We start from the raw sequence: 57,671 nt of genomic DNA on the forward strand, positions 1-57,671 counted from the left end.
GCGTTGTCAGCCTCGTCGTCGATCACGAACAGAGGCAGGTCGCTGATGACCTTGTCGCCGTTCTCGTCCTCGACGCCGTGCACGTCCAGCACCCACTGGCGTACGTACTCGAGGATCTTGTAGTGCTTCTTGACGACGAGGACGACGGGGAAGTCCCCCAGGGGGAAGTTGATCGCCTTCGCCGTCGCGAGGCCGAAGTCCCCCTTCTCACCGCTGTTGGTCGGTGAGGCGATCTTGAGCTTCTTGACCAGCGGCATCTTGCCCACGCCTATGGCACGGGAACGCCCGTTCTCGTCCGAGCGGCTCTGGTTCTGGGTGTCGAAGCCCAGGAGCCCCTCGTCGATCCGGAGCTGGGTCTGGCTGCGGAGGTCGTTGTGGATGCCTGCGAGCACCACGATGAAGCGGTAGCCGGCGTCCACCGCTTTCGCCGTGAGCCCGATGTACTGGCCGGTCTTTCCCGACTGCACCTGGCCGATCACCAGGCCCCTGCGGCGCCATGGACCCGGGCGGTGGGGGTCCTCCAGCTGGCTCAGTACGTCGTCCGAGCTCTGGTCCAGCCGGCGCACGACCCACGGCGGGAGGTTGACCACGTCCTCCAGGTACCTGCGGTAGCGCTCCCAGAAGTCCCAGTCGCGGTCGTTCTTCGCCTCGGGCAGCCATGGTTCGTGGCCCTCGCCCTCGGTGAGGGCGAGGGACCGCTCCTGGAAGACGGCGGTCAGGGCCTCGATCTCCTTGACGAGCACGTCCCGGTCGATGGACTCACCCTGCGCGGCCATCATGCCGAAGATGACGTTGACCGCGTTGTACACCTCGTCGGACTTCGGCTGCCGGTCCTGGGGCAGGAAACTGAGAACCAAGCGCCGGGCCTTGGCCATGGGATCGTCGGGAACGTCGCTCACGTGGAACCTCCGGTCGGACGAAGTCGATGTCTGGGAGCGTAGGGACGGCCACTGACAATGCGTCATCTGCTCCAGAAACCCTGCAGCTGGTCGAAGGGCTGCATGGTCCGCAGCCGATCTTTGGCGGCGGACGGGGAACGGCCACCCGAGATCAGGGACTCGTAGATGCGCTGTGCCACTGCGACCGCCGCGTCGTCAGCCGGGCCCGGACCGCCGAACGGTTCCGGGTCGTCACTGCTGTCGGTCTCGTGCACGACGCGCAGCGCCGTGACGGGGATCGTCTCCTCAAGGAGACGGAGCAACGCACGTACGTCGGCGCTGGTGTTGCCGCCCGGTCGCAGAGCGGCCTGGACCAGTGGGTGGCTGCGGTTGATCTTGCAGGTGACTCTGCCTTCGGGGCGGCGTACGAGCCATGCGTACGACAGCGGATCGCCGTGAGTGCGGGCTGCGACCTGTCCCCGGTACCGGAGCACGTCCGCCGCGGTCGACCGGGCCTTGCGCGCGATGCGGTTGAGATGCGGCCGGAGAGCGACGGGTGGGACGACGCTCGACTTCCTCACGTCGACGCTCCACTCGGCGTCCGTCTCGGCAGGGATGTCCACAGCGATGCGCGCCAGGTTGTACTTCTCCTCACGGCGCATTCCGCGTTGCCCCAGCCAGTCACCGGCGAGGATCAGCCGGTTCCGGCGGTACACGTAGAAGCCCTGCTGGTCGAGCCAGCCTTCGGGACCGGCTGCCTGGGCGTACTCCTCCGAGCTGAGCCGGTGGGAGCCGGGCAGGATGAACGCCTCGACTCGAACCGAGCTGTCACCCAGCGGCAGTTCCTCCGGCTGGAGGGGCTGTACCGAGGGGTGGTTGCGCAGGAAGGGATCCCAGGGTGCCACTGTGGTTCCGCGAATCCGCAGGTCACGGCGCCGGGTACCGGTGAGGAACCGAGCGAAGACCATGCCGAGGTGTGACTCGGTGCGCGTCGCCTCGGCGTAGAACTGCTTCTGGGTGCCCTCGTCACCCGTGCTCACATCCGCGGCGTGGTATCCGTTGAGCCGCCGCCAGAGAACGATGGTGCCATGGTCGGAATCCCCCCGGAGCCTGCCCAGTACGGTCATGGTGTCGGTGTCCGCGTCGTGGAGCAGCCGCCACTGGCCCGACTGTTCGACGACGTCAAGATCCCAGGTCCGGGTGTGCCACTGCCCACTCCCTTTGGCCGAGCTCACCGTGAGCTGCCTGGCCTGGGAGAACGAGGCGGACTTGAGGCCGACTCCGAATCGGCCGAGATCGGTGGCCGAGCGCAGCGTCCCGGGGCCGCGGGCGGCCACCGTCATGGCCGTGACGAGCTCCTCGGCGGTCATGCCCCAGCCGTCGTCCACAACCGCGATCCAGGAGCTGGAGCCAGCCCAGGTGAACTCCACGTCGATGGTCCGGGCCTCGACGGAGATGCTGTTGTCCACGAGGTCGGCGACGGCAGCCGGCAGCGAGTAACCCAGCGAGCTGAGCGAGGCCACCATGCCCGCCGGCTCGGGGGCGGCGATGTCGTACTTCATATGGGCCCGGCTCTGCTTCCCCGTGACGATATTCCTTCGGAGCGTAACCGTCCCAGTGGCTCGGTGAAACCGGGTGGACGCGCTCCTTGGCTCAGAGGGACTGCTGCGTGCGTTCGTCCGCTTCGGGCGACACACCCCCCATCGTCAGTAAATGCTACGGGAGCAGCGCTGAACGGGGGTTGGGGTTCGGCGCACTCGCATCTCCTTGGAACGGGGCTGAGACTGGCGTCGGTCGGGAGGAGGCGGCGAGTATGGGCTCCACCTCTCGCGGTCACGACTCGGATGTCTTCACGCGTCCCCGGTGGATGATCCTGTGGTATCTGTTCTCAGAACGCGTGCCACCCCCGGTGTGCCTCGGGGCCGTGCGGGCTCCAACCGTTCAGGTAGGGCGCCAGTTCTTCGGGCTTCGGTTCACGAGCGGCGGGCATGGAAGGGAGGCGCGCCAACGGGTCGAGGCTCTGGACGTAGTCGCGTGCCCAGACCAGCCACCGTCGCGCCGAGGCCACTTCTGCGTCATCTTCTCCGCTTGCCGTTTCCAGTCGGCGCTCCAGAGCACTGCAGTACCTGCTCAGGTCCGCCGCCTCCTGCCACTGGCGAGCCTGTGCGCGGATCACCTCGGCGAACTGCTCCTGGACAGCCATCTCCTTCGCCGTCCCCATGGCTGCTCGCCAGCGGACCTCGCGATCGGCCTTGGCCCGCTCCTCGGCGGCCTTCCGTTGCGCGTCCTCCACGGCGCGGGTCTCGACCTCCCGGAGGACGGTTCCCAGGATGTCCTCCAGAACCCAGCGCTTGCGATCAGCCCAGCGGAACTGCCGCGCGTGGCGCCTGCCGCCGAGCTCGATCTCGAGGCGCTTCGAGCGCTCCGAATCGGTGGATTGGGGAGACTCCTGCTGGATCGTGACGGTGTAGCTGAAGCCGCTCACGACCAAGTCCAGTTCGCCCTCGCGCCGGGAGTATCCGGATGGGTAGTGCCGTCCGTTGTACGTGTACGCACGGTCGTGGTGCCGGGCGGCAACGCCGTGATCCTTCACCGTGTGCCCACGACGTGCTGCCTCGGCGGCGAGACCCTGGAGAATCAGCAGCGAACGACGACGGAGTGGGCCAGGCATGACGAGGCGGCCCTTGTCCTTGTCCAGCGCAGCCACGACCGGATGCGGGGAACGCAACTGAGCGGGGACGCGGACCGGCGGAGCCTCGTCCGACCGCTCTCGGCGCGAATTGGGGTGTGGTCCAGAGATCAGAGAGATCTGCAGGTCGCGATTCCACATGCGGAGCTTCTCGATGCGTCTGCCGTCGGGGACAAGGCCATGGCGCTTCGCATAGTCGATCACGCGGCGCCACTCCGTCACCGTGTCCTCGTCGGGCTCAGTGATGGTGACTCGTCCGTCTGCCACGAGTCGCTGGACGAGCTCCTTCGCCTTGCTCCGACGGGCGAGTGCGAGTGGTCTGTCGGCGTAGGAACGGGCTCGCGCACTGCCCGCTTCCTGGCCCTTGGTGATCTTCTTCTCTCCGGCGTGTGCGGGGTCGTCCGGATGATGGCCGTGCTGGACGTAGAAGCTGCCCGCCTCGGTGACGCGCGCATCCACCGAACCCCCACTGCGCTTGATCGTCAGCAGCCCGCGGTCGCGCAGCGCGTAGGCGGAGCGCCACTCGCCGGGTTCCCAGGACTCCTCGGACTTCTTGTCGCTCGCAATCTGGCCGAGCAGAGCGCGCTGTCGTTCGTTCAGGGGAGACCAGCGATGCATGGCAACAGCTCACACCGGGAACACGCCACGTGCAATCACACGTACGGGTGGTCGCTCATGGGAGACAGTGGGGACCTGCGGATTCGCGATCCTCAGGCGGCTCACTTACGTGCGCGCTGCGTGAGCGGACTGGGTGGCACCAGGGGGAGGAGCTGTCATGCCGATCAAGGAGACAAGCTTCTGACCAGGGGAAACGAGATCTGGTGGCACTGCCCGGCAGGCTCCGTCACGATCTTGCGGGTAACCGCGTAGGTCGGGGGTTCGACTCCCCCAGGCGGCTCCCCCTGAAGCCCAGTCAGGAAGTGTGCAGGACCAGCTTGCGAACGATCTCGGCTGGATGCGCGGATTCTCCCGACCGCCACGGTCACCACAGCGTGGCGAACGGGAGTCTCGACGTTGCTGTAGCTGGAGAAGGCGTCGCGGGCCCCGCCACCGACGACGTGCTGCACACGCCCGTTGAACAGCCGAGGACCAGACGAACGACGTCTGGCGGCGCTGCTCGCGCAGGCCCGAGACGCGAGGGGGAGGATGCGTGATCCCGGCGCCGCACCGTACGAAGGGCCCGGGCGTACTCGGAGCCGAAGGCTCGGGCCGCATCAGACCGTTCGGCCGCTGGCCCGACGAGGGCGAACGCGAGGCCGAGGACCAGGGCGAGCCGGATGAGGAACATTCCGCCGGAAACCGTAGCGGCCCAGGCCCGACATCCGCCGCCGAGGCCGTTTGGCGCGGCGGCACTGCCGGGGTGGCGACCATGCGCTACGCCATGGTGATCGGGAGGGTGGTCACCATGGCGAGCCACTGGCTGGGGAGAGCCTGTCGCTTGCTGAGGAGGTCTGCGACTACGGGCCGGGCTTCTGCGGGCGTCAGCCGGCTGGTCTGGGCCCGGATCGCTCCCCAGGCGCCCAGTACTCGCTCCGCGATCTGCTGGATCGGTTCGGGTGCCACCAGGAACAGTGGGCTGTCGGTGGCGACCAGCCTGGCGTCATGGGCCACATCCGTCTGGGGAGTGACGAACAGGATCACCGACCCTTCGGGGACCTCGCGGTGGGTTACCCCTGCCGCGTAGTTCAGGTGTGTCAGTGCCTCGCGTACCTTTCTGGAAGCGATTTTGGGGCCTGTGGCTTCGGACTTGGCCTCGATCGCGAGCCAGAAGTGCTCGCCGAACATCCACACGGAGTCGGGCTCGGAGTCCGCGGAGGAGCGTTGCAGGACGTCGGCCCCCATCAGCTCGCCCAGTGCGGTCAAGCCGTGCTCGAAGAGGGTGCTGTCGGTCTGCCACAGCCCGTCCCTGATCTTCTGCTCCGGCGGCAGCGGCTTCATGCTGGTCCGCAGCGCGTGGCCGGTGATCTGGTCGATCACCCACTCGTCGAGAGGATCGGGTGCGGTCTCCTCGGCCTGGCTGTCCGGAGTCAGGAGGGCTGCCGCCTCGAGGTTCAACTCGCTCAGCCACTGCGTCCCCTGCGCGGATACGCGCGCGTCGTCGAAGGACCGGTCCGCCACTCCCACCCAATGGGTCCCACCTGCGCCTTGTGCCGCCAGGACGGCCCAGGCCCCGGCGAGGTACTGCCACAGGGCACGGTAGTGGCCGTCGCCGCCGGCGAGCGCTTCGATCGCCCTGCGTGCTCGTTCCGCGGCTTGTTCCCAGTTGTGGTGCCACGCCGCGTTGGCAGCCTCGACCTCGAACCGGGCTGCGGCCTGCAACTGGGGTGTGCCCTCCGGTACACGGTGTGGCCGGTCATCGGTCTGCTCGCGATCACGGACGAACTCGTCGACCTTGGTCCAGTCGTCATCCCCGGCGGAGACGGTAGCGAGAGCCTCCCGTAGGTCGACCTCTGAGGAGCCCTCCTGTTCCAGGCCGAATTTGATCTCCGCGCGGATCTCGGCGGGCATGGTGTCCAGGTGGGTCGCGCAGAAGTGCTCCAGGTCGCGGCCAAGCATGATGATCGCCGCGCGGTCCTCGCTGCCGCGGGTCGCCCTTCCGGCTCCTTGGATGAGTCGGGTGCGGATCCGCTCGTTGAGTACCGCGTCGGCCCCCAGGCTCTCGTAGAGAAACCGCTCTTGCAGGTGAGCACCGGTGGGGCAGCCGTGCATGACGACGAGCCGACAGGTGTCGCCGGGAAGGTCGATCCCGTCGTACCGGTTGGCGGCGGCCAGCAGCCCGCGCTTGGCATCGCGGAACTCGTCGGGAGCGTCGTCCGACTCGCCCGTAGCCCACTTCGGCATGCCGGCCGGAGCCACCGCCTCGACCAACTGCTTGCGCTCCGTGTCGCTGCGGGCGATCACCAGGGCTTTGCCGAAGGCGTCGATCTGTCCGCGCACGAAGCCGGGAAGCCTGCCGTCGTCGAGGCCGGGGGTGAGGCCAGGGAAGCAGAAGAAGCGCCGGCCGTTGCCCTCCTCGCCGTTGTCGTCTTCCGTATCGGGGGCGAGAGCGGCGGGGTCTACTTCGATCCGATCGATCCGCCGTCGTCCGAAGGCGCGCTCCAGCTCTCCGCCGTCGCCGAGGGTGGCTGACATGTAGATGCGCTGGGCAGCGTCCTCGAACTGCTTGTGCGACAGGGTGGGAGGGACCACCGGCCGGATGAAGACCTCGTCGCTGTTCGCGTAGACCAGGCACGCCGCCAGGCCGCTGTGCCCCAGCTTCTCGTAGGCGAACCGCCACTGCGGCTCGTGCTCCAGAGCGCGCTCCAGAACCTGTTCCAGCTTGGAAGCGGCCAACGCCGTTTCGGCGACGCCCGCGAGGTACACGCGGCCCGCTGTGCGGTGATGCAGCCGCCTGGCGACGGCGGCGCTGAAGGCACCGCAACCTGTGAGCACCTCGACGACCTGGTCATACGTCGTGCTCTCCCGGTCGCGCTGGATGCGCACGCTCCAAGTGGAGGCAACCGGGCTCTCTGCCGCGTGCACGTCGTCCAAGACGAGGGCCTGCGGCGCCATCTTCGGACTGAAGTTGAACACCGCGTTGAACGTCGCGAAGGCCACAGCCTGCTTCAGCAGGAATCGCTGCTTCGCGGCAGGGGCCCATTCCTTGTGTGGACCGGTCAGGTCCACAGTCGGGACGCCGTAGAGCTCTGCTAGCCGGGCGGCCTGCTGGGCAAGCTGTCGGGTCGGCGCCAGGTAGGCCACACGCTCGTTCCTGCTGCGACGCCGCCACTCCGCGATCAGACAGCCCACCAGGGTCTTCCCCGACCCGGTGGGCATCTCGAACGCCAGTTCCTTGCTCCCGAGCTTCTCCATGTACGCGCACAGGACGCCTCGCTGACGCGCACGGAGATCGCCCGGTGCTCCAGGGCGACCCTTCAACTGCTCGAACAGGGCCATCGGCGACTCCGCGCCCGCCGCCGGGGTGCTGTTCTTCATGATGAAAGCCACGCGGAACAGCACACCACGAATCACCTGGACGTGTGACGAAAATGCCTCGCCAGCACCTCTGCCTAGGGGATGTACCCCTGCCGTCGGACGTTGTATGCCAGTAGCTTGACGACTACTGTCTTGTGGGATCGGGGACTTCTCACGCATTGACTTCTCGTGCTGAGCTCCTCCGCTGCGATCATCGCAAGTCGATGGTCCGCAGGGCAGGGGGGAGTGCGGCCCGGTAGGGGATCAGGCCGAGACGGCGCTGTTTGACCGTCGCGGCCAAGGTGATGTGGGCCAGTGCCGGCACGTCGGCGGGGACCCTGACGATGAGGGTGAGTGACTCGTCGCCGACCAGGGGTGTGCTGGCGGTGGCGCTGAACCGCCACTCCGGGTCGCTGTCGCGTTCGCCCATGCCGACCACGAACAACTCCTCACGACCGCCCTGTTCCGGTGTGTACTCCACACCGGCTTCAACGAGCATGAGCTTGGCGGTCAGCTTCAGTTGGGTGGAGGAGGGGGGCACGGGGAGGGCTCGCTTCTTCGGCGAGATGGACCATGCGATCGGCTGCCGGTCGGCCGGCTCGCCGGGAGCCTCCAACCGGATACCGATGCCTGCGTCGACGAAGGGAGTTCCGTCAGGAGAGGGGCGGAACGTACAGACCAGGCTGAGGAGGAGGTAGTCGTACTGACCGGCCTGCGACTCCAGGAAGTCCGCCCAGTTCCCGTCGTCTTCGGCGGCCTGCGCGGTGGTCAGGGGCCGCACGACGGGGGTGCCCAGCGAGATCCGCTCTCTCAGCGGGAGCAGGGGGTCGGACGAATGCAGGAGGACCGTCGGCGCAAGGTAAATGTCGTACGTCGGCGCTGTCGCCTCGGTCGGCAGGTCGAGCGGGGTCATGCGGTGGCTCCCTGGGAGGAATCGGTGGTCGTGCGCCAGTCGCCGATGAAACAGAAGGCGCCCCAGTCCCGGTAGGCGGGGTGGCGGGCGCGGGTCACGGACTGGGCTGCCCGGAACGCGGTGCGCCGATCCGGGTTAGTGGCGAGCCGTTCGTACAGCGTGCCGAAGAATCCGGTGGCCACATCGGGGGCGACCGGCCAGAGGCAGCCGACGATGGCGGCGGCACCGGCCAAGAGGAAGGCGGCGGGCAGGCCGTGCAGGTTGTCGTTGATGTCAAAACGGCCGAGGGCCGACTCGCACGCGCTCATGGTGACGAGTTCCACGCCGCGCAGGTCGGTTCTGAGGATGTCGTGGGCGAAGACCCTGCCGTCGTCGCTGTTCTCCGGATCCGGTGACAGGTACAGGCACTGATACCAGGGTGCCCACTCGTTGTGCGACCCGTGGGCCGCCACATGGACGTAGCGGGCTCCGGGGAGTGCCTCCAGGAAACGGCGGGGCGTGGCCGCCGTTCCCAGAACCGGGGCGGAGCCACCCATCGAGGCGGAAATCCGTGCGGTGTGCGCCTCCAGGGAGTCCGTGCCGCCGCTGTCGAACGCGAAGGCGGCCAACGCCTGACGTTGTGAGGGCGGGATGGGCCGGCCCGGGCGGCTGAGGAAGGACAGGCTGGGCACCTGGGTGACGGTCCAGTCGTCGGCCACCGGGCGGCCGTCGGCGGAGAGCAGGTGGAAGGGAAGGTAGTGGAGCGGACCGTTCGGCCAGATGCACAGATGGGTCTTGCCCTCGGTGAGCCAGGAGGGCAGGGCATCGGTGAACCCGGCCAGGTAGGTGCGGGAGTCGTGGGCGAGGACTCGCTGGGCGGTGCGCGTCACTTGGCGGTGTAGTGGGTCGGCGGTGATCTCACGGCGCAGTTCCGCGATCTGTGGGGCTGCGTGCGACACGTTGAGGGTGTGGCCGGCCTTGAACACCCGGTACAGTCCGCCCTCGATGTCCGGGAACACCGTCGTGCGGCAGGAGAGCCCCTCACGCGTCACCGCCAGCCCTTGCAGGGCCATGACAGGGTTGGCCGAGCCCTGGTGGCGCACCTGACTGAGGAAGAGCGAGAGCAGTACCGTCTCATCGGGCAGCAGGCTTTGGATTTCGTCGACGTGCAGTAGTGGGAGGTGTGCGGGCTGCCGGGACGCGCGCAGTTCCCGGCTGATTCTGCGATCGGCGGCACGCTGCAGGTTGCGTACTTCGGCCTCGGCATCGATGTCCGATTCAGCCTCGCCGGAACCCAGGTAGAACAGCATGGCAGTCTCGGTTCCGCCGGGCAGTTCGAAGTCGGGGAGCGGGCTGGGCAGCGCGGCCTCGCCGAGTTGTGCGCGGTCGAGGATCCGGCCCAGAGCGGGCGTGAACTTCAGTGGGCCCGAGTGTCCCGCGGCGATGGTGAAGTCCATGCCTTTCGCGGCTTGGTGCACTGCGGACAACACGGAGAAGTCGGCCGTGGTGTCGGTCAGTTTGAAGGTCAGCGACTGGTAGAGGTCCCGCAGTTTCCAGTCCACCGTCTCGTCCGTCCCGTGGCGCAGGAACACGGACGCCGGGACCAGCGCGTGGGCCGCTCGGTCGGCTGACCTTGAGTCGCAGGCGTGGGCACACCCCAGCCCGGCATCGAGGGAGGCGAGGGCGAGATCGATCTGACCGCACAGGCTGAACTGGAAGGCGGCGGATGCGAAATCACGGGCGGCGGCCTCCGGTTCCTGTTGCCTCTCTGCACGCACACCCAGGTCGTGAGCGAGTACGGCGTCGAGGTAGTGCAGCGCGTCGGCGTGCCGCAGGAGAAGCTCCGGCTCCAACCGTCTTGCTTCTTCAATGAGATCGCGGGCGGCGTCACCTGTCTCAGCCGGATCGGCATGGGCGGCGAGATGAATGAACGTCGCCGCAAGTTCCGCGGCGGACCACCCCTCGGCTACTGCGCGGGACCGTACCTCGACGGCGACTGCGTCTACCGGCGCTGGCTCCGGGAAGCAGGCCAGCCGGTCGTCGGCGAGGCAGTGCACCTCGCGCGTCCAGCGCAGTCGACGGTGGGAGTCCAGCGAGAGATCCGGCAGTTCGCGGTCCGCCGCGTCGAGCAGTTGGGCCTGCAGGTCGAGCCGGTGGGCTTCGTCGGCGAGGGTGAGTGCCTCGGCGAAGACACATGAGGCTTCGTGCTTGCCCTGTCGCGCCCGGAGGGCCGAAAGGGGGACGGGGAGCAAGCCGGGCAGTCCGTCCGGAAGGGCGACTTCGCCGAACAGGGACAGGATGCGGAGTGTGTACAGACGGCCCAGTGGATCGCGCCGCGGGTCCAGGACGTCGAACGCCTTCCGGGCTGTTAGCAGGATCTCCCGGTCGTACGACTCCTCCCGCATCCCGGCGAGGAAGGACAGCGCCTCGGCCAGGGACTTGAGAACTCGCCCGAGCGCATGCCCCGACGATAGATCCGCGGCATCCCGGAGGTACTCGACCGCGGCCGCCGCAGCTTCCGCGGGGGACGGCATGTCCGGTCCCGCAGCGTGGGCGGGGGTCGTCCGGGTAGAGGGACCGATAACGGTCCTGACGGTCCCGCCAGACGTTGAGCGCGCTGTCGAAGGGCATCCCCAGCATTTCGCCGAGATACGGACTGAGGTGCAGCAGTCCGGCGGCGAAGAGGGTCTCGGCGAGCTCGTCGGTCGCGTCGCGTTCGTGCAGTACTTCGATCTGGGTCTGCACGGCGTCGTGGGCGCGGCGGAACAGCATCCCGTCGGGACGTCCGACCAGGCTCAGACGCGCGGCCTCGACATAGGCGTCGGCAGCCCTCCACCAGGGGCTCTCGGGCACCGTTCCCCACCGTGCAGAGGCGGCCTCCAGAGCGAGGGTGAGCGCGGGCACTGCGTCCTGGGGCGCACCGGAGCCGACGAGGCCCATGGCACCGGCCACCACCGCGTCGACGGCCTCCCACGAGAGCGCGAAGGCCGGGTCCACGGCACGACGGACCGCCTCGGCCTCCGGAATGATCCGCGCGACGATCTTCGAGCCCAGCTCGGCGAGGGCCCGGGCCTGGCGCGCACTGCCTGACGCGAGCGCCGGGGCGGCTCTTGCGACCTCACCTTCCCGCTCCTCCTCAGGGCCCACAACTGTACGGCCGAGGAGGAGTCGCATTGCCTTGCGGAGGTTCGTGCGGTGGTCCGATTCCCGTCCCGAGGCCGTCTCGAGATCGACCGCCAGGCGCAGCCAGGAGACGGCTTCCCGTAGCAGGCCGACGGCTTCCGGAAGGGATGTCTCCTCAGCACCAAAGCCGAGGGACACGCCGATGCTTGCCGCCGCGTCAGCCTGCTCGGCGGAGTCTTCCGCCGCCTCGGTGAACGCCGTACGCGCGGCGGACTCCGCCGCGGTGAGGTCGGCGGGGTCGGCGGAGAGCCCGAATCGCTGGATGTGGGCGCCCGCGAGGCTCACCCGACGTCGGGCCCGCCGGGTAGGTGACTCCTCGGGAAGCGCGGCCACAAGGGTGAGCAGTTCGACGGCGGAGTCAGCATCGGCCAGCCGGTCGGCGAGCGGGCGGTCGGCGACCACCGCCCGGTGGCGGAGGGCGAGGCCCAGGGTGGTGTCGCGGTAGGGGCTGGCAGGGGAGCTGTGAAGCAGGGCTATCGCCTCGTCGAGTGCGGACGGATCGCCGCCTTCCTCGGTATCCAGTACGAGATCGCTTGCATGGTCCACAGGGTCCTGCCACGGATCGTGTCCGGTTTCCTCGGTGAGCTCGGACCACAACGCGCGGGGCACACGCCGGTGATCGACCAGATACAGCAGGCCGAAGACATGCATCGCCCTTTTGTGGTCGGCAGTCGACAGCGCAACGTCATCGTGGGCGAGAGACCTTGCCCAGTGGTACGCGGCGACCGTGTGCAGGACGTCGGTGTCCACCGCCCCTCGTTCGTCCAGGGCTCCGCCCGCGACCGCCATCAGTTCTCCGGCGGCCTTGACCCCCGCACCGTCGAGTACGACATCGGGCACCCCGCTGTTACCGAAGACCCTGACTCTGTCGGCCAGTTCTCTGAGCAGTGTGTCCCTCACCCCGTAACCTCCTGAGCGCCCAGAGTAGGCCAGCCAGTACTGGTAGGAGGCCACGGTTGGGCGTCTCACCCTTCTCGAAGACCCTCAAGGGCAGAGGGCGCATCTTCAGCGCCGGTCATGGGGATGCTTCAAGGGCGTCCAAGGCATCGGAGACATCGTCATCCCACAAGATCGCTCGCTCGGTCTGCTCCCGCGCTCCGTCTCTGAGGAAGGCATCGGCGATTTGGAGGACTCGTGCCTCAGCACAACGGTGGTTCTCACTGCTCCCTGAAACACTCGTTCGTCGGGCGGTGAGAACACGACACCGCCCGAGCTGGCTTTGGAAGGCCGGTGCGATGGCTTTCGCCTGGTCGTTGACAGCGTCCCGCGCCGACTCCTGTCCTTTCTGGTCAGAATCGTTGCGTGTGCTCTGGGAGGGGTGGCGTGGATCGTCGCCAACAGCCGTGAGGGGGGGGAGGCGACCGGACAGCCGTCGGCGCCGGTGAAAGTCAGTGCTGCATCTCGGATGTTGGCAGACACGGCTGCGTGAGCGCTGCGTGAGCGGACAGCGCAGCACCCGTTGGACCGGACGTCATGCCGGTCGAGGCCGAGAAGCCTCTGACCAGCCAAAACCGGACCGACCGTGATCACGGATCACCACCCGTCACGATCTTGCGGGCCCTCGTAATGCGTAGGTCGGGGGTTCGACTCCCCCAGGCGGCTCCGACAAAGCCCCCAGGTTGCATGCCGTGTGACCTGGGGCTTTTCGTGTTCTGGGCGATAGTCGAGTGCTTGACAGACCCGCCTCCTCGTGCCGCATCCGGACAACCGGGCACTGACCATGTCCCGAGCACTCGTCGTATGCGATACGGCGCGAGTCAATTCCTGGCAGGTCTTTCGGAGATGCACGATGCAGCCCGAATCGAATGACGACAATCGCCGAAGCCGAGGGCTGTCCTGGATCTCCGGTGGCCCGCGCGGAGCCGGGAAATCCAGGACACCTCATCCCCCGCGGGAGATCGACAGGCCGGTCCGAGGGTTACTTTCTGGATTTCCTCCGCCGACGGCACCGGCCTCGACGGAGAGCTTGGTCGGCTTCGCGCCGTCCGAGTTCTGCAGTTCCTCCTCGGTGAGCTTCCGGAGCTGCACCCTGTCCTCGGTGAGCTGGACGGCGACGCCCTCGGGCTTGTCGCCGTGCGTGGCGCCGGCCTTTCCTGCGGGCGCGGTGCTGCCGGACTGCTCGTCCGGCTTCGCGCTGCCGGAGCCGTCCCCGCTGCCTGAGAGCGCGCCCGCCGTGGATGCTACGCCGGCCGTCAGGCCGAGAGTCATGATTGCCGCTGCCGCAAAGCCGATGACCCGGTTCTTGCGCATGAAATCCTCCTGGGGAATGAGTGGGCGGACGAGCGGTACGTCGTCCGGTGAAAGAGCTGGCGTGGTGCCCTTGCTTTGCTCGGTGAATTCATTCCATCCCGCTGGGGTGTTCAGCGCGGTAAGCGAGCGAAGCGAAATGCAGAGTGTGTTCTTATCGCCGTGGCACAGAGTGGGTCCCGGTCTGCCGGTTCCGTCAGGTGGCTCGAAGAGACCCTCGACACGCTCGGGGTCGACCGGTCGTCCGGTGTTGGTGACGGTGAGCGTCTTGCCGTGCAGCGTCACCTCGACCCGGCCGCCGGGCCGGTTGTACCGTAGCGCGTTGCTCACCAGGTTGGCGATGAGATGGCGGAGCAGGACCGGCTCGCCGCTGATCCGCGCGGGAGCGTCGAACTCCGTGCGCAGCGTGAGTCCCTTCTCCTTGGCGAGGTGCCGCAGGTCGGCCGTGGCCGCTTCGGTCACGTCCGTCAGTTCAACGTCCTCCGTGCGCTCCAGCCCACGGTCGTCGCTGCGCGCCAGGAGCAGCAGCGACGAGATGAGCTGCTCGGCCTCACGGTTGGTGGTGAGCAGGTCCTCGCGGGTCTCCGCCAGATCGTCCGGAAGCGGACCGGCGAGCCCGACCTCGATAGTGGCGCGCTGCACGGCGAGTGGGGTGCGCAGTTCGTGGGAGGCGTTGGAGACGAAGCGGCGCTGGCTGTCGAAGGAGCGCTGCAAGCGGTCCATCATGGAGTCGAAGGCGTCCGCGAGTTGGTGCAGTTTGTCGTCCGGGCCGCTCAGGCCGAGCCGCCGGTCGAGGCTCTGTTCGCTCATCCGCAGCGCCGTCTCGGTGACCGCGGAGACGGGACGGAGCGCCCGGCTCGCCAGCCATCTGCCGGTCAGTGCGGCGACGATGGTCATGAGGACCAGGCCGATGGCCGATCAGAAGAGCATTTGCTGGAGCGCCGTGGTCTGCACGGTGTGCACGGTCTCTCTGACCAGGGCGATTGCCTCGCTTCCCGTGTCGTCGGCCGTACCTGGCCGGGTATGTCCCTGGTCGGGCTCCGTCGACGACGGTGCTTCCTCCGGAGGAGCCGATTCCCACTGCGCGGCCGGCGACGCCGTGTCGTCCGGAACCACGGGGGCCTTGCTCACAGAGATGTCGGCCGTCTTCTCCGGTGTCGACGGTGATCGTGCTGGGACCGCCGAGCTTTCTCCGTAGCCTGCTCACGATGGCGCGGACGCGGCTGGTGCGAGGGTCGATGTTCGTGTCCCAGACCGCCCCGAGGAGTTCCCGGTGGGAGACGGCCTCGCCACGGGACTTCAGCAGTACGTCGAGGACGTCGAACCCCTTGGGCGTGAGGTCGACCGGACGGCCATGGGCGAACACTTCGCGGCGTGCACGGTTCAGCCGGATGCCGCCGTATCGCAGCACCGTGTCCGGCGCATCGGCCGCGCGGCGGTACAGGGTCCTGATACGGGCCACCAGTTCGGCGAAGTCGAAGGGTTTCGCCAGGTAGTCGTCGGCGCCGAGTTCGGTCAGCCCGTAGACCTTGTCCTCGGTTCCGCCGGCCGCCGTCAGCAGCAGTACCCGGGGGCGCTCCGTCAGGCCCGTCAGGCGTCGGCACACCTCATCTCCTGTCAGCACCGGCAGATCGCGGTCGAGCACGAGCACGTCGTAGTCGGTCAGCAGGCACATCCGCTCGCGCTCGGGAAAGCAGCCGCACGATTGCAGGCACATAAGAGTCTTAGCGAGGTCAGAGAGGAGCCCGCCTACGCCGGGAGTCGGTTCGGTCCCGCCCCCGGGCGGCAGTTGGGCGCGTGCCGGGAGCGGCCCGAGGCTACGTGACCAGCGGCTCGGCCAGGAGGACGACGCGATCGGCTTCGACGTCGAAGCCGAGCACCGGACGGCCGTGGTCGGCCTCGGCACCCATCAGGACCGGCTTGCCCAAGTGCCGCCCGATGTCCCGGAGGAAGCCGCAGAACACATCGAGCCGCTCTTGGCCCTGCAACTCCCGCAGGTCGACGTCGAATTCGATGACCTGGTCGTCGAGGAAGCGGAGGATCACCGACACGTCGGCAGTCGGCCAGACCCGCAAGTGCGGGTAGTCGGTGTCCGCCAGGCGGGACAGCACGGATTCCGCACGAGGCAGCAGCACCTCGATCTCGTCCTCGGAGTACTGGTACTTCCAGCCCTTCGCATCGACAAGGCCGAGGAACGCCTGCCAGTCCTCCCTCGAGCAGTCCGGGACATGCACGTCCGGCAGCGTGCCCAGCAGGTCCGGGTCGAAGAGGGAGCGCACGTCATCCCAGAGCAGATCAGCCACGCCGTCATTCTGCGCACGCCCTCGACCCGGCACAACCCGGCTCCCCAGGCCGGAGGGGCCTGGACCCCCCCGGTGGTCAGGAGGTGGAGGACCACCAGGTGGAGGGGGCCGCGGTGGTGAAGCCGAGGGATTCGTAGAGCGGTCTCCCCAGGCGGGAGGCGGTGAGGGTCACCGGCAGGTGGGCCAGGGGCGCGAGCGAGCCGAGCATGACGGCGCGCCCCACGCCGCGCGAGCGGTGCTCGGGGGACGTACCGACCCAGTAGTAGCTGCCGAACCCCTGGTCGGCGACGCTGACGCAGGCGCCGACGGCCTGGCCGTCGAGCAGGGCGAGGTACACGTCCACGCCGGGCTGTTCGAGCAGCGTCGCGGGGAACTTCTCGCCGCTTCGGTGGGGCAGGAACCTGGACAGCTCGAAGCCCGTGATCACGATCCGCTCGGCCGCCTCCAGCTCCGCTGCCCGCCGCACCCGGGTCACCTCCATCGCCGGGGCGGCGACGGGGAGGCCCGGCGGGCGCAGCATGATCGGCATCTGCCAGTTGCGCATGCGCAGGTGGCTGAGGTCGGTCGAGCTGAACGGGTCCTCGGCGTCGACGGGGCCGGGCGAACGGGCGGCCAGTCCGGTCAGTTCGGCGAGCGTGCCCGTGCCGAGGGCGGGCTGCTGAAGCAGGAACCGCGTCCCGGCGCGCTCGTCGCCGACGACGGCGAGGAAGTCCCGGTGGCGGATCACCTCGTGGCCCCGTGCCTTGCCGACCGCGGCCCAGAAGGCGGCGGAGTTGCGCGCCTGGCGCATCGGCGCCTCGTCGAGGCCGGCGGGCCGGGCCGGGCGGTCTGGCCGGTCTGACCGGTCCGGGCCGTTCGCTATTCCGCTGCGGGCCGGGGGAGGGGTCTGGGACGTACTGGCCATGGGTGGCTCCTGTTCCGTGCTTGACCTCGATGATCCACCCTTCGCCTGGCGCCCCGCCGCGTGCCTACCGCGCGAGGTCGGCCGGTGTGTCCAGCCGGGTCAGCTTCTGCGGGTTGCGCACCACGTAGATCCGGGTGATCCGTCCGCCCATGCTCGTGAGGCTCACCGCGGCCGGTTCGCCGTCGAAGTCGATACGGCAGGCCGGACCGCCGTTGAGCCAGACCGCCGCCGTCGCCAGCTGGGCCGACCTCCGCTGCGCGCCCGCCAGCAGCTTCGCCACCACCTCGGCCCCGTGGATCGGTGCCAGTGCGGCGGCGACCTGCCCGCCGCCGTCGGCGATCATGACCACGTCCGGTGCCAGGAGCTGCATCAGCTCCTGCAACTGCCCGGTGCGCAGCGCGAGCAGGAAGCGGTCTACCACGGCCCGCTGCTCCGACGGGCTCACCCGCACCCGCGGCCGCCGGGCCGCCACGTGGGAGCGTGCCCGCCGTGCGATCTGCCGCACCGCGGCGGCGGACTTGCCCGTCGCCTCGGCGATCTCGCCGTACGGCAGCTCGAACACCTCGCGCAGCACGAACACCGCCCGCTCCGTCGGCCCGAGCGTCTCCAGCACGGTCAGCATCGCGATCGAGACGTTCTCCGCGAGTTCGACGTCCTCGGCGACGTCCGGGCTGGTCAGCAGCGGTTCCGGCAGCCACTCGCCCACGTACTCCTCGCGGCTGCGCGACAGCGTGCGCAGCCGGTTGAGCGCCTGCCGGGACACCGTCCGTACGAGGTACGCCCGCGGGTCGTGCACCTGCGAGCGGTCGATGCCCGCCCACCGCAGCCACGACTCCTGCACCACGTCCTCCGCGTCGGCCGCCGACCCGAGCAGCTCGTAGGCGACCGTGAACAGCAGGCTGCGATGGGTGACGAAGGGATCTTCGGTCATGCCGTCGACGCCGCGCCGGTGTTCTCGGGACGTGCCGCCAGCGGCACCTCGCACGCGGCGGAGAAGCCCTGCGACTCGATGCCGTGCGCCGCGTTGTTCCTGGTGGACAGGTTGGCGAAGGCGATGCACGCGGTCAGTTCCACCATCGCTGAGGGGCCGAGCCGCTCCAGCAGGCGCGCGTACAGCTCGTCGGTGACGGTCGGCGGCGTGTGCGTCATGGCCTCGGCGTACTCCAGGGTGTCCCGCTCCAGCGGCGTGAACACCTCCGACTCCCGCCAGCGCGGCACCTGGCTGGCCTTGGCCAGGTCCAGGTCCTGGTGCAGCGCCTGGAAGTAGTTGACGTCGAGGCACCAGCCGCAGCCGACCTGTGCCGCGACGGCCATGTGCGCGAACGTCTTGAGGCCCTCGTCCGCGCCGTCCCACGCGCTCACCCTGCCCCCGAACTCCGCTGAGTCCTGAGCGACTTTGAGGTTGTGCGCCGTCACCTCAAGGGGTACGGGCACGGCGCCGAACTGCTTGATCGCGCCCTCGCGCATCTCGTCGGCCAGCTCGGCTTTCGTCAGGCGAAGCGCCATGGTGTCCTCCTGGGAAGAGTGTCTGTACGGCATGAAGACACCGCCCGCCCCGCGTGTGTGACACGGGCGCGGCGAACGCGCTTGATTGCCCGGCAGGTTGGCGGCCGGCCCGCTCTGTCCGGGAATGGCGTTTCCCGCCTTCCCGCCTCTGGTAGTAGTGGGAGATACCCGGTCACCGGTGTGAGGAGAGGCATGATCTGGAACGAGTCCGACGGCCGCCTGGGATCGGAGTTCTTCACCCCCGGAGGTTCCTCCTTCACCGAGTTCCTGGCGGCGCACCGCCCGGAGATGCTGAGCACGGGGCCGAGCACCGGCCCGGGCACGGGCGGGCTTCCGGCGGGCGCCGGGGCGGCCTCCGACCGCTTCCCGCACGGTACGACGGTGCTTGCCCTCACCTACCGGGACGGCGTGCTGATCGCTGGCGACCGCAGGGCCACGATGGGCAACGTCATCGCGCAGCGCGACTTGGAGAAGGTGCATCCCGCCGACGACTACACGGCGGTCGCCTTCGCGGGCACCGTGGGCCTCGCGGTGGACATGGTGCGGCTCTACCAGGTCGAGTTGACGCACTTCGAGAAGATCGAGGGCTCGCCGATGACCCTCGACGCGAAGGCGAACCGCCTGGCGTCCATGATCCGGCAGAACCTCGGGCAGGCGATGCAGGGGTTGGCGGTGGTGCCGCTGCTCGTGGGGTACGACGGCAGGGCGTCCGAGGGGCGCCGGGGGCGCATCTTCAGCTACGACGTCACCGGAGGGCCGTACGAGAAGGCGGACTTCTACGCCGAGGGTTCCGGTTCTCCTTACGCCCGGGGCGCGTTGAAGAAGCTCTTCCGGCAGGACATGTCCCGCACCGACGCGGCACTGGCCGCGCTCCAGGCGCTGTACGACGCGGCCGACGACGACTCCGCGACGGGCGGGCCCGACCTCACCCGGGGCATCTACCCCATCGTGTCGGTCATCACGGAAGAGGGCTTCGAGCGCCTGCCGGAGTCGGAGACGGCGGAGCTGTGCCGCCGTATGGCCGCCCAGCGCGACGCGCGTCCGGACGGCCCGGCCGCGAGCGGGTGAGCCGGGGCTCGCCGTGGGCGGGCCGCCCAACCCTTCCAGGCTGATCATCACACTGGGCGAGGGGAGATCGTCGCATCGTCACATGCGGTGTAGCCTGCCGTCTTGAACGGGTTGCCTCATCACGGACATGAGGCGGCCCCCGGAGGTGTTAGCGCACCACCCGAGGGCCTACACCCCGAGGACCACGGAGTCCCCACGATGCTTCGGCATGTTATCGCTCCCACGCGCGCTTTCGCGCAGATCCCCCACGCCATCCTGCGCCACCCCCGCCTCTCACCGGAGGCGAAAACCCTGCTGGCCTGGCAGCTCTCCCTGCCCGCCGGAGAGCGGCAGTGCCTGAGCGCGACGGCCGAGAAAGCCGGGATCAAGCGGACCGCCTTCCAGCGGGCCAAGGACCAACTCCGGCGCGAGGGCTACCTCCACGAGTGGCGCACCCGCCGCGAGCGCGGACGCTTCCGTACCGTCCAGCTCGTCTCCAGCACCGCACTGGACGCGGGGGAAGCCCTCGCGGTGCGCGACGGACTGTCACCGGCACCGGGCGACGCCCCGCACCCCGCCGCCACGGCGGCCGAGGTACGGCCGGGTGCCGCCCCACCGGCCGCCGGTCAGCCGAGCCCCCGGTCCGTCGGCCGTCCACCAAAGAAGAACACCGGGAAGAACACCACCCCACCCACCCCCGCACCCCCGCCGGGCGTGCTCGCCGCCGCGCAGACGCTGCTCCTCTCCCTGGCCGAGCTGGACCCCCGCCTGGCCATGCCCGCCCGCACAGCACGCCACTGGGCTCCCCTGGCCGCCAGGTGGCTGCACAGCGGCCTCACCCACCCCCACATCCGGCACACCCTCACCGACGGCCTCCGCCACGCCCGCACCCCGCTGGGCGCCCTGCGCTGGCGGCTCGAACACGCCCTCCCGGACACCCCGCCGCCACCTCCGGCGAAACCCGCGCCGCGTATCCACGGCATGCGCGAATGCCCGACCCGCCACATCCAGCCCCGCCTGTTCACCCCACCGCCGGGCAGCGACGAGCAGCTGTGCCCCGACTGCCGCACCCCCGACGACGCCCCGCCCGCCGCCGCGCCGCACCCCACGGAAACCACCGGATACGCCACCTTCCGCAACGCCCGCAGGAACACCCGCCCCCACCCGGCGTACGAAGGGGACGGCGCGCAGGCGGCCCGGTACCGGTAGGCGTCAGACGGCGCTGCGCAGCGCCTGCACGGCGCGGGCGTACTGCGCGTCGTTGCTCGCGGTGTTGAGGGCCGAGCTGAGGACGTCGGCGTACGTGGCGCGGGCGTCCTGGTAGTGCTTGCGGCCTTCGTCGGTGATGACGGCGTAGACGCCGCGCTTGTCGTCGGCGCAGTAGTCCTTGTGGGCGTAGCCGGTGCTGTCCAGCCGCCCGACCAGGCGCGTCACCGAACTCTGGCTCAGGCCGATGTGGTCCGCCAGCTCCTGCATGCGGCGCTCGCCCTTCTCGGCCTGGGTGAGGGCCTCCAGTGCGCGGTACTCGGAGAGGCCGACGCCGTAGCGGCGCTGCAAGGCGTGCGCGAGCTGGCGTTCCACGAAGGCGTGCAGGCCGAGGACGGCCTCCCACATGGCCTGGTCGGAGGCGGCGCGCGGCTGCTGCTGGACGGTCATGGAGCGGCTCCCCGTATCGACTGAGATGAACACCCAAGATACATGTTCATGCAATCATCTGGGGAGGGTCGGGATCGATCGAAGGGTCCCCGTACGGGGCTAGGCGCTTGCAGGCGCAAGCAAGGAGTCGGTGCGTGCGTCCTCCAGGGTGCTGCTGGCGTAGGCCGCCGAGACCAGCGTCATGTGCCGGTGCCAGCCGGGGAAGGACCGGCCCTCGAAGTCGAGGAGGCCGAAGTCCTCGCCCATGCGGTGGATCGCATCCTGCGCCCCCTGGGGGGATCGGGCCAGCTCCAGCAGTTCGGCCGGGTGGCGGTCGGTGATGTTCGTCAGCCAGATCCGCCCCGGGCGCCCGCTTCCCGCGTCCCGCTCGGCCAGCAGCCGGCCTGTCCCGTGACCGCGCTCGCCGTCCGGGCCCGGTCCGGGCACCGCCGTGTCGTACGAGAGGACCTGCCGGCCCGCCCCCGCCGGGTGCCGTATGCCCCGGCGCAGCAGCAGGCCGCGTACCGACTCCCGTTCGCCGGGCGGCAGTTCCGCCTCGGCCAGGGTGGTCTGGCCCGGGAGGGCGAGGACGAAGGCGTGCCCGCCGGCGTGCAGCCGCCGGATCAGCGGCACGACGTCGCACAGGGCCGTCAGGTCGGCCACCACCGGCGCCGCCTGCCCGTCCGACCGGGAGGTCATCTCGCGGACCAGGTGCAGGGCGTGGTCCCACAGCGGCTGGGCCTCCGCCGTCGCGGGGATCTTCGCCCGGTCGCGCACCGCCTCGTCGCTGGTGAAGCGGGGAGGGAGGAAGAGCCGCCAGTCGACCGGTACGTGCGCGTGCCCGGCGTCCAGGAACAGGCCGAGGCCCAGTTGGCAGTTGACGGTGCGCCCGGTCTCCGGCAGGAAGCGCCGGTGCACCCCGGCCGAGCAGCTGCCGCGCTTGGGCAGCACCGCCGGTGCCAGCGTCCAGGCGCGTACCGGCAGCGATCGGGCGGCCCAGCGGGCCAGCTCGCCGCGCGCCGGGGCCCACGGCCACGGGCTGGCGTTGACGAACTGGTGCAGCGCCGCCGACGCCGCCTCCGAGCCGGTCACGACGGCCGCCATCCGGCGCACGGTCTTCTTCCCCTCCGTCCGCAGCAGCCCCTGGAGGTACACGTGCCCCCAGCGCTGCTGGTCGGAGCGGTGCAGATGGCCGAAGAGGCGCCGGGACAGCTCGTTTGGCGGCCGGCCCGCCACGATGTCGGGCATCTGGTGCGTCGTCGTCACAGCGGGTCCCTTCCAGATGGCGTCGATGAGCTTGATGGGCACAGTAGCAAATAAAAAGAATGCTCGTTATGTTTTTGCGTGAGACGACGACCACTTGCCGAGGTCACAAGCGGCTACGGCCCGGCTCAGGCGTCCCGCGACGCCGCTGCCCCCGCCACCGCGCCCGCCGCCGCCTCCAGGACCCGCGCGTCCAGGTCCGCCGTCAGCCGGCCGCGTACCCAGGCGGCCCCGGCCCTGGCCTGCGGCCAGGCCTGATAGGCGACGCCGCCGGGACCCTGGTGCCCGAAGGCGCCCGAGCGGACGGCCGGATGGCTCCCCTCGCCGAGGAGCCGGAGGCCGCCCTCGCCGTACGCGCTGACCCCGCCCAGCAGCGGGTCCAGCCCCTCGGCCCAGAAGCTCCGAGCCTGGTCGAGCGTGCGCCGCGAGAGCAGCAGCGGCTGCTCGCCCGGGGCCCGTACGGCGTCCTCGGCCAGCACGCCCTGGAGCCGGGCGAGGCCGCGGGCCGACGCGTACGCGCCCAGCGAGGGGACGAGCGCGTGGCGCCGCCGGGCCTCGTTCCACACCCCGGCGTCCGCGGGGAAGGGGGACGGGTTGTGCCACACGCGTTCGAAGAGGTCCGCCGGGCCGCCGTCCGCCGCCTGGAGGCGGGCGGTGAAGTCCGCGTCGTACGAGATCCGCGCGGTCTGCGGCAACTGGTCGGTGACCAGGCCGAAATGGACGTCCAGGCCCAGCGGGCCCGCGATCTCCTCCAGGAAGAACAGGTCGAGCGCGCGGCCGTCGACCCGGCGTACCACCTCGGCGGCGATCCACCCGGCGGTCCATGGCCCGTGCAGCACGCCGTCGGCCCGCGGGTCGTCCTCCAGGCCGTGCATGGCGAGCAGCGCGGCCATCATGCGCGGGTTCTCGACGTCCCGCTGATCGAGGCCCGGCGCCATGCCGGGGAGGCGGGCGGTGAAGGTCAGCACGTCCCGCAGCGTCACCGCGCCCTTGCCGTGCGCCGCGAACTCCGGCCAGTACGCGGCGACGGGCCGGTCCAGGCTGAGCGCGCCCATGTCGGCGAGCAGCAGGACCGCCGTGGCCAGGACCCCGTGGGAGCCCGTCAGCACCGGCGCGAGAGTGTCACCCGTCCACGGCGCCCCGGTGACCGGGTCGGCGGTGCCGTGCCACAGGTCGACGACGAGTTCGCCCTCCCGTACCACCGCCAGCGCGGCCCCTTGGGAACCAGGCGGGCCCGCCTCCCGGCAAGCCCGTTCGAAGACGTGGCGTACGGAGGCGAAGCCGGGCGCCGTGGTCCCGTGGACGTCGGTCGTCGTCATCGCCCGCGGCTGGGGCTGCGGCTGGGGCCGGGGGCGGACGTGCGGTGCGAGAGAGGTCGTCATGCGGAGGACTCCAGAGAAGAGGGAAGGGCGGGGACGGCGGAGTGCGGTGCGAGCCGGGTCCGGCTCACGAGGGGGAGGCGCCTGCCGGACGGGAAAGGAACTCCAGTTCGGTCAGGTCCTGCTCGGTCAGGCGGACCCGGTCGCCGCCGAGGTTCTCCGCCAGATGCTCCGGCACCCTCGTGCCGGGCAGCGGCACCACGTGCTCGCCCAGCCGCAGCAGCCAGGCCAGCGCGACCTGTGCCGGGGTGACCCCGTGCCGGGCGGCCACCTGGGCGACGGCCCGCAGGAGCGCCAGGTTGTGGCGGACGGTTCCGGGGGCGCGGCGGGGCTGGGCGCGCGCCCAGCCGCCTGGGGGCAGTTCCTCGGGCCGGGACTCCTCGGGCCGGGACTCCGCAGACCGGGGCGGCGCGCCCGCCAGCAGACCGCGGCCGAGCGGGGCGCCTGCCAGCAGCGCGATCCGGCGCTCCACCGCGTACGGGACGACGTCCGCAAGCCCGCGGCGCGTGAAGAGCGACACCTCCGCGGCCATCGCCGCCGCCTCGTGCACGGCTTCGGCGGCCCGGGCCTCCCGCACGGTGACGGCGGGCAGCCCCAGCATGCGGATCTTGCCCGCCCAGACCTGCTCGGCCAGCGCACCCCAGCTCTCCTCCAGCGGTACGCCGGGATCGACGCCGCGCAGCAGGTAGAGGTCGACGTGGTCCACGTGCAGCTGGCGCAGGCTCTCGTCGACGGCGTCCCGCAGCTCCCGCGGACCGCCCGCCGGGCGCAGCACGCCGTCCGCACCGCCGAGCAGTCCGCCGCCGGTGCACAGCACCACCTCGTCCCGGCGTCCGCGGATGGCCTCGCCGACCAGCCGTTCGTTGTCCCCGGCCGCGTAGGCGCCGGCCGTCTCCACGAGGTTGACCCCGAGGTCCACCGCCTCCTGGACGAGCGAGACGGCCTTGCGCCTGCCTCTCAGCGCCGGGGCGCGGCGGGGCGAAAGGGCCCTCGCCCCCAGCCCCAGCCGGCCGACGACCGGCCCGTCCCTGCCCAGTGTCGTGGTGCGCATCCTGCGGGATCTCCCTTCTGCGCGGAGGAAAGCAACCACTCCATGGCAGCAGCCCCGGGACGCCGGGGCACAGCATCCCGCTGCTACTTGCCGATCTCGGACGACTTCGGCATGTCTGCCGGGCGTTGACCTGTCGCGGGGCGGGCCGCCCACCAGGTGTTGCTACGCAGAGGTGCGGCTGAGTCGCTCCCTGCACGCGGAAGCGCGCTCGTGGGGCGATCCAGGCGCAGAGCGGGCCGAAGCCGTGCACAGCGGACACGGCTGGAGTGCGGCCCGACTCGGATAACGTAAAGAGCATTCGTTTTGGAAAGGTGGGCCGAGATGGCGCAACTCAAACAGGAGCGGGCCGAACAGACCCGCCGCGTGCTCCTGCACGCAGCCGCGGAGGTCTTCGACGAGTTCGGCTACGCGGGGGCCAGTATCACCCGCATCCTCCAGCGCGCCGGTGTGACGGCAGGGGCGCTCTACTTCCACTTCGGCTCCAAGGAGAACCTGGCCAAGGCGGTGATGAACAGCCAGCCGGGGACCATCGTCCCGCTGCTCGCGGCCGGGGGCCTGCAGCGGCTCATCGACCTCACCCTCGTGTGGTCGTGGCAGCTCCAGCGCGACCCGCTGCTCCGGGCCGGCGTACGGCTGACGAACGAACAGGCCTCTGCGAGCGGCGCGCTGAACGCCGATCCGTACGCGGACTTCCGCGGGATCATGGCGGAGTACCTGCGGGAGGCGCGGGAGGAAGGCGAGTTGCAGCCGGGCATCGATCCCGTCGCGGTCGCGGAGTTCGTGGTCTCCGCCTGTACCGGAATGCAGATGTACTCCAACGTCGCCAGTGGCCGCAAGGACCTTCCCGAGCGCACCCAGCAGATGTGGAACCTGCTCCTGCCGGGCATCGCGGTCCCGTCCGTGATCGCCCGCGCCGAGGCGACCCCCGCCCGGGGCGCCGCGATGATGCCCTGACCGCTCTGGACGCCCCGACCGCCCCGGGGGCGCCCCGGGCGGAACGGCGGGGGCACGCCGGAGGCGCCCGCGGCCCCTGTCGGAGAGGGGCGGCGGGCGCCTGCGGCGCGTCACCGGAACACATCAGGCGTGCAGCGCCTCGGCCCGGTCCGCGACAGGACTCGGCTCCCGTGTCACGGCAGCCGGCTCGGGCTTCGTGCGGTCGGCGAGCTTGAGCCAGACGACCCCGGCGATGATGACCGCCAGCCACGCGACCTTGGCGACGGTGAGGGTCTCGTCGAAGAAGAGCGGGCCGAAGACCGCGGCGCCGACGGCGCCGATGCCCGCCCAGACGGCGTAGCCGATGCTCACGTCGATCGAGCGCAGGGCGAGGCTCAGCGAGTAGAGCGTCAGCAGGAAGAAGACCACGGCGACCAGGGACCAGGTCAGGATGGTGAAGCCTTCGCTGCCGCCGACGGCGAGTGCGTAGCCGATCTCGAAGACTCCGGCCAGTACGAGCATGAGCCAGGCGTTGGTGGAACTCCGGGGTGCGTGGGACATGGGAGATGAGTCCTTACGTGGGGAGGTCGTCAGGTGGGTGCGCGTTGCGGGGTGGTGCGAGGCGTTGCGATGCGTTGGGGGCGGAGCAGGGGCCGGGTTCGGGAGGCCGGGGCCGGGCTCAGGCGGAACCGCTCAGCTGGAGGCCGACGACGCCGCCGATGACGAGGGCGATGCCGATCGCCTTGTTCCAGTTCAGGCGCTGGCCGAAGAACAGGGCACCGAGGACGGTGATGCCGACACCGGCCACGGACGTCCACAGGGCGTAGCCGACGCCGACGTCGAAGGTCAGCAGCGCCTTGCTGAGGAAGAAGGTCGCGGCGGCCCCGCTGAGCAGGGTGATGCCGGTCCACTTGCGGTTCTTGAAGCCCTCGGCCTTTCCGGCGGCGATGGCGACGGCGGTCTCGAAGGCGACGGCGATGGCGAGGTAGAGCCAGTGCATGGGAGGTCCTTCTCTGCGGTGAATCAGGATGAATGAGGATGAAGGGGAGTGAGGGGGCGTCGGGGGCGACGCTGCGGGGCGGACGTTCTGCTTGCCGTCGGGCCCGGCTCAGGGCGGGGGAGTCCTGGTACGGGCGCTCCGCCCCTGGAGGCGTACGGTGCGACAGCTCAGCCGCACCGCTTCGGGCGCGTCGCCCGCCCACTCGCTTCTGTCAGCCCGCATGAGCAGTCCACCTCCTACGCCGTCTGTGCCTGATGTGTCTCTGCTTAATTTGCCTGCACATGCATGCAAATCCTGTCCGTGTTGCCGTCTTCGGTGCTCCGGCTCGTGGGAATAATCTTGCATGTGCATATAACTACTGTCAAGCAGCTGCCGCCGACGGATGCCGGAAGCGGAGCGCGTCCCGGCGCTACGGGGGCGGCGGCTGGGGTGCGGCCCGGGCCGCGCTCTGCGCGGTGTGGGCGGCGGTGGCGGAGGAGAGGGCGGCGCCGCAGGTGAAGGAGGCGGCGAAGGCGGCCGGGCCCAGTGCGGCGGTGGCCGCATCCGTGATCCGGTCGACGTCGGCGCGTTCGGCGGGCGGCAGCGGCGCGCCGACGCTCCGCCGAGCCGCGTCCGCCGCGCCGAGCAGCAGGGCGGCGTGCCCGGCGGGGGTGCCCTCCGCCGCGTCCGAGGTGCCGGAGCACAAGGCCGCGCCCGCGAGGCCCTCCAGGGAGAGCGCCAGGGCGCGCGGGTCGCCGAGGGAGCGGGCGATCTCCAGGCCGCGCAGCTGGTGGACGGTGGCCCGGGCGCCGTCGCCGCGCAGTTCGGCGGTGAAGCCCAGCTCCGCGTGCAGCAGATGGTCACCCGCCGCCGAGGAGACCTCGGCGTACCCGTCCCGGATGCGCAGCAACTGCCGTTCGGCGCCGTCCAGATCGCCGGTGCGGCGGGCGCCCAGGGCCAGGCCCATCCGGGCGTGGATGACGCCGTAGGTGAAGCCCTGGGCTGCGGCCAATTCGCTTGCCCGTTTGTGCAGTTCGGCGGCGCGGCGCCACTCGCGGGCGAGCAGGGCCAGCCTGCCGAGCCCGGAGAGCCGTACGGAAACCTCCGCGCCCAGGCCCAGTTCGCGGGCGATGCGCAGGCCCTCCTGCTGGCGCCGGGCGGCCTCCGCGTAGTCGCCCTTGATCTCGGCGAGCGCGGCGAGTGGCTGCACGGTCTGCAACTCGCCCCAGCGGTCGCCGAGTTCGCGCAGGATCTCGGCGCTGCGCAGCCCGTCGCGGCCCAGGGCGGCCAGGTCGCCGCGCAGCAGGGCGTGCATCGCGCGGAGACCGAGGACTGCGCCGGTGCCCCACCGGTCCCCGGCGCCGGTGAAGTGCTCCAGGGCCAGGGCGTTGACCGCCTCCCCGGCGGCCGGGCCGCCCGCGTTGAAGAGGCCGTACGCGTACAGCCACAGCGCGCGGGCGTGCCGCGCGGCGTCCCCGGCCGTCTCGGGCCGGGCCGCCGCCACCCGTACGGCCTTCGGGCGTGGGCTGCCGGTCAGCAGGACGAACGCATCGCGGAGCAGGGCCAGTTCGACGGTGCCGGTACCGGGAGCGGTGGCGGTGTCGGACGGAGCGGCGTGCACTACGGCCGACAGCGCGCGGTGCGCCTCGCCGAGCCGGCCGCGCAGCAGCCACCACCACGCCAGCGCCCGCGCGAGCCGGGCAGCCTCGCCGCTGCCGGGGTGCCGCAGCGCCTCGTCGAGCGCCGCCCGCAGGTTGGCCGCCTCCGCGTCGAGCCGGTCCAGCCACTCGCGCTGCCCGGCGGCGCGCAGTTCGGGCTCGGCACGTTCGGCGAGCGCCAGGTAATGGCGCAGGTGCCGCTCCCGTACGCCGTCGAGTTCCGCGCACTCGTGCAACCGCTCCGCCGCGTAAGCGGCCACGGACTCCAGCAGCCGGTAGCGCGGGCCGCCGCCGGTCGGCGGGCGCTCGCTCGGGGAGGCCGTCACGACCAGGGAGCGGCCGACCAGCCGGGTGATCAGGTCCAGGACCTCGCCGGGGGAGACGCCCTCGCCCGCGCACACCGCCTCGGCGGCCTCCAGGGTGCAGCCGTCGCGGTGTACGGCGAGGCGGCGCAGCACGGCGCGTTCCGGCGCGCTCAGCAGCTCCCAGCTCCAGTCGATCATCGCGCGCAGGGTCTGCTGGCGGGCGGGCGCGCCCCGCTGCCCCGAGGTGAGCAGCCGGAAGCGGTCGCCGAGCCGGGCGGCCAACTCGCCCACGCCCAGGGCGCGTACCCGGGTGGCCGCGAGTTCCAGCGCGAGCGGGATGCCGTCGAGGCGGCGGCAGATCTCCGCGACGGCCTCCCGCGCCGCCTCGTCCGTCCCGAAGCCGGGTGCCGCCGCCGCGGCGCGGTCGGCGAACAGCCGGGCGGCGTCGGCCGGTTCCAGCGGTTCCACCAGGAAGACCGCCTCACCGGTCAGGCCCAGCGGCTCCTGGCTGGTGGCCAGGATGCGCAGGCCGGGCGCGGCACGCAGCAGCAGCGCGGCGAGTTCGGCGGCCGGGCCGACGACCTGCTCGCAGTTGTCCAGCACGAGTTGCGTGTGACGCTCGCGCAGTACGGCGGCGAGCCGGTCGGCGGGCTCGGCGCGCGCCCCGCCCAGCCCGGGGAGGCCGGAGGGCGCGTCGTCCCGGATGCCCAGCACGGCGGAGACCACCTGCGCCAGCTCGTCCACGCCCCCGCGCTGACCGGCCAGTTCGACAAGCCAGACCCCGTCGGGGACGCCGCCGTCGGGCTGCTGCATGAGCCGGGTGGCGGCCTCCACCGCGAGCCGCGTCTTGCCGACGCCGCCGGGGCCGGTGAGCGTGACCAGCCGGTGGGCGGCGAGCGTACGGCCGAGCGCGTCCAGTGAGGCGTCGCGGCCGATCAGCGGGGTGAGCGGGGCGGGCAGGTTCGCGTGCGGCGGGGCGTCGACGGGCTGGGCCGGGGCGCGGCCCGGGGCGGCCGGGCCCAGCGCCGGGTCCTGGCGCAGCAGCGCCTCGTGCAGCGCGGTCAGCTCCGGGCCGGGGTCGACGCCCAGCTCGTCCGCCAGCCGCTCCTGCAGCTCCGTGTACGAGGCGAGCGCCTCACCCTGGCGGCCCGCCAGGTACAGGGCGCGAACCTGCACGGCGCGCAGCCGCTCCCGCAGCGGGTGGCGGGCCACCAGGTCCGCCAACTCGCCGGTAAGCAGGGTGCGGTCGCCGGATTCGAGCCGGGCCTCGGCCTGCTCCTCCACGACGGCCAGCCGCTGTTCGGCCAGCCGCCGGGCCGCCGTACGGACGAACTCCTCGTCCGCGAAGTCGGCGTACGCGTCCCCGCGCCACAGCTCCAGCGCCTCGGTGAGCAGGGCCGCGCGCACCCGGGGGTCGGCCTCCGGACGGGCCCGCCGGACCAGGGCGCGGAAGAGATCCGCGTCCACCACGTCGGCCGCGTCCACCGCGCCGGCCGCGGCTCCCGCCTCCGCTCGGGCGTCGCGCAGGCGCAGTGCGTAGCCGGGTGCCTGGTGCACCACGCGGTCGCGGCCGATTGCCCGGCGCAGCTGGGAGACCTTCGCCTGGAGCGCGTTGGCCGGTTTGCCGGGCGGCCGGCGCCCCCACAGGTCCTCGACGAGCCGGTCGGCGGAGACCGGGCGGCCCTCGTGCACCAGAAGACCGGCCAGCAGCGCCCGGACCTTCGCCTCGGGGACCCTGACCGGCTTCCCCGCGTCGTCCCATACCGCGAGTGGACCGAGTACCCCGAACCGCATGAGTGCACCGTACACAGCCCGCACCCTGGTCGGCCGGTACGTCCGTCAGCGCGGCCGTCAGCGCACCCTCAGCGTCCCCGAAGCGCGCACCGGCACAGTCGTCCCGACAGCGGCGCCGGAAACCCCCCGCCACCTGCCCACCCCACCACGCGAAAGGCGGCACCCCCGTCATGCCGAACACCCGCACGACGACCAAGGCCCCCCGCGCCGGAACGGGGCGGCGCCCGGCGGCGGACGGCGGGCTCCCGCTACCCGCGCTGCTGGCGCTGGCCACGGCCGTCTTCCTCACCAGCCTGACCGAGACACTGCCCGCCGGACTGCTCCCCGCGATGAGCGGCGACCTGGGGGTGGGCGAGGCGGCGATGGGCCAGTCGGTGACGATCTACGCCGTCGGCACGGCGCTCACCGCGATCCCGCTCACCGCCGCCACCGCGGGCTGGCGGCGCAAGCGGCTGCTGCTGACGGCGATGGCGGCCTTCGCCGTCGCCAACACCGTCACCGCGGTCTCGTCGTACTACCCGTTGACGATGGCGGCCCGTTTCGCCGCCGGGGTGGCCGCCGGGCTGGCCTGGGCGCTGCTGGCCGGGTACGCCCGCCGGATGGCGCCCGTACACCTCCAGGGCAGGGCCATCGCGATCGTGATGACCGGCATCCCGGTGGCACTGGCGCTGGGCGTGCCCGCGGGCACCTTCCTGGGCGAACTGCTCGGCTGGCAGGTGACGTTCGGGCTGATGTCCGTCCTCGCCGTCGTCGTCCTCGCCTGGATCACGGCGACCGTCCCCGACCACCCCGGCACCCGGCAGGGCGGCCGGACCCCGGTGCTGCGGACGCTGGCGGTGCCCGGGGTGGCGCCGGTGCTGACCGTGACACTCGTCTTCGTCCTGGCGCACACCATCCTCTACACCTACATCGCCACCTTCCTGGACCGCCTCGGTATGGGCGGCTCCACCGACGTCGTGCTGCTGGTCTTCGGCGCCGCCTCGATGCTGAGCATCTGGATCGTCGGCGTGCACATCCACCGCAGGCTGCGCACCCTCACCCTCGCCAGCACGCTGCTGGTCGGCGCGGCGGCGGCGATCCTGGCGGTCTTCGCCGGGAGCCCCGTGCTGGTCTACGTCGCGGTGACGCTGTGGGGGCTGGGCTGGGGCGGCGCGCCGACCCTCCTCCAGACGGCCGCGGGCGACGCGGCGGGCGAGGCGGCGGACGCGGCGCAGGCGATGCTGGTCACCCTGTGGAACGCGGCGATGGCGGCGGGCGGGGTCGTCGGAGGGGTCCTGCTGGGGGCCTTCGGTACGACGTCCTTCCCGTGGAGCATCCTGCTGCTGCTGGTCCCGGTCCTGGCCGTGGTGCTCGCCGCCCGCACCCACGGCTTCCCCGGCAGGCGCGCCGCCTGACCGCCCCGGTCGCCCGGCGCCCGTACGGCGGCGCCCGCCCGCCCCCGTGAGGGGACGGAGCGGGCGCCGTGGCCGTGCCGGGGCTTCAGGCCGCCGCGGCGATGTGCCAGGAGCCGCCCGTGGGCGGTACCGACGCGTGCGACCAGTGGGCGAACGGGACGGCGGGCGAGGGGTCCGCGCGGTGTGCGGCGCGGCGGTGCAGTGCGCTCAGTACGGCGGTCAGAGCGGCCAGTTCCTCCGCGGTGGGCGAGCCGCTGACGATCTTCCAGAGGGTCTCTTCCAGAGCCATGGCATCTCCCATTCCACGGGCGGGTCGGACGGGTAGGGCGGCCGGCGTCGCGGGGGACGGAGCGGCCGGCCGCCCGGTCGAGGGGTCCGGGCCGGTCACACGGCCTGGACCTGCTTGGCCCCGTCCGAGGGCGTCTCCGCCGCCACCTCCGCCACCTCCGCCTCCGCCGCCGTCGGTACGTCGTCCGGCCCGGCCGCCCGCGGCCGGTCCTCCTGCGGCTCGTCCCCCTGCGGGGCCGCGCCCTGGGCGCCGACCGGGCGCAGACCGCCGGGGATCAGCATCGAGGCGACACCGGCCGCGAGCACCACCGCGGCGCCGACCCACACCGCCGGGACGACTCCGTCGACGAAGCCCTGCGGCGACTCGTAGTTCCCCTGTGCGGCGAACACCGCGGCCAGCACCGCGACACCGAGCACGCCGCCCAGTTCGCGTCCGGAGTTGTTGACGCCGGAGGCGATGCCCTCCTGGTCGCGCCGTACGGAGGAGAACACCATGTTGACCACCGGGGCGTAGAAGAGCGACATGCCCACGCCCAGGATGAGGAACGGCGGGACGATGGTCGCGTAGCTGACCGTCGGCGTGGCCACCAGCGCGAACCAGCCGAGGCCGATCGCCTGGAGGACGAAGCCCGCGGTGAGGATGAGACGTCCGCCGAACCGGTCGGACAGCAGCCCGGCGATCGGTGCGACGACCATCGGCATCGCCGTCCACGGCAGCGTGCGCAGCCCCGCCTCCAGCGGCGAGTAGCCCTGCGCGGTCTGGAGGAACTGCGCGATCAGGAAGATCGCGCCGAACATACCGAAGTACATCATCAGCGACGCCAGGTTGGTCATCGCGAAGGCACGGCCCCGGAACAGGCCCAGCGGCAGCATCGGGTGTTCGGTGCGGTTCTCCCAGACGAGGAAGGCCAGCACCAGCGCGCCGCCGAGAACGAACCCGGCCAGCACCTCGCCCGAGGTCCAGCCGATGGCGCCGCCGCGCACCAGGCCGAGGACGATGCCGAAGAGTCCGACGCTCAGCAGGGCGGTGCCGACGATGTCGAGCTTGGTGTTCGCGCCCCGGCTCTCGGCGAGCCAGACCTTGGAGAGCGGCAGCAGCACGATGCCCAGCGGCACGTTGATCCAGAAGATCCACTGCCAGGACGCGCCCTCCACGATCGCGCCGCCGACCACCGGGCCCAGCGCGATGGCCAGTCCGGCGATCGCGCCCCAGGCACCCAGCGCGGCGCCGCGCTTGGCGGGCGGCACCGCCGCCGAGAGCAGGGTGAGGGTCAGCGGGACGACGATCGCGCCGCCGACGCCCTGGACCGCGCGGGCCAGGATCAGTTCGTTGGCGGTGGTGGAGAGCGCGGCGCCCGCCGAGGCGAGCGTGAAGATCGAGACGCCGACCATGAACAGCCGGCGCCTGCCGAAGCGGTCGCCGAGCGCGGAGCCGGTCATCAGGAAGACGGCGAAGGTCAGGGTGAACGCGTTGACCGTCCACTCCAGTTCGTCGAGCCCGGCGTTCAGGTCCTCGCGGATGGCGGGCAGCGCGGTGGTGACCACGAGGTTGTCGAGGGAGGTGATGAACATCGCCACGGCGGCGATGACGAAGGTACGGACAGGATGGCCCTGTGTCTGGGCACTCATGGTGCGTCCTCTCACATGTCGCGCAGGAAGTCCCTGGCTTGCCGGAGAATGCGGTTTCGGGTGGGACCGATGGAGCCGCGCGGCATCGAGAGAGCCGCGCTGATCGCGTCGTAACTCAGGGGCGGATCGGACAGCAGCAGGCCCAGCAGGGCCTGGTGGCGCCTGGGCAGATGGCGGAAGGCGTTGCGGGCGCGGTCGCCCTCCGCCCTGCGCAGGGCGGTCTCCTCCGGTGTCGCCTGATGACAGGTCTCCTGGGCGAAGTCCGAGAGATCCTCGACGAGGTGGTACTTGACGCCGCTGCCGGACACCTTGAGCGCCTCGCGGCGCGCCGTGGTGACGATCCACGCGCCGACCTTGGCCGGGTCGTGCAGCGAGCCGATGTTCTCGACCAGCCGCAGCCACGTCAGCTGGCAGACGTCCTCGCAGTCGGCGGGCCGCAGCCCGTGTGAGCGGGCCACCTTCCAGACGGTGGCGCGGTAGCGCTGGACGAAGCGCGCCCACGCGCCCGGGTCACCGGCCCGGCAGCCCGCGACCAGTTCGGCCGCCGAGCCGGCGGCCCGGGCGGTGCTTGCGGCGCGTGCGGCACGGACGGTGTGGGTGGCGCGGATGGTGCCGTCCCGGCTGCGTACGGTCTTCGCCTCGACCACGGCGATCCTCCTTCGGTCCTCCCCGTGGGGACCTGTCGACGTCCTTCGTCCCACACCCGGGTAGCCGCGCACTGGACCCGCGCTCGCCCGCCGCCGAGCCCCGGAGTAGCGCCGGGGCGCGTACGGCGTGCACGGCGCGTGCACGGCGTATCCGCACGCCGTGGGCCCCGCTCTGTCGGGATGACGGTCGCCACCGCCTGACCGCAGATCCGCAGCGCGGTGCGCGACGTACCGAGAGGGGAATCACGAATGATCACGGATGAGTACGCCCGGACCCTCGCGTCCGTCAACGACCGCATCCGGGGGCTCAAGGACAGCGGCTTCTACACCTTCGAACAGCCCTTCACCGCCGCGCCCGGCGGCCGGTCGGAGATCGACACCCGCGAGGTCATCATGCTGACCAGCGGGAACTACCTGGGACTCGTGGGACACCCGGAGATCAACAAGGCGGTCAAGGAGGCGCTGGACACCTACGGGTCCGGCGCCTGCGGTGCCCGCCTCAACAATGGCACCACCCGGCTCCACCTGGAGCTGGAGGAGCGGCTCGCCGACTGGATGGGCACCGAGGCGGCGATCACCTACAGCTCGGGCTACCTGGCCAACCTGGGCACCATCTCAGCGCTCTGCGACAACGAGACCGTCGTCATCACCGACCAGTTCAACCACATGAGCATCCTGGACGGCTGCCGGCTGGCCGAGGGCAACGTCAAGATCTTCGCGCACAATTCCATGGAGAAGCTGGAGTACGTCCTCCAGCGGAACGCCGACGCGGCCAAGAAGTTCGTCGTGGTCGACGGCGTCTACTCGATGGACGGCGAGATCGCGCCGCTGGACGAGATCCACCGGCTGACCGAGGCGTACGGCGCCATGCTCATGGTGGACGAGGCGCACGGCACCGGCTTCCTCGGCGAGCACGGCCGGGGTGCGGGCGAGCACTACGGCATCGTCCCCGACCTCACCATGGGCACCTTCAGCAAGACCCTCGGCGGCGTCGGCGGGTTCGTCACGGCGGGCGCGGACCTCGTCGAGTACCTGCGCCACTCCGCGCACGCCTACATGTTCAACGCGAGCCTCCCCGCGCCGACCGTGGCCGGCGTGCTCAAGGCGCTGGAGCTGATGCGCCGCGAGCCCTGGCGCACCGAGAAGCTCTGGGAGAACACCATGCGCTTCCGCTCCGGGCTCATCCGGCTGGGCTTCGAGGTGATGGGCAGCGTCACCCCCGTCATCCCCATCCTCATCGGTGACGACGAGACCGCCCTGCGCATGTCCAGGGAGCTGATGGACGACGGCCTGTACGTCTCCGGGGCCATCTTCCCGGCCGTGCCCAAGGGGCGAGCGCGCTTCCGGGCGACGGTCACCGCCGCGATGACCACCGAGGACGTGGACCGCGCGGTCGAACTTCTGGGTGACGCCGCACGGCGGCACGACGTACTGGCTTGAGGGGGAGAACCACGTGAGTATCACCGAGACCGAAGTCCGGCGCGGCGAAGAGGCCGCCTCGCAGCGAAGGGCCCTCCAGGCCCAGGGCGTCTACCTGGGGGCCCCGGGCGCCCAGCTGCGCAGCGCCTTCCTGTTCCCCGGGCACGGGGCGCAGTACCCCGACATGTTCGCCGACCTGATCGCCGAACACCCCGTCGTCGCCGAGACGTTCGAGGCGATCGACGAGACCTACCGCGCGCTGGCCGGGCACACCCTGACCAGCCGCGTGTTCACCTCGGGCGGCAACGACCCGGCCAAGGAGCTGCTGGACCCCGAGGTCATGCAGCCCGCGATCTTCGCGGGAAGCATCGCCGTGCACCGGCTCCTGGAACACCTCGGCGTCAGCGCCGAGGTGCACATCGGGCACAGCCTCGGTGAGATCGCCGCTCTGGTGGCCGCCGAGGCGCTCTCACTGGAGGACGGCGTACGCGCCGTGCACGGCCGGGGCCGCGCGGTCAAGGCCGTACCCGCCGAGCGCCGGGGCGGCATGCTGAGCCTCCAGACCGACAGCGAGGGCAGCCGCGAGCAGCTCGCCCGGCTGCTGCTGCTGATGCGCGGACAGGGCGGCTACATCACCCGCAGCATCGTCAACTCCCTTGATCAGACGGTGCTTTCGGGCGATTCGGCCACCATCGACCGCGCGGCGCAGCTCTGCGCCGAACGGGGCATCAAGGCCACCCGGCTGCGGGTCTCGCACGGCTTCCACTCCGACCTGCTGGAGGACGCCGTACCGCAACTGGAGCGCACTCTCGCCGAGTTGGACTGGCGGGCGCCGCGCACCCCGGTGCTCTCCACGGTCATCGGGGACTTCTACACCGAGCACGACGTGCCCGACCTGCCCGTCCTGCTGGCCCGTCAGCTCGTCACGCCCTTCAGCTTCCACGACCTGGTCACGCAGCTCCACGACAGCGGCGTGAACACCTTCGTGGAGGTGGGGCCCCGGTCGATCCTCTCCGGGCTCGCCGAACGGATTCTCGCCGACCAGGACGTGCTGGTCAGCCCGACCAACATCCAGTCCCTGGGCGCCGTCGAGAGCATGCGCCGCTTCACCGCGTTCGCCGAGGTGCACGGGCTGCGCGCGGCGGAGGGGGAGCGGCGTACGTCGGAGCGGAACCGGCGGGAGGAGGCAGTGCCGGAGGCCGCCGCGGAACGGGAGACCGCCGCCCAGACCAAGGCCGGGCTCCTCAAGGTCGCCGCGCGCTACACCGGTTACCCGGTGCGGCTCCTCGACCCGGCCCAGCTGATGGGAGCCGGCCTGGGGCTCAGCCACCGGGTACGGGCGGAACTGGCCGTGGCGCTCGGCACGCATCTGGGCCTGTCCGGGACGCCCGTCTCCACCGACGCGGACGCGCCGCTGGGGCACCTGCTCGACCAGCTGGTGGAGGCGGCGCGCGGGGCGGCGGTGCCGGTGCCGGTGCCTGCGGCGGCGGCGCCCGTACTGCCTGAGCCCGCCGCCGAGCCTGCTGCCGCGCCCGCCGAGGAGCCCGTGGTGCCGTCGGGTGTGCCGTCGGCTGCCGAGGTGGCTGAGGTGGAGCGTGTGGTGTGGGAGGTGGCGGAGGCGAAGTCGGGTTATCCGGCGGATCTGTTGGAGGCGGATCTTGATCTGGAGGCGGATCTGGGGATCGATTCGGTGAAGCAGGCGGAGATTCTGGGTGCGGTGCGGGAGGAGTTCGCGTTGCCGGTGGTGGAGGATCTGGACACCGCCGAACTGAACACCCTGCGCAAGATCGCCGCGTTCGTCGCCGAACTCCGCGCCGCCCAGCGCCCGGCGCCCGTACAGCCTGAGCCCGTGGTGCCGTCGGGTGTGCCGTCGGCTGCCGAGGTGGCTGAGGTGGAGCGTGTGGTGTGGGAGGTGGCGGAGGCGAAGTCGGGTTATCCGGCGGATCTGTTGGAGGCGGATCTTGATCTGGAGGCGGATCTGGGGATCGATTCGGTGAAGCAGGCGGAGATTCTGGGTGCGGTGCGGGAGGAGTTCGCGTTGCCGGTGGTGGAGGATCTGGACACCGCCGAACTGAACACCCTGCGCAAGATCGCCGCGTTCGTCGCCGAACTCCGCGCCTCGACCGGACGCGGCCCGCGCTCCGCCCGCGCCGGCGACTCCACCGCCGACGACGGCTCCGACGAGAGCCACATACCCGGCACCCCGCCCGCCGGACCGGTCCTGCCAGCGATCCTGGAGCGTACGGTCGACCGCGTCGCCGGACGCTACGTACCCCTGGCGGTCGAGAGCCCGCTGGACCACCCCGGCGCCCGCGCCGTCCCCCTGGACGGCAAGGCGGTCGTGGTGATCACCGGCCCGGACACCAGCCTCGCCCGCGCGGTCCTGCCGCTGCTGGCCGAACGGGGCGCCGTACCGTCCGTGGTGGCGCCCGAGGGCGCGGCCCTGGACGGCTGGCGCACCTCGCACGCCGACTTCTGCGACCCCGCCGCGCTGTCCCGCGCGCTGGTGGAGGCCCGTCCGGCGTCCGGCGTCCACGCCGTCCTCAACCTGCACCCCTACGGCGCGGGCCCCGCGTCCGCCGCCGATGCCGCCACCTCCTTCGACCTTCCGGCGGCCGACTGGAGCGCCGAGGCCGACCAGCACTTCACCGTCAACCTCCTCGCCGCAAAGGCGTACTTCGCCGACCTGGCCAAGGCGGGCACCGGCGGCGGCTACTTCGCCGCCACCCGCGTCGGCGGGGTCTTCGGCATCGAGGCGGACGGCGCGATGGACCCGCTCGGCGGGCTCACCGCGGGTTTCGCCAAGAGCCTGGACCTGGAACTACCGGACACCCGCGTGAAGGTGGTCGACTTCACCGATGGCGGCACGGCCCGTACGGCTGAGGCCCTGCTCGCCGAGCTGACCACCGACGCCGAACCGGGCGTCGAGGTCGGCTACGTGCGCGGCCTGCGCAAGATCGTCCAGGTGGTCCCGCATGAGTTGCGCACCGGCCCCGGGCAGGAGCCGCTGCGGCTCGACCCCGGCAGCGTGGTGGTCTTCTCCGGCGGCTCCCGCGGCATCACCTACGAGTGCGCCAAGGAGGTCGCGCGCCTCGCGGGCGTACGGGTGGTCGTGCTCGGCCGGACCCGTCCGGCCGAGGAGAGCGCCCAGTGGCGGGCCCTGGCAGAGCACGCCGCCGCCCTCGGCCCCGCCGGCACCGGCCCCACCGGCCTCGACCCCGCCGCCCTGGACGACGCCGCCTTCGCCGCGCTGCGCGGGGACTGGGTCCGCCGCGCCCGCAACGAGGACCCCGCCCTCACCCCGGCCGCGGCCATGAAGCGCTTCGAGGGCCTCGCCAACTCCCGCACTCTCTCCCGCAATCTGGCCGAGCTGCGCGCCCTCAACCCCCTCTCCTCGTACGAGGTGTGCGACGTCTCGGACGGCGCCCAGGTGGCCGCGGCCATCGCCGGGATACGGGAGAGGTACGGGCGCATCGACGGCGTCGTGCACGCCGCCGGGCTGGAGTCCGTCGCCACGGTGCCCAAGAAGCCCCTAGACCACGCACGCCACGTCGTACGGGTGAAGGCCGACGGCGCCCACCACCTGTGGCACGCGGTCAAGGACGACGAGCTGAAGTTCGTCTGCCTCTTCGGCTCCTTCCTCGGCCGCTTCGGCATGGACGGCCAGGTCGACTACACGGCCGGGGCCGACCTCGCCGCCAAGCTCTCCGCCCTGCTGGCCCGGCGGCGCCCGGACGTCCGGGTCTTCACGCTCTGCTGGACCGGCTGGGCCGACGTGGGGATGGCCGCGACCGCATCCGTACGCAAGGTCCAGGAAGAGGTGCGCGGCCTGCACTACATCGGCGTCGAGGAGGGCGTGCAGCACTTCGCCCGGGAGGTCTTCCAGGGCGGCGACGACCCCGAGGTCCTCGTCTTCGGGGAGATCGGCAAGAACAGCTACGGCGGCCAGGACGCCACCATGGACGCCGCCAGGACCGGGCTCGCCCACCCCGTGGGCCCCGACGGCAGCGTCCGGGACCGGATCGGCCTGCCGCTCCTGGACCGGGTGACGGAGCGCACCGAGCACCGGGTGCGGGCGCGCAAGCGGCTCGACCCGCGTGCCGACCGCTATCTGGGCGACCACCAGGTCAAGGGCGCCGGCACCTTCCCCGGCGTGCTGCACATGGAGGCGCACGTCCAGGCGGCCGGGCTGCTGGCGCCGGGGCGCACGGTCGTGGGGGCGCGGGACGTCGAGTTCCTGAAGTTCGTCAAGCACCTGCCGAACTTCCCCCTCGAACTGCGCATCGAGGCGGACGCCGACACGGACGCCGACACGGACATCGAGGCCGGCGCCGACACCCCCCGCCAGGTACGGGCCGCCATCCACTCCGACCTCGTCGCCGCCGACGGACGCGTCCTGGAGTCCGGCCGCCTCCACTCGCGCGGCACCTACCTCTTCGCCGGACGTACGGCCGCCCCGCCGCCGGCGGACCGCTCCCTCCCCGGGCTCCTGGACGGCGCCACCGCACTCGACCTGGAGCGGTTCTACGCGCGCACCCACCACCAGATCACCTTCGGCCCGACCTTCCGCCACCTGCGCCGGGCGGGCTTCGTCGGCGACATCGAGGACGGCGAGATGGTGGGCGAGATCGCCGTCCCCTCCGGCCGCGGCCTCTTCTCCACCGCCGCCACCCCCCGGCTGCGTACCCTGCCCCTGGTCATCGACAACGCCTGGCGGACGGCGCTGATGTGGGCCTACCACCACCTGGGCTCGCACGTCGTGCCGGTCTCGATCGCCGCGATCGACTACTACCGCGTACCGCTCCCCGGCGAGACGGTGCACACCTACTCCACGCTCGTCCCCGACACCCGGGGGAAGCCCGGCGGGCTCCGGATCGGCACCAGGATTCTCGACGCGGCGGGCAGCACGCTCTGCGACATCTCGGACCTCGTGGTGGCACAGGTAGGACGCGATGAAGGCCCTACGAGTCTCCTGGGCTGAGGCCGCCCCGCCGGGCAGCGCGACCCCGCTGCCCGGCGGCGGCACCGTGGCCGCCGAGTGGCTCCCCATCCAGCGGGTGCGCGAGGACTATGCGGCGGACCCCGTCGCCTACCCGGCGCACTACCTGGGGCCCGCCGAACTGCCCGTCTTCGCCCGCATCGCCGTACCCAAGCGGCGGATGGAGTGGCTGGCCGGGCGGGTCGCCGCCAAGCGGCTGGTGTGCCTCACGCTGGACTGGCGGGGGCACCCGGCGGCGCCCGGCGAGTTCGCCGTACTGGGCGGCAAGCCGGGCGGGCGGGCCGGGAAGCCCGCGCTGAGCACCGGGGCGCCGCGCCTGGCCGGGCCCGTACGCCGTCACCTCGCCGACATCTCCCTCGCGCACACCCTGCGCCTGGCGGTGTGCGGCCTGGTCAGCGGCGGCCGGGTCGGCGTCGACGTGGAACCGCTGCGGGAGTTCAGCCCCACGCTGCGCCGCACGGTCTTCACCGACCGCGAAACCGCCCTGGCCGAGGCGGTCTTCCCGGCCTTCGCCGCCCGCCACCGCGCCACCGCGCTGTGGGTGGTCAAGGAGGCGCTGCTCAAGGCGTACGGCGTCGGCTTCGCCGCCGGCTGGGGTACCGCCCGGCTGCGCGAGGCCGACACCGCCGCCGCACTGTTCGACCTCGTCCTGCCGCCGGACACCGACCCCGGAGCCGGGGCGGCCGTCCGCTACGGCCGGATCACCGACCACATCTTCGCCATCGCCACCGTGGCCCAGCAGGCCCCGGTCGGCCACCAGCAGAAGGGGCAGCTCCGTGTCTGGGACTGACTTCGAGGACTTCGACCCGATCGCCGTGGTGGGTTACGGCTGCGTTTTCCCGCCCGACTCGTACAGCGCCGACACCTTCTGGGAGAATATCCTGGGAGGCCGCATCGGCATCGGCACCCCGCCCGCCGAGCGCTGGGACTGGCGGGACTACCACGACGAGGACCGCTCCGTCGCCGACAAGACGTACTGCCGCTGGGGCGGCTTCCTCGACGACTACCGGGGCCCGGACGGCCTCGACCAGCTCGCCCGCGTCGGCCGGGAGGCCGTACGGGACTTCAACCGCACCCAGCTGATGGTGCTCGACACCGTGCTCCAGACGCTGCGCATGGCCGGGTACACCCCGCGCCGGCTGAGCACCACCGACACCGCGCTCTTCGTCGGCAACATGCTGGGCGACGAGGCCGTCATGGAGTCCTCCCTCTCCTCCCGCCACACCGAGGTGCTGCACCACCTGCGGAACGGCGAGCCGTTCCAGCGGCTGCCCGCGGAGGTGCGGGCCGCCATCGAGAGCGGGTTCCCGGAGGCCGTACGGCGCCGCCTGTACGACGCGGAGGGCTCGCCCGCCGCCAACGTCTTCCAGGTCAGCGTCGCCAAGGCGGTCGCCAGGGTGCTCGGCCTGCCGGGCCCCGCCGCGATCGGCGACGCCGCCTGCGCCTCCGGCTTGACCGTCATCGACACGGCGGTCAAGTACCTCCAGGACGGCAGCCACGACATGGTCCTGGCCACCGGGGTGCAGGGCAACATGAACATCACCGGCAACGTCTGCTTCGCCAAGATCGGCGGCCTCTCCGCGACCCGCAGCAGGCCGCTGGACGCGGACGCCAGCGGCCTCATCAACGGCGAGGGCTCCGGCACCGTGCTGCTCAAGCGGCTCAGCGACGCCGTACGAGACGGCGACACCATCGCCGGGGTGATCCGGGGCGTCGCCACCCGCTGCGACGGCAAGGGCAAGGCCATCTACGCGCCGTCCCCGCGCGGCCAGGTCGGCGCCATGCGCCGCGCCCTGGAACTGGCCGACGCCCAGCCCGAGGAACTCGACTACATCGAGACCCACGCCACCGCGACCTCCACCGGCGACCTCGTCGAGGTCACCTCGCTCCAGCAGGTCTACGAGGGGCGCAACGCCCCGCCCGCCTCCATCCTGCTCGGCTCCGTCAAGGCGCAGACCGGGCACACCTTCTCCGCCGCGGGCATGGCCAACCTGCTGAAGATCCTGCTCGCCTTCGCGCACGAGACCGTGCCGCCCACCCACGCCTTCACCAGCCCGCAGCCCGACATGGCCCTGCCCGGCTCGCCGTTCCGGGTGCCGGTGGCCGCCGAGCCGTGGCAGGCGCCGCAGGAGTGCCGGCCGCGCCGGGCGCTGTCCAACGCCTTCGGGTTCGGCGGCGTCAACACGAGCATCGTCGTCGAGCAGTACGACCCGGTGCACCACGCCGACGCCGCGCTGCGCCAGCAGGGCCACGCGCAGCGCCACCGCCGCGCGGCGAACGCGCCGCTCGCCGTGCTCGGCATCGGCTGCGTCACCCCCTTCGCGCGCGACGCCGCCGCCCTGGCCGCCGACCGCCCGCCGGGCGCCGGCGTCTCCGGCTTCCCCGCCGACCGCTGGCACCCCGACGCCGCCGCCCTCCACGACCCGGACGGGACCTGGCGCGGCGGGGTCGTCACCGACCTCGACTTCCCCTGGAAGACCTACCGCATCCCGCCGAACATCCTGGCCGACCTCGACCGCGCACAGCTGCTGTCCGTGATGGCCGCGGGCCAGGCGCTGGAGCAGTACGGCGTGCCCGCCGGGGACCGCGTGGACACCGGCGTGTTCGTCGGCGCGACCTGCGGCCTGGAGGCGGGCCTGATCCGCAACTTCCGCATCCGGCTGGTGGAGTTCGAGCGGGCGCTGTCCGAGGTGCCCGCCTACCGGGCGCTGGACGAGGCGACCCGGCAGGCCCTGGTGGAGAGCTACACCAAGGAGGTGCACCGCTACATTCCGCCCATCCGCGAGAACGCGCTGCCCGGCTACATGGACAACATCACTGCGGGCCGTATCCAGAACATCTTCGACCTGCGCGGCCCCGGCGTCGTCATCGACGACGACCTCTGCTCCTTCGGCACCGCGCTCGGCCTGGCCAAGCGGAACCTGGAGCAGGGCGAGTGCGGGACCGCGCTCGTCGGCGGCGTACACGCCAACCTCACCCCGGAGTTCACCAAGCTCTTCGAACGTCGCCTGGCCGAGGCCGGACACGACGTGGCCGGCCTGATCCCCGGCGAGGGCGCCGCCTTCTTCGTCATCAAGCCGCTCGACCGCGTCACCGAGGACGACACCGTCCTCGCCGTCATCGACGGTGTGGGCTGCGCCGACGCCGACATCCCCGTCCACCGCCCCGGCGTGCCCTTCTTCTACGGCGCCGACGGCGCCATCCGGGCCGCCGAGGTCGTCGCGGGCATGCGCGAGCCCGCGGCGGAGGACCTCGTACGGGTCAAACTCCCGCAGATCGAGAGCGGTTACGGCTACGCGCTGCGCATCCGCCGCGACGACGACGTGCCCGACGACGAGGACCAGCCCCGTCCCCCCGCCGAGGAGGAGCCCCCGCGGCCCGCCGCCTCCGCCTCACCGGACGACCCCGGCACCGGCTACCTGACCGCGCCGAGCTACGCGCAACTGCTCGCCAAGCTCGAAGCGCTGGCACAGGGCACGGCCGTACCGCTGGACCGCATCCCGCCGGCCACCGCGGGCGGCTACCGCCTCGGCTTCAGCTACGCGTCCTGGGTGGACCTCGCCCGCAAGGCCCGGCTGGCCCTGCGCCTGCTCCGCCCCGGCAGCACCCCCACCGCACCGTCCGACCACTCTTCCGTCACGAGGTGACCGCCATGACCCGCCCGACCGCACCGGTCCGCTCCGCGGAGCCGATCGCCCGGCCCGTACACCCCCGGCTGCGCAGCCTCTTCTTCTGGCCGGTGCTCCTGCACTGCGTGGCCTGCTTCGTCCCCCTCTACTTCCTCAGCTCCTCCACCGGCGACCACTTCGCCTGGGAGACCGGCTCCGCGCTGAGCGCGGCCGTGCTGGGCGCCGGATACGCGGGCGCCTGCGCGATGTTCCTGCTGACGCTCCGCGAGAAGGACTGGACGAGCGCCCGCGGCACGGTCTTCGCACCGATCACGCTGCTCGTCTCGGCACTGCTGCTGACCGGTTTCTACGCGGACGAGTTCCACTTCACCGACGGCCCGGCGTTCGCCCGCGCGTTCACCTGGCTGTGGCTGGCCTCGCTGGCCGCCTTCCCGTTCACCTGCTTCGCCGTCTACCAGGTGCACAACCGCGCGCCCAAGGTCCGCGACCCGCGCGGCCCCGCGCCGATGCGGGCGGACGTGACGATCCCGACGGCCGTCATGGGCGCCGTCCTGTGGGGCCTGGCCTTCGCCCTGTGGATCGCGCCGGGTCCCGTGGGCGACGCCTGGGCCTGGCAGCTGGAGCCGCTGGACGCGCGGATGCTGGGCGCCTGGTTCTTCGCCTTCGGCGCGGGCGCCTGGCAGGCCCTGTGGGAGCACGACCTGCACCGGATGCGCGCCGGGTTCCTGACCGACGTCACGCTGAGCGTGCTGTCGATGGCCGCGCTCCTCCGCTTCGCGGGCGACGTGCGCTGGGGCAACGTCCTGACGTGGGTCTACCTGGTCGTCCTGGTGGGCCTGCTCGTCGCCGGGCTCACCGGCCGCTACCTGGCGCTGCCGGAGGCCCTGGAGGCCGAACGCAAGGCACGGGAGGAGGAGGCGGCGGCGCGCCCGGGACAGCCCGTCCGCGAGCCGAGCCGGGCGAAGGCCGTGTCCGCCTGACGGTGCGCGCCGCGGTCCGGCCGCCGCGCGGCAGCGGCCGGACCGCGCCCCGTCCCGTTCCCGTCTCCGTTCCTGTCTCCGTCCCGAGGGAGAGGACCGATCCATGGACCCGCACCGGAGGACCTTCCCGGCGCGCGACGCGCTCACCACCGCCGTCCGGCGGTGGGTCGCGGGCACCAGGGTGGACGCGGTGGAGGGGCTCGGCCACATCCCGGCGAGCGGCCCCGTCCTCGTGGTCTCCAACCACCCCAGCTTCTTCGACCACTACCTGCTGGAAACCGTCCTGTACGCGGCGCGCGGCGCACCCGTCCACTTCCCCGCCAAGGCGGAGAACTTCCGCCACCCGCTCCGGCGGGCGGTCCGCCTCGGCGTCGGCTGCATCCCGCTCGACGGCGCCCGGCCCGACCGGCACGCGCTGCGCGCGATGGTGGAGGTCCTGCACCGCGGCGAGGTCCTGTGCATGTACCCCGAGGGCACCCGCTGGGCCGGCGAGGGACTGCTGCCCTTCCACGACGGCGCCTTCTACCTGGCGGTGCGCACCGGCCTGCCGGTCGTCCCCGCGATGACCTACGGCAGCGACCGCATCCTGCCCAAGGGCCGGGTACGGCCCCGCCGGGGCACGGCCCGGCTGGTGTTCGGCCCCGCGCTGTGGCCGCTGCCGTCCCGCGCGTCCGGCGGGGCGTTCGGCGGGGCGTCCGGCACGGTGTCCGGTGCGGCGCGCGGACCGCGCATCGCCGAACTGCGCGCCCGCGCCCGGGTCCGTATGGCGGAGCTGGGCGAACGGGCCCGCGCGGACCATGGGCGGCCCGACCCGCACGCCGCCCGGCACATCCTGGACCGGGCGGCCGAGGTCGCCGCCGCCACCGCCCGCGCCGACCCGGCGGCGCGGCGGCGCGGAGCGGCGCGCCGGATCGCCGTACTGCGCACCCTCGCCCGGGTGACCGCGGCCCGGCCCGTGTCGCTCCCGGCGCCTTCCGGAACGGGCCCGGGCAGCACGAACTGACGGCACGTCAGACCATCTGCCGGCCGGAACAGGTACGACGAGGGAGGGACAGCGTGTACGAGAACGCGCTCCGCACAGACCCCGGCCCCAATCCCCCACCGGACCCCGACTCCACCGCGGACCCCGACCCCACCGCGGGGACCGCCGCGCCCGTCGAGCGGCACGGCTCCACGCTCGTCGTCTTCGAGGACGCCCGCCGCCTGCTCTGGAGCAGGCCGGCACCCGGCCGGTGGCGCTCCGCAGGCATCTGGCCCGGCCCCGCCGAGGCCGCCGCGCTCACCGCGCGGCTGGCGGCGCGGCGCAACACGCTCGTCGTGCTCAGCCGCGCGCGGAACACCGTGCCGCTGCTGGCGGAGGAGCTGGCCGAAGCCCCGCCGTGCGTACGGCGGCTCGCCCGGCCCGGGGCGCGGTCGGCGGACGGCGGAACCTACGACATCGGAATCCCCGTACTCGACTGGCTGCCCGGACCGCTGCGCCGCCACGGCCTGGAACTGCTGCGCACCGGTGCCCAGTTGGCGGCGGGTACGCCGGCGGCGCTGCTGCCGCCGGTGCTCACGGACGCGCCCGGACCGGAGCGGCGGCACCTGCGGTTCGCGCTGCGGACCGGGCACCGGGGGGTCTCACCGGCCGGGTTCGCCGAACTGGTCCGTGCGCTCTTCGCGGACCCGGCCTAGCCGCCTTGCCGCCGACCCGCCGACCCGCCGACCCGCCGACCCGCCGACCCGCCGGATCGGCGGAACGGCGGAACGCCGGAACGCCGGGCGGCCCGTCCCGGGCTGTCCGGCGTTCCGGCGGGTCGGCCGTCAGCCGTGCCCGTGTTCCGCCTGGGCCCGCTCCTGCTCGGCGAGGCGCCGGTCGGCCTCCTCCCAGGACGGCAGCGCCCACGCGTCCTGCTTCCACGACACGAAGAGCGACTCCCGCATCGCGGGCTTGAGCTTCGTCATCACCGAGAGGTGCGGCTCCGTGGTGATGTACGACTGGAGGGCCTTGCGGCTCTCCCAGGCGGACAGCGTCCAGAACGTCCGGCCCCAGGGGTCGGCCCGTAAGGAGACCCCCACCGCCCCCGGGGAGCCCTTGACCTGCTCCAGCACGCCGCGCGAGAGCAGGAAGAAGCGGGGCACGCGGAAGAGGGACTTGAGCTTCAGGCGGGACGCCATGACGACGAACTGGCCCTCGCCGGACCGGGACGCGGCCGGGCCGGACGACCAGGGGAGTGTGTGGCTCATCGGGTCTCCTTCGGGAGGTCTGAGGGAAGTGGCGCGGCGCTACATCGGCGGGTTGCCGTGCTTGCGGCTCGGCAGGTCGGCGTGCTTGGCGCGCAGCATCCGCAGCGAGCTGATGAGCAGCCGACGGGTGTCCCGCGGGTCGATGACGTCGTCCACCAGCCCGCGTTCCGCCGCGTAGTACGGATGCATCAGCTCGTCCTTGTACGCCTGGATGAGCCGGGCCCGCTCCGCCTCCGGGTCCGCCGCGGCGGCGATCTCCCGGCGGAAGACGACGTTGGCCGCGCCCTCCGCCCCCATCACGGCGATCTCGTTGGTCGGCCAGGCGAAGGACAGGTCCGAGCCGATCGAGCGGGAGTCCATCACGATGTACGCGCCGCCGTACGCCTTGCGCAGGATCACCTGAATCCGCGGCACGGTGGCGTTGCAGTACGCGTACAGCAGCTGGGCGCCGTGCCGGATGATGCCGTCGTGCTCCTGCCCGACGCCGGGCAGGAACCCCGGCACGTCCAGGAGCGTGACGAGCGGGATGTTGAAGGCGTCGCAGGTCTGCACGAAGCGTGCCGCCTTCTGTGAGGAGTGGATGTCCAGCACGCCCGCCTGCGCCGACGGCTGGTTGCCCACGATGCCCACCACCTGGCCGCCCAGCCGGGCCAGCGTGCACACCACGCTGGTCGCCCAGGCGGCGTGGACCTCGAAGTGCTCGCCGTGGTCGGTGAGTTCCTCGATCACGGACCGGATGTCGTACGGCCTGGCCGGGTCCTCCGGCACCAGGTCGGCCAGCGCGTCGCAGCTGCGGTCCGCCGGGTCGTCGGAGTGCTCGGCGGGCGGCAGCTCCCGGTTGTTCTGCGGCAGCAGTTGCAGCAGGAAGCGCACCTCCTCCAGGCAGGACGGCTCGTCGTCGTACGCGAAGTGCGCGACGCCGGAGGTGGCCGCGTGCGTGTCGGCGCCGCCGAGCGCGTTCTGCGTGATCTCCTCGCCGGTCACGGCGCGCACCACGTCGGGGCCGGTGATGAACATCTGCGAGGTCTCGCGGACCATGAAGACGTAGTCCGTCAGCGCGGGGGAGTAGGCGGCGCCGCCCGCGCACGGGCCGAGCATCACCGAGATCTGCGGTATCACCCCGGAGGCGCGGGTGTTGCGGCTGAAGATGCCGCCGTACCCGGCCAGCGCGGTGACGCCCTCCTGAATCCGGGCGCCTGCCCCGTCGTTGAGGCTGACCAGCGGTGCTCCGGCCGAGGCGGCGAGGTCCATCAGCTTGTGGATCTTCTGCGCGTGCGCCTCGCCCAGCGCGCCGCCGAAGATGCGGAAGTCGTGCGCGTAGACGAAGACGGTGCGGCCGTGCACCGTCCCCCAGCCGGTGATCACGCCGTCGGAGTAGGGCCGCTTGTGCTCCAGGCCGAAGCCGGTGGCGCGGTGGCGGCGGAGTCCCTCGGTCTCGGTGAACGAGCCGGCGTCCAGCAGCAGTCCGATGCGTTCGCGTGCGGTGAGCTTGCCGCGCGCGTGCTGCCGCTCGGTGGCCTTGGTGTCGGGGCCGTCGAGAACCCGCTGTTTGATCTCGCGGAGTTCGGCCAGCCGCGCCCCGCCCGCGCGGGGCGGCGCGGGAGGCGGGGGCGGCGGGGGCGCGGGCAGCGGCGCCGGGGGGCCCGCCGGTACGGGTCCGTCGCTGAGGAGGGTCATCGCGGCCTCCGCCCCAGCTGGTCGAGCCAGGTCATCGCGAAGAAGATGTCTCCCTCGATCTGCACCTGGCCGGTGGCGAAGGCGAGCGATCCGCGCAGCTCACCCAGGGCGAGCCGGGTGAGGTCGCGCTGGCTCAGCGCCACCGTCGAGTTCGGGGCGTGCGGTGCGGCGGACTCCAGGAAGCAGCCGTCGTCCGTGGTGATCACGTACCGCTCCCTGGTGCCGACGGGTGTGTCGACGAGCAGCCGGAACACCCCGGCCCGTGCCCCGGCGGGCGGTGCCGCCTCGCAGCACCAGCGCAGCAACTGGTCGAGAGTGCGCTCCACTTCCGTCGTCCGTGCGGTGGCCACCATGTTCTCTCCCCCTTCGGATGGTTGCGGCCGACCATCGCGCGGACCCCTGGACGGCCGATGGACCCGCGCTGGACCGCTCGGGCGGTCCGTGGAGGGGATGTGAATTCCTCATACGCGGCCGATGAGCCGGGCACTGTCGGCGGGGACGGGCGGCCGAGCATGCTGTGGGCATCCACCAGGGATGCACCGCCGAGGGAGGAGCCCGACATGATGAGCACCAGCCCCGTCGCCGCACAGGAGAACCGCTCCGTGAGCACCCCCCAGGATCACCTCAGCACCTGTCTGCCGCAGGACGAGTCCAGCGAACTGGTTATCGAGATCCTCACCGCGCCCGCCAAGTCCCCCGCGATGTTCTCGCTCTGCTACACGCCCCACGCCTCGTCATGAGAAGCGAGCTGATCGGCTTCCGGCGCCACCTCCGCGCGGAGGTGGTGCCCGACGACGCCACGTACCTGATCTCCGAGCACGGCGTGACCGCCCTGCGGGCCCCGTACCTGGAGGCGGTCGTCCCGCTGCTGGACGGCACCCGCGATCTGGCGGCCCTCCTGCGGGACGCGCCGACGCCGCTGCCCAGGGAGCAACTGGAGGACCTGATTGCCCAGTTGGAACGGGCAGGCTTCCTCGAGTACCGCGAGCACGGCTGCCGCGGGGCGGAGCTGAGCGCGGCGGAGGCGTACTGGGAGCTGGCCGGGTTCGACGGCCAGCCCACCCGCGCCCGTACCAGCCAGGCGGTGGCGGAACTGCGCGTCGTCGGCGGGTTCGACGGCGCCGCCGCGCTGCGGGCGCTGCGGGACTCGGGCCTGGCCGTCGTCGACGGACCCGCGCCTCACGCCCCCGGCGCGCCCCCCGCCCGGGACGGCGCCGCGCTGACCGTCGTCCTGTGCGACGACTACCTCGCCCCCGAGCTCGCCGAGATCGACGCCGAACACCGCGCGGCGGGCCGTCCGTGGCTGCTCGCCAAGCCCTCCGGCGCCACCGTCTGGGTAGGCCCCGTCTTCCGCCCCGCCGCCGGGCCCTGCTGGTCCTGCCTGGCCCACCCGCTGCGGCTGCACCGGGGGATCGAGTTCCAGGTGGGCGCCGCGCTCGGCATCGCCGGGCCGGTGCACCGGCCCGCCGCCGGCATCCCCTGTACCCAGGCCGCAGGTCTCCAGCTCGCGGCGCTGGTGACCGCCCAGTGGTTCGCCGGGCACCACCACCCCGCCCAGGACCGGGTGCTCACCTTCGACATGCTGAGCCTCGAATCCCGGCAGCACCGGCTGCGCCGCCGCCCGCAGTGCCCCGAGTGCGGTGACCCCGCCCGCGTCGCGGCCCGGGCCTTCGTACCGGTCGTACCGGCCTCGCGCGCCAAGGCGCCCGGCGGCGGCAGCGGCCACCGCTCCCGCTCCGCGCAGCAGATGATGGACGCCTACGGCCACCTCGTCAGCCCGGTGTCGGGCATCGTCCCCGCCATCAGCCGCGTCGAGGGCGGCCCCGCCTTCCTCAACAGCTTCAGCTCCGGCCCGAACCCCGTCTCCGGCGCGGCCGGTCTGGCCGGACTGCGCAGCGGACTGCGCCAGGTCAACGGCGGCAAGGGCGTCACCGCGCTGGACGCCGAGGTGAGCGCGCTGTGCGAGGCCGTCGAGCGCTACTCCGGCACCCTGCACGGCGACGAGGCCCGCCTGCGGGCCCGCTACCGCGAGCTGGACGGACGCGCCGTGCACCCGGACGCCTGCCAGCTCTACGACGCCGCGCAGTTCGCCGGCCGTACGCGGTGGAACGCCGCGCACTCCGGACTCCAGCACGTGCCCCAGCCGTTCGACGAGGCGGCCCCCGTCGACTGGACGCCCGTGTGGTCGCTCACCACCGGTACCCAGTGGCTGCTGCCCACCGCCCTGCTCTACTTCGCCACCATGGCGGAGCGCCGCCGTCCCGTCGCCGGACGCCGCTTCGTGCACGCCGACTCGAACGGCAACGCGGCGGGCAGCAGCATCGAGGACGCCATCCTCCAGGGCTTCCTGGAACTGGTCGAACGCGACGCGGTGGCTCTGTGGTGGTACAACCGCACCCGGCAGCCCGCCGTCGACCTCGACGCCTTCGGGGACCTGTGGACCGAGGAACTCCGCGAAGTGCACCGCTGTCTGGCCCGCGAGGTGTGGGCACTCGACCTGACCTCCGACTTCGGCATCCCCGTCGTCGTCGCCCTCTCCCGGCGCACCGACAAGCCCGCCGAGGACATCGTCTTCGGCTTCGGCGCGCACTTCGACCCGCGCATCGCGCTGCGCCGCGCGCTCACCGAGCTGAACCAGCTGCTCCCCGCCGTGCTCGGCGCCCGCGCCGACGGCGGCGGCTACGGCCTGACCGACCCGGAGCCGCTGGCGTGGTGGCGGCACGCCACGCTCGCGGGCCAGCGCTACCTGGCGCCCGCCGCCGGGCCCGCACGCACCCCGGCAGACCTCGGCGTACCGACCGGCGCCGACCTGCGCGACGACCTGACCGCCGTCACCGAGGCCGTACGATCCCGCGGGCTCGACCTGCTCGTACTCGACCAGACCCGGCCCGACGTCGGCATCCCCGTCGTGAAGGTCCTGGTGCCGGGCATGCGGTCCTTCTGGGCCCGGTTCGCGCCGGGCAGGCTCTACGACGTCCCCGTCTCGCTGGGCCGGCTGGCCGCTCCGACCGCCCGCGCCGAGCTGAACCCCGTACCGCTGTTCGTCTGACCCCCCTCACTGCCCGTCCCCAGGAGTTCGCCGTGCAGGAATCCGTACACACCGACCAGCCGCCCCCTGGGCAGACCACGACGCTGTGGTCCCTGCGCGAGGACGTACGCGTCGAGACGACCGAGGGCAGCGACGCCGTGGAACTGCACGGCCGCTGGTCGGACCTGCGGATACGGGAGCCGGGCCCGGTGCTCGTGGAGACGCTGCGCCGGATGAGCCTGGGGCCGGTCAACCTGGAGAACGTGCCCGTGGACGCCGGGCGGCCCCCCACCTGGTGCCGGGTGCTCTCCGGGCTCCAGCACCTGATCGTGCGCTCGCTGGCGTTCGCGGTGGACGGGCAGCCGCTGCTGTCCGTCATCCCGCTCTCGCGCACCGCCCAGTTCACACCGCAGCCGCCGCCGGAGGACCGGGCGCTGAAGCTCTCCCGGTTCGCCGTGCTGCGCAGGGAGCAGGACCACTTCCACCTGGAGTCGCCCCTGTCGCTGCACCGGGTGGTGCTGCACCGGAGCGAGGTCCAGTGGGTGGTCGCCGCGCTGGGGCGGCCCTCGCCCGCCGCCGAGGTGGGCGCCGGGCTGCCCCTGGACGCCCGGGTGGTTCGGGACATACTGGCCCATCTCATCGGCACCGGCATGGTGCTGGTCGCCGACGGGCCCGGCGGCGACTTCGCCGAGGACCAGGACGCGGCGCTGCGCACCTGGACCGCGCACGACCTGTTCTTCCACACCCGCTCGGTGATGGGGCGCGGCGACGGGGACTTCGGCGCCACCTACAGCCACGCGGGCACCCTTGCGCCGCAGCCCGCGGTCAAGCGCGCGCCGAAGGGTCCCTCCGTACCGCTGCCCCGCCCCGACCTGGACGAACTCCTCAAGCGCGATCCGGTGTTCACCACCGTGCTGGAGGGCCGCCGCTCGCAGCGTGCCTACGGGTCGCCCGCGCTGACGCTGCACGAGCTGGGCGAGTTCCTCTACCGCACCTCCCGGGTACGGGCGCTGGGCGTCGCCGGCACGGGCGAGACCCGCTACCCGGTCAGTGACCGGCCCTACCCGACGGGCGGGGCCGCGTACGACCTGGAGCTGTACCTGACCCTGCGCGACTGCACGGGGCTGGCCGACGGCATCCACTACTACGACCCGCAGGAACACGCCCTCGTGCTCGTCAACGACGACCCTGCGGCGGCGACCGAGATGACTGCCGGGGCGATCGCGGCGGCCGACCTCGAAGGCCCGCCGCCCGTGCTGATCACGCTGACCTCGCGCTCCCAGCGGCTGTCGTGGAAGTACAGCGGGCTGGCCTACTCGCTGGCGCTCAAGCACGCCGGGGCGCTCACCCAGACGTTCTACCTGGTGGGCTCCGCGATGGGCCTGGCCACCTGCGCGGTGTGCAGCGAGGACATCGAGGTGTGCGCCGCCACCCTCGGTCTCGACTGGCGGACGGAGTCCCCGGTGGGTTCTTTCGTGGTCGGCCCGGCCCCGCGCGCGGCGAGCGAGGGCGGCGGCGCGCCGCGTAAGCAGCTGGTTCCCGTCAACGACCCCGACTGGGCGGCGCGTTCGGCGGCAGCGGCGGAGCGCTGAGGAGACGGTGAACCTGCGCCGGCGGGCCCCTCAAGCGCGCTTCCGCGCCCTACCATGGCGTCAGGACGTGGGCGTCGATGGGGGAGTGTGTGGAGATGCCGCGACGATTACCGGGCGGCGGCGGGCACGAGCCGGAGACCCTGCCCCCGCGACTGGCCTACGCGATCGTGCTGCTGGTGCTCACCGGCTTCGTGCTGATCGCCGTGCTCAACGTGGTGGACAGCGGCCCGTCGCCCCTGCTGCTGGTGGCCTGCGTCGCCTCCAGCATCGCCCTCTTCGCCCTCCAGACCGTGCACAGCGCCCCCGCCCCTGCCGCCCAGCGCTTCCGGGAGCGCTACGGGCGGCACACGCTGGCCGCGCAGGCCGTGCTCACCTTCGGGCCGATGGTGTCCTTCGGCATCACCTGGGGCGGGATGGGCGGTTTCCTGGCCGGTTCGTGCCTGCTGATCCTCGCCGCACCGGCCTGCTGGGCGGCGTTCGGCGCGGTCACGGCCGTGGCCGGGCTCTCCGGGGCGCTGGCCGGCATCGGCTGGGTGGACTCCACCTATCTGGTCATCTCCACGGTGCTCACCGGCTTCATCGTCTACGGGCTCACCCGGCTCTCCAACCTGGTCGTCGAAGTGCACGAGGCACGCCGGGAGCTGGCCGAGATGGCCGTCGCCGAGGAACGGCTGCGCTTCGCCCGCGACCTGCACGACCTGCTGGGCTTCGGCCTCTCCGCCATCACCCTCAAGAGCGAGCTGACCTTCCGGCTCGTCACGACCCGGCCGGAGCGGGCCCGTGAGGAGCTGGCGGGCATCCTCCAGATCTCCCGGCAGTCGCTGGCCGACGTACGGGCGGTCGCCAGCGGGTACCGCGAGATGTCGCTGGAGGCGGAGGTGGCCTCGGCCGAGGAGGTGCTGTCCGCCGCCGAGATCGAGGTGGTCACCGAGCTGCGCTGCGGCCGGCTCTCCGGCGGGGTCAGCACCGTGCTGGCCACGGTCGTACGCGAGGGCGTGACCAACGTGCTGCGGCACAGCAAGGCACAGCACTGCCGGATCGAGGCCGTGGAGTCGGCCGGTGCGGGCGGGCCGTCCGTCCGGTTGACGCTGGCCAACGACGGTGCGGCCGAGCCGGGTTGGTCCGGCTCCCGGTTCGGGAAGGGGGCGGCGGGCAGCGGCGGCAGCGGACTGGGCAACCTGCGCAGGCGGGCCGAGGAGACCGGCGGGCGGCTCGACTCGGGGGTGGACGAGGAGGGCTGGTACCGCCTGGTCGTCGAGGTGCCACGGGGCGCGGGCACGGGGCCTTAGGGCCTGTCTGGCAGGGGCCGCGCCTCCCGCAGCCCGGCCGCTTCCGTCCCGTCCCGCCCAGGTCAGCTCAGGTCAGCCAGCCGTTCTCCTGGGCTATCCGGAAGGCGTCCACGCGGTTGCGCGCGTTGAGCTTGGTGACCGCGCTCGTGAGGTAGTTGCGCACCGTCCCGATCGACAGGAACAGCCGGGAGGCGATCTCCATCGCCTCCGCCCCGTCGGCGGCCATCCGCATCACCTCGATCTCCCGGCGCGTGAGCGGGTTCTCCTGCACCTCCCAGGCGGTGAGCGCCAGCTGCGGATCGATCACGCGCCCCCCCGCCGCCACCTTCCGTACGGCATCCGCGAGTTGGTCCGGCGGCGCGTCCTTGAGCAGGAAGCCCGACACCCGGGCGGCCAGCGCCCGGCGGAAGGTGCCGGGGCGCCCCAGGCTCGTCAGTATCAGCGCGCTGCACGAGGGCACCTCGGTGCGCAGCTGGTCGGCCGCGCTCAGCCCGTCCAGGCCGGGCAGGTCGATGTCGATGATCGCGACGTCCGGCAGCAACTCCCGCGCGGTGGGGACGAGCCGGTCGCCGGAGTCGAGTTCGGCGACGACCTGGAGGTCGGACTCCAGCTCCAGCAGGGCCACCAGAGCTCCCCGGACCATGTGCATGTCTTCGGCGATCACGATACGGATCAACAGACCTCCCGCGCCTCTGTCAGCAGCTCTCACGGATGCACCACCCGACTGGGGCCCGTGGAAATGCTATGCGACCGGCGCCCGCCGCTCAGGCCCCCGGCACAACTGGCCGCCCGTGCGTGTGAATCCGTCATACCCCGCGCCCTGAGCGGGTCATGGCGGACCGGGGATCTCTGCACTGTTCCGCGCGCCCCGCCGCATGGGACCTTCGGAACACTGCGGACGGTATTCGTCCGTGCACTGCGTACGATCCCTTCCAAGCAGCTGGAGAGCAGATGGAGATCACCCTGCTGGGTCCGCTCAACGCGGAGAAGGACGGTGCCCCGATACTTCCGGCGGCTGCGAAGACCCGTCAGATCGTCGCCCTGCTCGCGCTGCACGCCAACCGCGTCGTACCCGTCTCCCTGCTCATGGAGGAGCTGTGGGAGGACTCCCCGCCGCGTACGGCCGCCACCACCCTCCAGACCTACATCCTGCGGCTGCGCCGGCTGATCGGCGCGTCCGTGGCCGGCCGCTGCGACGCCAAGGAGATCCTCGTCTACCGGCACGGCGGCTACTGCCTGAACATGCCCGACGGCAGCGTGGACGCCCTGGAGTACGACCGGCTGGCGGCGGAGGGCCAGCGGGTCTTCGAGTCCGGCGACGACGAGGCGGCCGTGCGGATCTTCCGTCAGGGCCTGGACCTGTGGCACGGCCCGGCCCTCGCGGACATCCGCAGCGGTGCGCTGCTGGAGATCGAGCGCGTACGCCTGGAGGAGAGCAGGCTCGGCGTACTGGAGCGCCGCATCGACGCCGAACTGGGCATGGGCCGGCACGCGGAGCTGCTCACCGAGCTGACCGTGCTCACGGCCCGCCAGCCGCTGCACGAGGGCCTCTACGCGCAGCGCATGATCGCCCTGTACCGCTCCGGGCGCCCCTCGGAGGCGCTCGCGGCCTTCACCAAGCTGCGCAGCCGCCTGGTGGAGGACCTCGGCCTGGACCCCTCGCCCCGGCTCCAGCGGCTCCAGCGGGCGATGCTGCGCGGCGACCTGGAACTGGACCAGCCGCAGGGCGGGCCGGGGCGGCGCGTACTGGACATGTTCGCGGCCTGACCCGCTTCGTCCCGCCCCGCGGCTCCCCGCCGCCCTTACGTGCCCGTCAGCGGCGGGTCAGGCGCAGGGTGAGACCGGCGGGCATCAGCGTGAGGCGTTCGGCGACACGCAGCCGGTAGCCGGGATCGGCGTGCAGGTCGTAGCGGCGCAGCAGCAGCCCGAGCACCAACGTCGCCTCGTGCAGGGCGAACTGGCGCGCGATGCAGGCGCGGGCGCCCGTGCCGAACGGCTTGAAGACGTGCGGCGAGCGAGCGCGTACGGCCTTGGGGGCGAAGCGGTCGGGGTCGAACTCCTCCGCGTCCGCGCCCCAGACGGCCGGGTCGCGGTGCAGCATCGTGGTCAGCACCAGCGCCCAGGCGCCCCGGCGCATCGGATGGATGCCCGCCAGTTCCGTGTCCGCGCGTGCCGCGCGGGCGAAGGCGGGAGCGGTCGGCCACAGCCGCAGCGACTCGTCCAGCACCTGGCGCACGTATCGGGCCTTGGCCACCTCCGCATACGCCGGCC

General features: G+C 72.1%; 44 protein-coding genes and 1 pseudogene (2 of these 45 running past the window's edge). 18 read left to right on the forward strand and 27 right to left on the reverse strand.

Annotation, left to right across the window (positions count from 1 at the left end):
* From H299_RS0110525 to H299_RS39050, 6 genes are all read right to left on the reverse strand, one after another.
* Positions 1-899: the start of a Z1 domain-containing protein gene (locus tag H299_RS0110525; protein ID WP_027748380.1), read on the reverse strand. Its footprint begins 1,879 nt before the window's first position; only the first 899 of its 2,778 coding nucleotides appear in the window; the start codon lies at positions 897-899; its stop codon lies beyond the left edge, outside the window.
* A gap of 62 nt (positions 900-961) precedes the next feature.
* Positions 962-2,440, reverse strand: coding sequence for an ATP-binding protein (locus H299_RS0110530; RefSeq protein ID WP_027748381.1), 1,479 nt, complete (start codon positions 2,438-2,440; stop codon positions 962-964).
* A 326-nt stretch (positions 2,441-2,766) separates the two neighbouring features.
* The gene (locus tag H299_RS0110535; protein WP_027748382.1) at positions 2,767-4,185 is read right to left on the reverse strand and encodes a hypothetical protein; all 1,419 of its coding nucleotides are present in this window, start codon (positions 4,183-4,185) and stop codon (positions 2,767-2,769) included.
* A 756-nt stretch (positions 4,186-4,941) separates the two neighbouring features.
* Positions 4,942-7,566, reverse strand: coding sequence for a DEAD/DEAH box helicase (locus H299_RS0110540; protein ID WP_027748383.1), 2,625 nt, complete (start codon positions 7,564-7,566; stop codon positions 4,942-4,944).
* A gap of 166 nt (positions 7,567-7,732) precedes the next feature.
* Positions 7,733-8,434: a hypothetical protein gene (locus tag H299_RS0110545; protein WP_027748384.1), complete on the reverse strand. Its 702-nt coding sequence runs from the start codon at positions 8,432-8,434 to the stop codon at positions 7,733-7,735.
* The gene (locus tag H299_RS39050) at positions 8,431-10,947 is read right to left on the reverse strand and encodes a CHAT domain-containing protein (RefSeq protein WP_106965772.1); all 2,517 of its coding nucleotides are present in this window, start codon (positions 10,945-10,947) and stop codon (positions 8,431-8,433) included. Before H299_RS39050 ends, H299_RS0110545 begins: the two co-directional genes overlap by 4 nt.
* A 127-nt stretch (positions 10,948-11,074) precedes the next feature.
* On the opposite strand from H299_RS39050, the gene H299_RS0110565 reads away from it, so the two are divergent.
* On the forward strand, positions 11,075-11,503 hold the full coding sequence (locus H299_RS0110565) for a hypothetical protein (RefSeq protein ID WP_027748387.1): 429 nt from the start codon (positions 11,075-11,077) through the stop codon (positions 11,501-11,503).
* A 555-nt stretch (positions 11,504-12,058) separates the two neighbouring features.
* Positions 12,059-12,511, forward strand: coding sequence for a hypothetical protein (locus H299_RS0110570; RefSeq protein ID WP_027748388.1), 453 nt, complete (start codon positions 12,059-12,061; stop codon positions 12,509-12,511).
* Positions 12,512-13,477: 966 nt separating this feature from the next.
* Here H299_RS0110570 and H299_RS39915 read toward each other — a convergent pair.
* The 6 genes and pseudogenes from H299_RS39915 to H299_RS0110600 form a co-directional block, all read right to left on the reverse strand.
* Positions 13,478-14,740, reverse strand: coding sequence for a sensor histidine kinase (locus H299_RS39915; protein ID WP_051262307.1), 1,263 nt, complete (start codon positions 14,738-14,740; stop codon positions 13,478-13,480).
* A gap of 232 nt (positions 14,741-14,972) precedes the next feature.
* Positions 14,973-15,560, reverse strand: a pseudogene (locus H299_RS39060) (response regulator transcription factor); the annotation flags it as partial.
* Between the two features lie 100 nt (positions 15,561-15,660).
* Complete coding sequence (locus H299_RS0110585) at positions 15,661-16,146, reverse strand: hypothetical protein (RefSeq protein WP_027748390.1); 486 nt, start codon at positions 16,144-16,146, stop codon at positions 15,661-15,663.
* A 76-nt stretch (positions 16,147-16,222) separates the two neighbouring features.
* Positions 16,223-17,050: a GNAT family N-acetyltransferase gene (locus tag H299_RS0110590; RefSeq protein WP_486587226.1), complete on the reverse strand. Its 828-nt coding sequence runs from the start codon at positions 17,048-17,050 to the stop codon at positions 16,223-16,225.
* A gap of 64 nt (positions 17,051-17,114) precedes the next feature.
* Positions 17,115-17,981: an RNA polymerase sigma-70 factor gene (locus tag H299_RS0110595; protein WP_027748392.1), complete on the reverse strand. Its 867-nt coding sequence runs from the start codon at positions 17,979-17,981 to the stop codon at positions 17,115-17,117.
* On the reverse strand, positions 17,978-18,556 hold the full coding sequence (locus H299_RS0110600; RefSeq protein ID WP_027748393.1) for a carboxymuconolactone decarboxylase family protein: 579 nt from the start codon (positions 18,554-18,556) through the stop codon (positions 17,978-17,980). The genes H299_RS0110595 and H299_RS0110600 overlap by 4 nt, the downstream gene beginning before the upstream one ends.
* A 192-nt stretch (positions 18,557-18,748) precedes the next feature.
* On the opposite strand from H299_RS0110600, the gene prcB reads away from it, so the two are divergent.
* A complete protein-coding gene (gene prcB, locus H299_RS0110605; RefSeq protein ID WP_027748394.1) occupies positions 18,749-19,624 on the forward strand; it encodes a proteasome subunit beta in 876 nt (291 codons plus the stop codon).
* 198 nt (positions 19,625-19,822) lie between these two features.
* Positions 19,823-20,812 carry a hypothetical protein gene (locus tag H299_RS37525; protein WP_051262309.1) on the forward strand — a complete coding sequence of 330 codons (990 nt, stop codon included), beginning with the start codon at positions 19,823-19,825 and terminating at the stop codon, positions 20,810-20,812.
* Positions 20,813-20,815: 3 nt separating this feature from the next.
* Here H299_RS37525 and H299_RS0110615 read toward each other — a convergent pair whose 3' ends face one another.
* The 4 genes from H299_RS0110615 to H299_RS0110630 all read right to left on the reverse strand — a co-directional run bounded on the left by H299_RS0110615 (position 20,816) and on the right by H299_RS0110630 (position 24,931).
* Positions 20,816-21,259, reverse strand: a complete 444-nt coding sequence (locus H299_RS0110615; RefSeq protein WP_027748395.1) for a MarR family transcriptional regulator — start codon at positions 21,257-21,259, stop codon at positions 20,816-20,818.
* Positions 21,260-21,358: 99 nt separating this feature from the next.
* A complete protein-coding gene (locus tag H299_RS0110620; RefSeq protein WP_486587238.1) occupies positions 21,359-22,486 on the reverse strand; it encodes an IS701 family transposase in 1,128 nt (375 codons plus the stop codon).
* Between the two features lie 143 nt (positions 22,487-22,629).
* The gene (locus tag H299_RS33355; protein ID WP_037758478.1) at positions 22,630-23,883 is read right to left on the reverse strand and encodes a serine hydrolase domain-containing protein; all 1,254 of its coding nucleotides are present in this window, start codon (positions 23,881-23,883) and stop codon (positions 22,630-22,632) included.
* 64 nt (positions 23,884-23,947) lie between these two features.
* The gene (locus H299_RS0110630; protein ID WP_027748397.1) at positions 23,948-24,931 is read right to left on the reverse strand and encodes an aldo/keto reductase; all 984 of its coding nucleotides are present in this window, start codon (positions 24,929-24,931) and stop codon (positions 23,948-23,950) included.
* A gap of 321 nt (positions 24,932-25,252) precedes the next feature.
* Here H299_RS0110630 and H299_RS0110635 point away from each other — a divergent pair, with 321 nt between their 5' ends.
* Positions 25,253-25,885: a ScbR family autoregulator-binding transcription factor gene (locus H299_RS0110635; RefSeq protein WP_027748398.1), complete on the forward strand. Its 633-nt coding sequence runs from the start codon at positions 25,253-25,255 to the stop codon at positions 25,883-25,885.
* A gap of 123 nt (positions 25,886-26,008) precedes the next feature.
* Here the strand turns inward: H299_RS0110635 and H299_RS0110640 are convergent, their stop codons facing one another.
* From H299_RS0110640 to H299_RS0110650, 3 genes are all read right to left on the reverse strand, one after another.
* On the reverse strand, positions 26,009-26,425 hold the full coding sequence (locus H299_RS0110640; protein WP_027748399.1) for a DMT family transporter: 417 nt from the start codon (positions 26,423-26,425) through the stop codon (positions 26,009-26,011).
* Between the two features lie 118 nt (positions 26,426-26,543).
* A complete protein-coding gene (locus H299_RS0110645) occupies positions 26,544-26,864 on the reverse strand; it encodes a DMT family transporter (RefSeq protein WP_027748400.1) in 321 nt (106 codons plus the stop codon).
* Positions 26,865-27,273: 409 nt separating this feature from the next.
* Positions 27,274-30,600 carry a BTAD domain-containing putative transcriptional regulator gene (locus tag H299_RS0110650; protein WP_027748401.1) on the reverse strand — a complete coding sequence of 1,109 codons (3,327 nt, stop codon included), beginning with the start codon at positions 30,598-30,600 and terminating at the stop codon, positions 27,274-27,276.
* Between the two features lie 170 nt (positions 30,601-30,770).
* Between H299_RS0110650 and H299_RS0110655 the strand changes: the two genes are divergently transcribed.
* The gene (locus H299_RS0110655) at positions 30,771-31,994 is read left to right on the forward strand and encodes an MFS transporter (protein WP_027748402.1); all 1,224 of its coding nucleotides are present in this window, start codon (positions 30,771-30,773) and stop codon (positions 31,992-31,994) included.
* Positions 31,995-32,079: 85 nt separating this feature from the next.
* On the opposite strand, the gene H299_RS0110660 is transcribed toward H299_RS0110655, so the two are convergent.
* From H299_RS0110660 to H299_RS33365, 3 genes are all read right to left on the reverse strand, one after another.
* Positions 32,080-32,283, reverse strand: a complete 204-nt coding sequence (locus tag H299_RS0110660) for an acyl-CoA carboxylase subunit epsilon (RefSeq protein ID WP_027748403.1) — start codon at positions 32,281-32,283, stop codon at positions 32,080-32,082.
* A gap of 95 nt (positions 32,284-32,378) precedes the next feature.
* Positions 32,379-33,911, reverse strand: coding sequence for a DHA2 family efflux MFS transporter permease subunit (locus tag H299_RS33360; protein WP_078512618.1), 1,533 nt, complete (start codon positions 33,909-33,911; stop codon positions 32,379-32,381).
* An 11-nt stretch (positions 33,912-33,922) separates the two neighbouring features.
* Entirely contained in the window at positions 33,923-34,558 is a 636-nt protein-coding gene (locus H299_RS33365) for a sigma-70 family RNA polymerase sigma factor (RefSeq protein ID WP_051262310.1), read from the reverse strand.
* A gap of 249 nt (positions 34,559-34,807) precedes the next feature.
* Between H299_RS33365 and H299_RS0110675 the strand changes: the two genes are divergently transcribed.
* The 7 genes from H299_RS0110675 (at position 34,808) to H299_RS37535 (ending at position 47,262) form a co-directional block, all read left to right on the forward strand.
* The gene (locus tag H299_RS0110675) at positions 34,808-35,998 is read left to right on the forward strand and encodes an aminotransferase class I/II-fold pyridoxal phosphate-dependent enzyme (protein ID WP_027748404.1); all 1,191 of its coding nucleotides are present in this window, start codon (positions 34,808-34,810) and stop codon (positions 35,996-35,998) included.
* Positions 35,999-36,011: 13 nt separating this feature from the next.
* Entirely contained in the window at positions 36,012-40,958 is a 4,947-nt protein-coding gene (locus tag H299_RS0110680; RefSeq protein WP_158692314.1) for an SDR family NAD(P)-dependent oxidoreductase, read from the forward strand.
* Positions 40,930-41,766, forward strand: a complete 837-nt coding sequence (locus H299_RS0110685) for a 4'-phosphopantetheinyl transferase superfamily protein (protein ID WP_027748406.1) — start codon at positions 40,930-40,932, stop codon at positions 41,764-41,766. The genes H299_RS0110680 and H299_RS0110685 overlap by 29 nt, the downstream gene beginning before the upstream one ends.
* Entirely contained in the window at positions 41,753-44,623 is a 2,871-nt protein-coding gene (locus H299_RS33370) for a beta-ketoacyl synthase N-terminal-like domain-containing protein (RefSeq protein WP_051262311.1), read from the forward strand. The genes H299_RS0110685 and H299_RS33370 overlap by 14 nt, the downstream gene beginning before the upstream one ends.
* A 5-nt stretch (positions 44,624-44,628) precedes the next feature.
* The gene (locus H299_RS0110695; protein ID WP_027748407.1) at positions 44,629-45,585 is read left to right on the forward strand and encodes a hypothetical protein; all 957 of its coding nucleotides are present in this window, start codon (positions 44,629-44,631) and stop codon (positions 45,583-45,585) included.
* A 103-nt stretch (positions 45,586-45,688) separates the two neighbouring features.
* Positions 45,689-46,588: a lysophospholipid acyltransferase family protein gene (locus H299_RS37530; RefSeq protein ID WP_051262312.1), complete on the forward strand. Its 900-nt coding sequence runs from the start codon at positions 45,689-45,691 to the stop codon at positions 46,586-46,588.
* Positions 46,589-46,641: 53 nt separating this feature from the next.
* Positions 46,642-47,262 carry a hypothetical protein gene (locus tag H299_RS37535; protein ID WP_027748408.1) on the forward strand — a complete coding sequence of 207 codons (621 nt, stop codon included), beginning with the start codon at positions 46,642-46,644 and terminating at the stop codon, positions 47,260-47,262.
* Between the two features lie 129 nt (positions 47,263-47,391).
* Here the strand turns inward: H299_RS37535 and H299_RS0110710 are convergent, their stop codons facing one another.
* The 3 genes from H299_RS0110710 to H299_RS33390 are packed head-to-tail and all read right to left on the reverse strand — an operon-like array spanning position 47,392 to position 49,844.
* Positions 47,392-47,814 (reverse strand): DUF3291 domain-containing protein, encoded by a 423-nt coding sequence (locus H299_RS0110710; protein ID WP_027748409.1) that lies wholly within the window; start codon positions 47,812-47,814, stop codon positions 47,392-47,394.
* 39 nt (positions 47,815-47,853) lie between these two features.
* On the reverse strand, positions 47,854-49,491 hold the full coding sequence (locus H299_RS33385; RefSeq protein WP_078512620.1) for an acyl-CoA carboxylase subunit beta: 1,638 nt from the start codon (positions 49,489-49,491) through the stop codon (positions 47,854-47,856).
* Entirely contained in the window at positions 49,488-49,844 is a 357-nt protein-coding gene (locus H299_RS33390; protein WP_027748410.1) for an SCP2 sterol-binding domain-containing protein, read from the reverse strand. Before H299_RS33390 ends, H299_RS33385 begins: the two co-directional genes overlap by 4 nt.
* Before the next feature lie 207 nt (positions 49,845-50,051).
* Here H299_RS33390 and H299_RS37540 point away from each other — a divergent pair, with 207 nt between their 5' ends.
* From H299_RS37540 to H299_RS33400, 4 genes are all read left to right on the forward strand, one after another.
* Positions 50,052-50,231 (forward strand): hypothetical protein, encoded by a 180-nt coding sequence (locus tag H299_RS37540; RefSeq protein WP_027748411.1) that lies wholly within the window; start codon positions 50,052-50,054, stop codon positions 50,229-50,231.
* Positions 50,228-52,540, forward strand: a complete 2,313-nt coding sequence (locus tag H299_RS0110730) for a TOMM precursor leader peptide-binding protein (RefSeq protein WP_027748412.1) — start codon at positions 50,228-50,230, stop codon at positions 52,538-52,540. Before H299_RS37540 ends, H299_RS0110730 begins: the two co-directional genes overlap by 4 nt.
* Before the next feature lie 32 nt (positions 52,541-52,572).
* Positions 52,573-54,111 (forward strand): SagB/ThcOx family dehydrogenase, encoded by a 1,539-nt coding sequence (locus tag H299_RS33395; protein WP_051262313.1) that lies wholly within the window; start codon positions 52,573-52,575, stop codon positions 54,109-54,111.
* 95 nt (positions 54,112-54,206) lie between these two features.
* Positions 54,207-55,400, forward strand: coding sequence for a histidine kinase (locus H299_RS33400; RefSeq protein WP_051262314.1), 1,194 nt, complete (start codon positions 54,207-54,209; stop codon positions 55,398-55,400).
* Positions 55,401-55,467: 67 nt separating this feature from the next.
* Here H299_RS33400 and H299_RS0110745 read toward each other — a convergent pair whose 3' ends face one another.
* The gene (locus H299_RS0110745; RefSeq protein WP_027748413.1) at positions 55,468-56,076 is read right to left on the reverse strand and encodes a response regulator transcription factor; all 609 of its coding nucleotides are present in this window, start codon (positions 56,074-56,076) and stop codon (positions 55,468-55,470) included.
* 275 nt (positions 56,077-56,351) lie between these two features.
* Here H299_RS0110745 and H299_RS0110750 point away from each other — a divergent pair, with 275 nt between their 5' ends.
* Positions 56,352-57,167, forward strand: coding sequence for an AfsR/SARP family transcriptional regulator (locus H299_RS0110750; protein WP_027748414.1), 816 nt, complete (start codon positions 56,352-56,354; stop codon positions 57,165-57,167).
* Positions 57,168-57,213: 46 nt separating this feature from the next.
* Here the strand turns inward: H299_RS0110750 and H299_RS33405 are convergent, their stop codons facing one another.
* A protein-coding gene (locus H299_RS33405) for a cytochrome P450 (RefSeq protein ID WP_037758632.1) crosses the window boundary here: on the reverse strand, positions 57,214-57,671 show its final stretch. The gene runs 997 nt beyond the window's last position; only the last 458 of its 1,455 coding nucleotides appear in the window; the start codon falls outside the window, past its right edge; its stop codon occupies positions 57,214-57,216.

The sequence above is a fragment of the Streptomyces sp. CNH287 genome (assembly GCF_000424825.1).

What these genes read in the sequence shown, in the direction of transcription:
- H299_RS0110730 (WP_027748412.1), top strand. Translation starts at nt 50,228, where the DNA reads ATGAGAAGCGAGCTGATCGGCTTCCGGCGCCACCTCCGCGCGGAGGTG.
- H299_RS0110695 (WP_027748407.1), top strand. Translation starts at nt 44,629, where the DNA reads ATGACCCGCCCGACCGCACCGGTCCGCTCCGCGGAGCCGATCGCCCGG.
- H299_RS37530 (WP_051262312.1), top strand. Translation starts at nt 45,689, where the DNA reads ATGGACCCGCACCGGAGGACCTTCCCGGCGCGCGACGCGCTCACCACC.
- H299_RS0110635 (WP_027748398.1), top strand. Translation starts at nt 25,253, where the DNA reads ATGGCGCAACTCAAACAGGAGCGGGCCGAACAGACCCGCCGCGTGCTC.
- H299_RS0110545 (WP_027748384.1), bottom strand. Translation starts at nt 8,434, where the DNA reads ATGACCCCGCTCGACCTGCCGACCGAGGCGACAGCGCCGACGTACGAC.
- H299_RS33360 (WP_078512618.1), bottom strand. Translation starts at nt 33,911, where the DNA reads ATGAGTGCCCAGACACAGGGCCATCCTGTCCGTACCTTCGTCATCGCC.
- H299_RS0110535 (WP_027748382.1), bottom strand. Translation starts at nt 4,185, where the DNA reads ATGCATCGCTGGTCTCCCCTGAACGAACGACAGCGCGCTCTGCTCGGC.
- H299_RS39050 (WP_106965772.1), bottom strand. Translation starts at nt 10,947, where the DNA reads ATGCCGTCCCCCGCGGAAGCTGCGGCGGCCGCGGTCGAGTACCTCCGG.
- H299_RS33390 (WP_027748410.1), bottom strand. Translation starts at nt 49,844, where the DNA reads ATGGTGGCCACCGCACGGACGACGGAAGTGGAGCGCACTCTCGACCAG.
- H299_RS0110530 (WP_027748381.1), bottom strand. Translation starts at nt 2,440, where the DNA reads ATGAAGTACGACATCGCCGCCCCCGAGCCGGCGGGCATGGTGGCCTCG.
- H299_RS0110660 (WP_027748403.1), bottom strand. Translation starts at nt 32,283, where the DNA reads ATGGCTCTGGAAGAGACCCTCTGGAAGATCGTCAGCGGCTCGCCCACC.
- H299_RS37525 (WP_051262309.1), top strand. Translation starts at nt 19,823, where the DNA reads ATGCTTCGGCATGTTATCGCTCCCACGCGCGCTTTCGCGCAGATCCCC.
- H299_RS0110595 (WP_027748392.1), bottom strand. Translation starts at nt 17,981, where the DNA reads ATGACCGAAGATCCCTTCGTCACCCATCGCAGCCTGCTGTTCACGGTC.
- H299_RS0110590 (WP_486587226.1), bottom strand. Translation starts at nt 17,050, where the DNA reads ATGGCCAGTACGTCCCAGACCCCTCCCCCGGCCCGCAGCGGAATAGCG.
- H299_RS0110710 (WP_027748409.1), bottom strand. Translation starts at nt 47,814, where the DNA reads ATGAGCCACACACTCCCCTGGTCGTCCGGCCCGGCCGCGTCCCGGTCC.
- H299_RS0110685 (WP_027748406.1), top strand. Translation starts at nt 40,930, where the DNA reads ATGAAGGCCCTACGAGTCTCCTGGGCTGAGGCCGCCCCGCCGGGCAGC.
- H299_RS0110600 (WP_027748393.1), bottom strand. Translation starts at nt 18,556, where the DNA reads ATGGCGCTTCGCCTGACGAAAGCCGAGCTGGCCGACGAGATGCGCGAG.
- H299_RS0110650 (WP_027748401.1), bottom strand. Translation starts at nt 30,600, where the DNA reads ATGCGGTTCGGGGTACTCGGTCCACTCGCGGTATGGGACGACGCGGGG.
- H299_RS0110675 (WP_027748404.1), top strand. Translation starts at nt 34,808, where the DNA reads ATGATCACGGATGAGTACGCCCGGACCCTCGCGTCCGTCAACGACCGC.
- H299_RS0110615 (WP_027748395.1), bottom strand. Translation starts at nt 21,259, where the DNA reads ATGACCGTCCAGCAGCAGCCGCGCGCCGCCTCCGACCAGGCCATGTGG.
- H299_RS33355 (WP_037758478.1), bottom strand. Translation starts at nt 23,883, where the DNA reads ATGACGACCTCTCTCGCACCGCACGTCCGCCCCCGGCCCCAGCCGCAG.
- H299_RS0110645 (WP_027748400.1), bottom strand. Translation starts at nt 26,864, where the DNA reads ATGCACTGGCTCTACCTCGCCATCGCCGTCGCCTTCGAGACCGCCGTC.
- prcB (WP_027748394.1), top strand. Translation starts at nt 18,749, where the DNA reads ATGATCTGGAACGAGTCCGACGGCCGCCTGGGATCGGAGTTCTTCACC.
- H299_RS0110620 (WP_486587238.1), bottom strand. Translation starts at nt 22,486, where the DNA reads ATGCCCGACATCGTGGCGGGCCGGCCGCCAAACGAGCTGTCCCGGCGC.
- H299_RS0110640 (WP_027748399.1), bottom strand. Translation starts at nt 26,425, where the DNA reads ATGTCCCACGCACCCCGGAGTTCCACCAACGCCTGGCTCATGCTCGTA.
- H299_RS0110655 (WP_027748402.1), top strand. Translation starts at nt 30,771, where the DNA reads ATGCCGAACACCCGCACGACGACCAAGGCCCCCCGCGCCGGAACGGGG.
- H299_RS33400 (WP_051262314.1), top strand. Translation starts at nt 54,207, where the DNA reads ATGCCGCGACGATTACCGGGCGGCGGCGGGCACGAGCCGGAGACCCTG.
- H299_RS37540 (WP_027748411.1), top strand. Translation starts at nt 50,052, where the DNA reads ATGATGAGCACCAGCCCCGTCGCCGCACAGGAGAACCGCTCCGTGAGC.
- H299_RS0110630 (WP_027748397.1), bottom strand. Translation starts at nt 24,931, where the DNA reads ATGCGCACCACGACACTGGGCAGGGACGGGCCGGTCGTCGGCCGGCTG.
- H299_RS0110750 (WP_027748414.1), top strand. Translation starts at nt 56,352, where the DNA reads ATGGAGATCACCCTGCTGGGTCCGCTCAACGCGGAGAAGGACGGTGCC.
- H299_RS33385 (WP_078512620.1), bottom strand. Translation starts at nt 49,491, where the DNA reads ATGACCCTCCTCAGCGACGGACCCGTACCGGCGGGCCCCCCGGCGCCG.
- H299_RS39915 (WP_051262307.1), bottom strand. Translation starts at nt 14,740, where the DNA reads ATGACCATCGTCGCCGCACTGACCGGCAGATGGCTGGCGAGCCGGGCG.